The sequence below is a fragment of the Nitratidesulfovibrio sp. HK-II genome, assembly GCF_003402415.2.
In the GTDB taxonomy this organism is placed as follows: Bacteria; Desulfobacterota; Desulfovibrionia; order Desulfovibrionales; family Desulfovibrionaceae; genus Cupidesulfovibrio.
Genome location: NZ_AP036014.1, coordinates 942,070 through 999,740 on the forward strand (window position 1 = coordinate 942,070; position 57,671 = coordinate 999,740).

Annotated in this window: 43 protein-coding genes (2 of these 43 only partly in view); 26 read left to right on the forward strand and 17 right to left on the reverse strand. The window is 68.6% G+C overall.

Annotated elements, in window-relative coordinates:
- The 6 genes from RVX_RS03830 to RVX_RS03855 all read left to right on the forward strand — a co-directional run.
- Positions 1 to 2,868: the 3' portion of an insulinase family protein gene (locus RVX_RS03830; RefSeq protein WP_116304800.1), read on the forward strand. The gene continues 39 nt to the left of window position 1, outside the view; only the last 2,868 of its 2,907 coding nucleotides appear in the window; its start codon lies beyond the left edge, outside the window; the stop codon is at positions 2,866 to 2,868.
- A gap of 225 nt (positions 2,869 to 3,093) precedes the next feature.
- On the forward strand, positions 3,094 to 3,552 hold the full coding sequence (locus RVX_RS03835; protein WP_116304801.1) for a Fur family transcriptional regulator: 459 nt from the start codon (positions 3,094 to 3,096) through the stop codon (positions 3,550 to 3,552).
- A 323-nt stretch (positions 3,553 to 3,875) separates the two neighbouring features.
- Entirely contained in the window at positions 3,876 to 5,615 is a 1,740-nt protein-coding gene (locus RVX_RS03840) for a YeiH family protein (protein ID WP_116304802.1), read from the forward strand.
- A gap of 59 nt (positions 5,616 to 5,674) precedes the next feature.
- Positions 5,675 to 6,013: a hypothetical protein gene (locus RVX_RS03845; RefSeq protein WP_116304803.1), complete on the forward strand. Its 339-nt coding sequence runs from the start codon at positions 5,675 to 5,677 to the stop codon at positions 6,011 to 6,013.
- 193 nt (positions 6,014 to 6,206) lie between these two features.
- Positions 6,207 to 8,894 carry a c-type heme family protein gene (locus RVX_RS03850; RefSeq protein ID WP_116304804.1) on the forward strand — a complete coding sequence of 896 codons (2,688 nt, stop codon included), beginning with the start codon at positions 6,207 to 6,209 and terminating at the stop codon, positions 8,892 to 8,894.
- Positions 8,894 to 10,441: a sigma-54-dependent transcriptional regulator gene (locus RVX_RS03855; RefSeq protein WP_116304805.1), complete on the forward strand. Its 1,548-nt coding sequence runs from the start codon at positions 8,894 to 8,896 to the stop codon at positions 10,439 to 10,441. The genes RVX_RS03850 and RVX_RS03855 overlap by 1 nt, the downstream gene beginning before the upstream one ends.
- 387 nt (positions 10,442 to 10,828) lie before the next feature.
- Here RVX_RS03855 and RVX_RS03860 read toward each other — a convergent pair whose 3' ends face one another.
- The gene (locus RVX_RS03860) at positions 10,829 to 11,731 is read right to left on the reverse strand and encodes a DMT family transporter (protein WP_116304806.1); all 903 of its coding nucleotides are present in this window, start codon (positions 11,729 to 11,731) and stop codon (positions 10,829 to 10,831) included.
- A gap of 471 nt (positions 11,732 to 12,202) precedes the next feature.
- Between RVX_RS03860 and glp the strand changes: the two genes are divergently transcribed.
- The 5 genes from glp (at position 12,203) to RVX_RS03885 (ending at position 21,931) form a co-directional block, all read left to right on the forward strand.
- Entirely contained in the window at positions 12,203 to 13,480 is a 1,278-nt protein-coding gene (gene glp / locus RVX_RS03865) for a gephyrin-like molybdotransferase Glp (protein WP_116306314.1), read from the forward strand.
- Positions 13,481 to 13,582: 102 nt separating this feature from the next.
- Entirely contained in the window at positions 13,583 to 14,437 is an 855-nt protein-coding gene (locus RVX_RS03870) for a TIGR00282 family metallophosphoesterase (RefSeq protein WP_116304807.1), read from the forward strand.
- Between the two features lie 129 nt (positions 14,438 to 14,566).
- Positions 14,567 to 15,766, forward strand: coding sequence for a tyrosine--tRNA ligase (tyrS, locus tag RVX_RS03875; RefSeq protein WP_116306316.1), 1,200 nt, complete (start codon positions 14,567 to 14,569; stop codon positions 15,764 to 15,766).
- 194 nt (positions 15,767 to 15,960) lie between these two features.
- Positions 15,961 to 17,448 (forward strand): calcium-binding protein, encoded by a 1,488-nt coding sequence (locus RVX_RS03880; protein ID WP_116304808.1) that lies wholly within the window; start codon positions 15,961 to 15,963, stop codon positions 17,446 to 17,448.
- A gap of 244 nt (positions 17,449 to 17,692) precedes the next feature.
- Entirely contained in the window at positions 17,693 to 21,931 is a 4,239-nt protein-coding gene (locus RVX_RS03885; protein WP_230404353.1) for a DUF748 domain-containing protein, read from the forward strand.
- 310 nt (positions 21,932 to 22,241) lie between these two features.
- Here the strand turns inward: RVX_RS03885 and dnaB are convergent, their stop codons facing one another.
- The 5 genes from dnaB to alr all read right to left on the reverse strand — a co-directional run bounded on the left by dnaB (position 22,242) and on the right by alr (position 26,106).
- Positions 22,242 to 23,726 carry a replicative DNA helicase gene (dnaB, locus tag RVX_RS03890; RefSeq protein ID WP_085929134.1) on the reverse strand — a complete coding sequence of 495 codons (1,485 nt, stop codon included), beginning with the start codon at positions 23,724 to 23,726 and terminating at the stop codon, positions 22,242 to 22,244.
- Positions 23,677 to 24,180: a 50S ribosomal protein L9 gene (gene rplI, locus RVX_RS03895; RefSeq protein WP_007523775.1), complete on the reverse strand. Its 504-nt coding sequence runs from the start codon at positions 24,178 to 24,180 to the stop codon at positions 23,677 to 23,679. The genes dnaB and rplI overlap by 50 nt, the downstream gene beginning before the upstream one ends.
- A gap of 9 nt (positions 24,181 to 24,189) precedes the next feature.
- The gene (gene rpsR, locus RVX_RS03900; RefSeq protein ID WP_007523772.1) at positions 24,190 to 24,453 is read right to left on the reverse strand and encodes a 30S ribosomal protein S18; all 264 of its coding nucleotides are present in this window, start codon (positions 24,451 to 24,453) and stop codon (positions 24,190 to 24,192) included.
- Position 24,454: 1 nt separating this feature from the next.
- Positions 24,455 to 24,760 (reverse strand): 30S ribosomal protein S6, encoded by a 306-nt coding sequence (gene rpsF, locus RVX_RS03905; protein ID WP_007523769.1) that lies wholly within the window; start codon positions 24,758 to 24,760, stop codon positions 24,455 to 24,457.
- Between the two features lie 227 nt (positions 24,761 to 24,987).
- Entirely contained in the window at positions 24,988 to 26,106 is a 1,119-nt protein-coding gene (alr, locus tag RVX_RS03910; RefSeq protein WP_116304809.1) for an alanine racemase, read from the reverse strand.
- Positions 26,107 to 26,438: 332 nt separating this feature from the next.
- Here alr and RVX_RS03915 point away from each other — a divergent pair, with 332 nt between their 5' ends.
- Positions 26,439 to 28,781 (forward strand): LPS-assembly protein LptD, encoded by a 2,343-nt coding sequence (locus RVX_RS03915; RefSeq protein ID WP_116304810.1) that lies wholly within the window; start codon positions 26,439 to 26,441, stop codon positions 28,779 to 28,781.
- A gap of 215 nt (positions 28,782 to 28,996) precedes the next feature.
- On the opposite strand, the gene queF is transcribed toward RVX_RS03915, so the two are convergent.
- Complete coding sequence (gene queF, locus RVX_RS03920) at positions 28,997 to 29,524, reverse strand: preQ(1) synthase (RefSeq protein ID WP_116304811.1); 528 nt, start codon at positions 29,522 to 29,524, stop codon at positions 28,997 to 28,999.
- A 192-nt stretch (positions 29,525 to 29,716) separates the two neighbouring features.
- Here queF and RVX_RS03925 point away from each other — a divergent pair, with 192 nt between their 5' ends.
- The 12 genes from RVX_RS03925 (at position 29,717) to yjgA (ending at position 42,445) form a co-directional block, all read left to right on the forward strand.
- Positions 29,717 to 32,773 carry an NAD-glutamate dehydrogenase domain-containing protein gene (locus tag RVX_RS03925; protein ID WP_116304812.1) on the forward strand — a complete coding sequence of 1,019 codons (3,057 nt, stop codon included), beginning with the start codon at positions 29,717 to 29,719 and terminating at the stop codon, positions 32,771 to 32,773.
- Positions 32,774 to 32,945: 172 nt separating this feature from the next.
- A complete protein-coding gene (locus RVX_RS03930; RefSeq protein WP_172596513.1) occupies positions 32,946 to 33,134 on the forward strand; it encodes a hypothetical protein in 189 nt (62 codons plus the stop codon).
- Positions 33,135 to 33,293: 159 nt separating this feature from the next.
- Positions 33,294 to 34,112: a transporter substrate-binding domain-containing protein gene (locus tag RVX_RS03935; RefSeq protein ID WP_116306322.1), complete on the forward strand. Its 819-nt coding sequence runs from the start codon at positions 33,294 to 33,296 to the stop codon at positions 34,110 to 34,112.
- A gap of 232 nt (positions 34,113 to 34,344) precedes the next feature.
- Positions 34,345 to 35,358: an amino acid ABC transporter permease gene (locus tag RVX_RS03940; protein WP_116304813.1), complete on the forward strand. Its 1,014-nt coding sequence runs from the start codon at positions 34,345 to 34,347 to the stop codon at positions 35,356 to 35,358.
- Complete coding sequence (locus tag RVX_RS03945) at positions 35,355 to 36,086, forward strand: amino acid ABC transporter ATP-binding protein (protein ID WP_007523750.1); 732 nt, start codon at positions 35,355 to 35,357, stop codon at positions 36,084 to 36,086. Before RVX_RS03940 ends, RVX_RS03945 begins: the two co-directional genes overlap by 4 nt.
- 400 nt (positions 36,087 to 36,486) lie before the next feature.
- A complete protein-coding gene (locus RVX_RS03950) occupies positions 36,487 to 37,230 on the forward strand; it encodes a LysE family translocator (RefSeq protein WP_116304814.1) in 744 nt (247 codons plus the stop codon).
- 108 nt (positions 37,231 to 37,338) lie between these two features.
- Positions 37,339 to 37,788, forward strand: coding sequence for a hypothetical protein (locus RVX_RS03955; RefSeq protein ID WP_116304815.1), 450 nt, complete (start codon positions 37,339 to 37,341; stop codon positions 37,786 to 37,788).
- An 84-nt stretch (positions 37,789 to 37,872) separates the two neighbouring features.
- Positions 37,873 to 38,688, forward strand: coding sequence for a MogA/MoaB family molybdenum cofactor biosynthesis protein (locus RVX_RS03960; RefSeq protein ID WP_116304816.1), 816 nt, complete (start codon positions 37,873 to 37,875; stop codon positions 38,686 to 38,688).
- Between the two features lie 324 nt (positions 38,689 to 39,012).
- Positions 39,013 to 40,302, forward strand: coding sequence for an HD domain-containing phosphohydrolase (locus RVX_RS03965; RefSeq protein ID WP_116304817.1), 1,290 nt, complete (start codon positions 39,013 to 39,015; stop codon positions 40,300 to 40,302).
- A gap of 38 nt (positions 40,303 to 40,340) precedes the next feature.
- A complete protein-coding gene (locus tag RVX_RS03970; protein WP_116304818.1) occupies positions 40,341 to 41,201 on the forward strand; it encodes a UbiA-like polyprenyltransferase in 861 nt (286 codons plus the stop codon).
- Between the two features lie 62 nt (positions 41,202 to 41,263).
- On the forward strand, positions 41,264 to 41,731 hold the full coding sequence (locus RVX_RS03975; protein ID WP_116304819.1) for a hypothetical protein: 468 nt from the start codon (positions 41,264 to 41,266) through the stop codon (positions 41,729 to 41,731).
- Between the two features lie 174 nt (positions 41,732 to 41,905).
- Positions 41,906 to 42,445: a ribosome biogenesis factor YjgA gene (gene yjgA, locus RVX_RS03980; protein WP_116304820.1), complete on the forward strand. Its 540-nt coding sequence runs from the start codon at positions 41,906 to 41,908 to the stop codon at positions 42,443 to 42,445.
- Positions 42,446 to 42,579: 134 nt separating this feature from the next.
- On the opposite strand, the gene RVX_RS03985 is transcribed toward yjgA, so the two are convergent.
- The 6 genes from RVX_RS03985 to RVX_RS04010 form a co-directional block, all read right to left on the reverse strand.
- Positions 42,580 to 43,983 (reverse strand): response regulator, encoded by a 1,404-nt coding sequence (locus tag RVX_RS03985; RefSeq protein WP_116304821.1) that lies wholly within the window; start codon positions 43,981 to 43,983, stop codon positions 42,580 to 42,582.
- Between the two features lie 204 nt (positions 43,984 to 44,187).
- Positions 44,188 to 44,751 carry a hypothetical protein gene (locus tag RVX_RS03990; protein WP_116304822.1) on the reverse strand — a complete coding sequence of 188 codons (564 nt, stop codon included), beginning with the start codon at positions 44,749 to 44,751 and terminating at the stop codon, positions 44,188 to 44,190.
- Positions 44,752 to 45,009: 258 nt separating this feature from the next.
- Entirely contained in the window at positions 45,010 to 45,669 is a 660-nt protein-coding gene (locus RVX_RS03995) for a histidinol phosphate phosphatase domain-containing protein (protein WP_116304823.1), read from the reverse strand.
- A 391-nt stretch (positions 45,670 to 46,060) separates the two neighbouring features.
- Positions 46,061 to 46,756 (reverse strand): bifunctional nuclease family protein, encoded by a 696-nt coding sequence (locus tag RVX_RS04000; RefSeq protein WP_116304824.1) that lies wholly within the window; start codon positions 46,754 to 46,756, stop codon positions 46,061 to 46,063.
- 182 nt (positions 46,757 to 46,938) lie between these two features.
- Positions 46,939 to 48,375 (reverse strand): tRNA (N6-isopentenyl adenosine(37)-C2)-methylthiotransferase MiaB, encoded by a 1,437-nt coding sequence (gene miaB / locus RVX_RS04005; RefSeq protein ID WP_116304825.1) that lies wholly within the window; start codon positions 48,373 to 48,375, stop codon positions 46,939 to 46,941.
- 75 nt (positions 48,376 to 48,450) lie between these two features.
- Positions 48,451 to 48,729 (reverse strand): hypothetical protein, encoded by a 279-nt coding sequence (locus RVX_RS04010; RefSeq protein WP_116304826.1) that lies wholly within the window; start codon positions 48,727 to 48,729, stop codon positions 48,451 to 48,453.
- A gap of 350 nt (positions 48,730 to 49,079) precedes the next feature.
- On the opposite strand from RVX_RS04010, the gene RVX_RS04015 reads away from it, so the two are divergent.
- Positions 49,080 to 49,289 (forward strand): heavy-metal-associated domain-containing protein, encoded by a 210-nt coding sequence (locus tag RVX_RS04015; RefSeq protein ID WP_116304827.1) that lies wholly within the window; start codon positions 49,080 to 49,082, stop codon positions 49,287 to 49,289.
- Between the two features lie 193 nt (positions 49,290 to 49,482).
- Here RVX_RS04015 and RVX_RS04020 read toward each other — a convergent pair whose 3' ends face one another.
- The 4 genes from RVX_RS04020 to RVX_RS04035 all read right to left on the reverse strand — a co-directional run bounded on the left by RVX_RS04020 (position 49,483) and on the right by RVX_RS04035 (position 56,460).
- Positions 49,483 to 50,490: a GNAT family N-acetyltransferase gene (locus tag RVX_RS04020; RefSeq protein ID WP_116304828.1), complete on the reverse strand. Its 1,008-nt coding sequence runs from the start codon at positions 50,488 to 50,490 to the stop codon at positions 49,483 to 49,485.
- A 278-nt stretch (positions 50,491 to 50,768) separates the two neighbouring features.
- Positions 50,769 to 51,617 (reverse strand): AmmeMemoRadiSam system protein B, encoded by an 849-nt coding sequence (gene amrB, locus RVX_RS04025; protein WP_116304829.1) that lies wholly within the window; start codon positions 51,615 to 51,617, stop codon positions 50,769 to 50,771.
- 204 nt (positions 51,618 to 51,821) lie between these two features.
- Entirely contained in the window at positions 51,822 to 55,220 is a 3,399-nt protein-coding gene (locus RVX_RS04030) for a tetratricopeptide repeat protein (protein WP_116304830.1), read from the reverse strand.
- A 190-nt stretch (positions 55,221 to 55,410) separates the two neighbouring features.
- Positions 55,411 to 56,460 carry a sigma-54 interaction domain-containing protein gene (locus RVX_RS04035; RefSeq protein ID WP_116304831.1) on the reverse strand — a complete coding sequence of 350 codons (1,050 nt, stop codon included), beginning with the start codon at positions 56,458 to 56,460 and terminating at the stop codon, positions 55,411 to 55,413.
- A gap of 562 nt (positions 56,461 to 57,022) precedes the next feature.
- Between RVX_RS04035 and RVX_RS04040 the strand changes: the two genes are divergently transcribed.
- Positions 57,023 to 57,671, forward strand: partial view of an AEC family transporter gene (locus RVX_RS04040; RefSeq protein ID WP_116304832.1) — the 5' portion only. It continues 374 nt past the right edge of the window; only the first 649 of its 1,023 coding nucleotides appear in the window; it begins with the start codon at positions 57,023 to 57,025; the stop codon falls past the right edge of the window.

Consider the following 57,671-nt stretch of genomic DNA (forward strand, 5'->3'; position numbering starts at 1 on the left):
GTCCATGAACTGAACAGCCGCATCCGCCTGTGGCGCCATGGGGCCACCGGCGCGCAACTGCTTTCCTGCTGCAACGCCGACGAGAACAAGGTCTTCGGCGTAACCTTCCGCACGCCGCCCGCCGATTCCACCGGGGTGGCGCACATCCTTGAACATTCGGTGCTCTGCGGGTCCGAGAAGTACCCGGTCAAGGAACCCTTCGTGGAACTGCTGAAGGGCTCGCTGCAAACCTTCCTCAACGCCTTCACCTACCCGGACAAGACCTGCTACCCGGTGGCCTCGGCCAACCTGCAGGACTTCCGCAACCTGGTGGACGTGTACCTGGATGCGGTGTTCTTTCCGCGCATTACTGAGGAAATCTTCCGGCAGGAGGGCTGGCACATCGAGGCCGAGGCGCCGGAAGGCCCGTTCGCCTACAAGGGCGTGGTCTACAACGAGATGAAGGGCGTGTATTCCTCTCCGGAATCCATCCTGTCCGAGCAGTCGCAGCAATCGCTGTTCCCCGACACCACCTACGGGCTCGATTCCGGCGGCAACCCGGAACGCATCCCCGATCTGACCTACGAGCAGTTCGCCGATTTCCACGCCACCTACTACCACCCCAGCAACGCCCGTTTCTTCTTCTGGGGCGACGACCCGGAAGAGGACCGGCTGGCCTGCCTGGCCGCCGTGCTGGCCCGCTTTGCGCGCATCGAGGTGGATTCCGCCGTGCCGCTGCAACCCCGCTCCAACACGCCGCGCATGCTCGAAACGCCGTTCGCGGCGTCGGAAGGCGACGACCGGGGCATGGTGACCATGAACTGGCTGCTGTGTGAAACCGCCGACGTGGAGCGCAACTTCGCCTTCGAGATGCTGGAGCACATCCTGCTGGGCCTGCCCGGCTCGCCCCTGCGGCGCGCGCTGATCGAATCGGGCCTGGGCGAGGACGTGGCCGGGGTGGGCCTGGAAAGCGACCTGCGCCAGATGTACTTTTCCGTGGGGTTGCGGGGCATCGATCCCAGAACCGCGTCCGACGTGGAAATGCTGATCATGGAGACCCTGGCCGACCTGGCCGAGGATGGTCTGCCCGCCGACGCCGTGGAAGCCGCCGTGAACAGCGTGGAATTCGCCCTGCGCGAGAATAATTCCGGCCGCTACCCGGTGGGGCTTTCGGTGATGGTGCGCAGCCTGACCACCTGGCTGTACGACGGCGACCCGCTGGCCCTGCTGGAATGGGAAGCCCCGCTGGCCGCCATCAAGGCGCGCGTCGCCTCGGGCGAACGCTACTTTGAAGGGCTGATTCGCGAATGGCTGCTGGACAACCAGCACGTGGCCACGGTGCTGCTGACGCCGGACCGCAAGCTGGCCGAACGCCGCGAGGCCGCCGAGGCGGCTCGGCTGGAGGAATACCGCCAGAGCCTGCGCCAGTGCGAGCGCGTGGCCCTGGTGGAGGAAACCCGCGCCCTGCGCAGCCTGCAAGAGGCCCCGGACAGCCTGGAGGCCCTGGCCACCATCCCCGGCCTGCAGCTGGAAGACCTGCCCCGGGAAAACCGCCCCATCCCCGACGAAGACAGGCAGGCGGGCGCGGTGCCGGTGTTGTTCCACGACCTGGACACCTCGGGCATCGCCTACACCGAGACCACCTTCGACCTGTCCGCCGTGCCCGCGCGCCTGGTCCCCCTCGTCCCGCTGTTCGGGCGCGCCCTGTTCGAGATGGGCACCACCAGGCGCGACTTCGTGGACCTTGGCATGCGCATCGCCCGCAAGACCGGCGGCATGGATGCAGACACCCTGTTCGCCACCACCCTGGGCGCGCGCCAGCCCCTGGCGCGGCTGGTGGTGCACGGCAAGGCAACCTACGACAACGTGCCCGCGCTGTACGACATCCTTTCCGAAGTGCTGCTGGAGGCGAAGTTCGACGACCGCGAACGCTTCCAACGCATGGTGCTGGAGGAAAAGGCCCGCCAGGAGCACGTGCTGGCGCCTTCCGGCCACGGCATCGTCATGGCCCGGCTGCGCGCGGGCTACACCGAGGCGGGCTGGCTGGACGAGGCCACGTCCGGCGTGTCGTACCTGACCTTCCTGCGCACCCTGGCCGACCGCATGGAACAGGACTGGGACGGCGTGCTGGCCGACCTGGATGCGCTGCGCGGGCTGGTCCTGCGCCGCTCCAACTGCCTGATGAACGTCACTGCCGACGAAGAGGGCGGGCGCATCGTGGCCGCTCCGGCCGCCGCCCTGGCCGGGGCGCTGCCCGACGCGGCGGCGGAATCGGCCACCGCGCAGTGGCGCTACGGCGAGGCCCCGGCCGCCGCCGAGGCGCTGGTCATGCCCGCGCAGGTCAACTACGTGGGCAAGGCGGCCGACCTGTATGCCCTGGGCTACGCCTACCACGGCTCGGCCAACGTGGTGTTCAAGCACCTGCGCATGGCCTTCCTGTGGGACCGCGTGCGCGTGCAGGGCGGGGCCTACGGCGCGTTCTGCGCCTTCGACCGGGCCAGCGGGGTGCTGGCGCAGGTTTCGTACCGCGACCCCAACGTGGCCGCCACGCTGGACGTGTACGACGCCACGGCCGACTACCTGCGCCGCGTGTCGCTTTCGTCCACGGAACTGGCCAACGCCATCGTGGGGGCCATCGGCGACGTGGACCGGCACATGCTGCCCGACGCCAAGGGGTCGGCCGCGCTGTTCCGCCGCCTGTCGGGCGATTCCGACGCGGCGCGCCAGCAGATGCGCGACGAAATCCTGTCCACCACCAACGACCACTTCCGCGCCCTGGCCGACGTCATGGCCGAGGCGGCCCGCACGGGCCGGGTGGCGGTGTTGGGCGGCGGCGCGCTGGAGCGCGTGGCGGGTGAGCGGGGCTGGCGCGTGGAGCGGGTGCTGTAAGGCCTGACGTGTCGTTTCGCCCGTTGGGTCCGGCCCGAAAGGCGCGAAGCGTGCCCGTCGGGCGGACCTGAAACCCTGCGGACATCGGACGAGAATCCTGCGTTAGGGGGGGCTTTGGCCAGGCTGTTCCAGTTCCTGTTGTTCGTACCATTGCACGCCCCTGTTGCGCTGGCCGGGCACACGGTATAGGACAGCCAGACCACGCCCCACATCGCGAGGAGACCCATGAAGCAAGCCATAGACGTGTTTCACGAGTACATCGCCCGCAACGGCCTGAAGGTCACGCCGCAGCGCATGCTCATCGTAGAGGTGTTCATGAGCGCTGGCGGCCACCTGACCACCGAGGAACTGTATGAACGGGTGAAGGCCACGGATCCTTCCGTGGGGCAGGCCACGGTGTACCGTACCATGAAGCTGCTGTGCGATTCCGGCCTGGCCAAGGAAGTGCACTTCGGCGATGGCGTGGCCCGCTACGAGCAGAAGTACGGCAGCAAGCACCACGACCATCTCATCTGCGAAGCCTGCGGTGAGAACATCGAGGTGCTGGACGACGAGATAGAGCGGCTTCAGGAAGACCTGGCCCGTCGCCACGGCTACGTGCTGACCTCGCACCGCATGTACCTGTTCGGGGTGTGCGGCAAGTGCCGCAGCGACGGCAAGCGCCGCACAGAGCGCGAGGATTGAGCACCCGGCCGCCAGGCGTCGGCCCTTTCGCACATTCTCCGGCCACTGGCCGGTGAGCACGGCAACGCATCGTCACCATCAACGGGCCGCCCTTCGGGGCGGCCCGTTCGCGTTGCATACCCGGGGAGGCAGCAAGTGGTGAAAAGAAAAGTTTGCACTGAAAACTGTTGTTTTCAGCTTCATGATGGCTGTCTCCGTGCAAAGCGCTGAAATAAAAGGATCAGGTTGTCATTGCAAGGTCTGGCACGCCTCTTGATTAGCGGAGGGGCACGCCGTCCGCACTGCCGACGGGGGCGGCAAACCGCAAGGAGGAGCACCTTAACATGGCAACCAACGACAGCAACGTCGTCGTCGACCACGGGCACTCGCGCCTGTCCGACCTGTGGACCAAGGAAGACTACTGGGCCATCTGGCTCGGCTTCGTCATCATCATCGCGGGCATCTGCATCTACCTGCTGAATCCCCCGGCGGAATACGGCGAAAAGATCGCCAAGGCCAACGCCGTCATGGCCGCCGAGGCGCAGCGCGCCCCGTTCAAGACCCTGGCCTACTACAAGGCCCAGGACGACAAGGCCAAGGTCAAGGCCATGGACAGCCCCACGGGCAAGGCCATTTCCGCCTTCCTGAAGACTCCGGGCGGCTGGACCGACAACCCCCTTGATTCCTTCTACGTGAGCAAGTCCGCCGCGGACGCCAAGGCCGCCGCCAATGCCGAGAAGGCCGTGGAAGCCAAGACCAAGGCCGATGCCGCCCTGGCCGCCGCCGTGGCCGCCGAAACGGCCGCCGCAGACGCCGCCTTCGCCGATGCCAGCCTGAACGACGGGGCCAAGGCCAAGATCGCCGAATGGCGCGCCGCTGCCGCCAAGGCCAAGTCGGCCGCCGACAAGGCCAAGTCCAAGCCCATGAACCTGCTGACCAGCCTGCCGCTGCTCATGGTGGGCATGGGCCTGTTCTTCGCCATCGGCATGAAGTTCATGGGCAAGTCGGTGCCCGGCTTCCTGACGGGCTTCATCGCCGTGTTCGCGGTGGCGTGCCTGGCCACCATGATGGGCCATCAGTCCACCATGAAGTACTGGGGCATCGGCACCGAGGCCTGGGCCATCATCATCGGCATGCTCATCGCCAACACCGTGGGCACGCCCAAGTGGATCAAGCCGGCCCTGGAAGTGGAATACTTCATCAAGACCGGCCTCGTGCTGCTGGGCGCCGAGGTGCTGTTCGACAAGATCATCGCCATCGGCATTCCCGGCATCTTCGTGGCCTGGGTGGTCACCCCCATCGTGCTCATCTGCACCTTCATCTTCGGCCAGCGCATCCTGAAGATGGAATCCAAGACCCTGAACGTGGTCATCTCGGCCGACATGTCGGTGTGCGGCACCTCTGCCGCCATCGCCACCGCCGCTGCGTGCCGGGCCAAGAAAGAGGAGCTGACCCTCTCCATCGGCCTGTCGCTGGTGTTCACCGCCATCATGATGATCGCCATGCCCGCCTTCATCAAGGCCGTGGACATGCCCCAGATTCTCGGCGGCGCCTGGATGGGCGGCACCATCGACGCCACCGGCGCGGTGGCCGCTGCCGGTGCGTTCCTGGGTGAAAAGGCCCTGTACGTGGCCGCCACCATCAAGATGATCCAGAACGTGCTGATCGGCGTCACCGCCTTCGGCGTGGCCGTGTACTGGTGCACCCGCGTGGAATGCCGCGAAGGGCATTCGGTGGGCGTGGGCGAGATCTGGCACCGCTTCCCCAAGTTCGTGCTGGGCTTCCTGGCCGCGTCCATCGTCTTCTCGCTGATCAGCGGCAACCTTGGCCCGGACATGGGCAAGGCCCTGCTTGACCAGGGCGTGCTGAAGGGCCTTACCGCCTCGGCGCGCGGCTGGTTCTTCTGCCTTGCCTTCACCGCCATCGGTCTGGCCACCAACTTCCGCGAACTGGCCCACTACTTCAAGGGCGGCAAGCCGCTCATCCTGTACGTGTGCGGCCAGAGCTTCAACCTGGTGCTCACCCTGGCCATGGCCTACGTCATGTTCTATATCGTGTTCCCCGAGATAACCGCAAAGATCTAGGGGACATACGGGAGCCCGCCTCATTCCGCGGGGGCGGGCTCCCCCTTCCGGGAGTTTTCATGCGACACACGTTGCGTCATACCTTCATCGGGCGGCTTGCCGCCCTTGGCGTTTCCGTGGCGGTGCTGTGGGCGCTGTTCTTCGTTGCGGGGCCGCGCGTCGTGGCGCACCTGCCCGCGCTGCAACACTACGGGGCGGTGCAGGACATCTACGGCATCCGCAGCGGCCAGCTGTACTACACCGACGTGGAGATGTCGCAGCAGGCGGAGATCAATTCCCGCTCCACCTGGCGGTTCACACCGACGGGTCCTGCGAAGGGCGGGGATCCTGCCGCCGCCGGGCCGGGCGTGGCCCCGATGGCCGCCGGTCCCGCCGCCGCAGCTGCCGTGGCCCGTTGATGGCCGGGTGCGGAGCGCATTCGCGTGCTCCGCTCCGGGGCACAGGCTGTCCCGCGTGACCGTGGTGACCGGCGTGTCCCGCGTGACCCGCGTGCCCGGTTCGGGGTTCCTTGACGGGGACCATTGCGGCGACTAGGCTGCCTTCATCCCATCTTTCAACGAGGCGGCCGGAGTCTTCGGCCGTTCCCCGCGCATGTACATTCCAAAACCGCACACCCTGCAACACAAGTTCCTTGCCGGTCTGGCCGTGGCGGTCATCGGCCTGGGCGGGCTGTTCGCCACGGTGCTGTACATGCACCTGCGCACGGTGCTGGAAGAGGAGGTGCATGCCAAGGCCCGGCTGGTGTTCTCGCAGATAGACGCCATCCAGGGCTTCGTGCGCGAGGCCTTGCGCCCGCGCATGCTGCAAACCCACCCCGGCGAATTCATCATCGAGGCCATGTCCTCGTCGTACATCTCGCGCCAGGTCATGGACCGCATGGACAGCGACGGCGCGGGCCACATCTACCGCCGCGTGGCCATGGGCGCGCGCAATCCGGACTTCGAGGCCACCACCCACGAGCGGGGGCTGATCAGCCATTTCCGCCTGCACCCGGAACAGTCGCTGTGGACCGGCTACGACACGGTGAACGGCCAGCAGTACTACGTCATAGCCCGGCCGGTGGCCTTTTCAGAACAGTGCATGACCTGCCACGGCGATCCCGCTGACGCTCCCCCGCAACTGGTGGAGATGTACGGGAACAGGGGGTTTGGCCAGGAACTGGATGCCGTGGTCGGCCTGGACTACGTGGGGGTGCCCGTTTCCGACGCGGTGTCGCACCTGCGCCAGTCCATCTCCACCTATTTCGCCTTTCTCATCGTGTGCGCGCTGATCTTTTTTTCTTCCGCCAACGTGGTGTTCCGCGTGCTGGTGGTGCGCAACCTGCGCCGCCTGACCGGGGTGTTCCGCCGCACCCTCGGGGACGGGGCCGATGGCGCGGACGGAGGCGATGGGCCAGATGGAGAGGGCGGGGGCGACAGACCCGCGGCCCTCATTGCGCGGCTGGAGCAAGGCGACGAGATCGAGGAACTGGTGGACGGCATCGAGCAGGTGGCCCACCACCTGGCCGACGCTCGTGCCCGCCTGCAAAGCTACGCCGACAACCTGCGCCAGATGGTGGACGAGCGCACCGCCGAGCTTTCGCGCGAGGCAGGCGAGCGCCGCGCCGACGTGGACCTGTTCGTGAAGCTGTTCGAGGACATGCGCGGCCTGCGCACCCGCGACAAGCTGTGGCGCTACGCCCTGCCGCAGATCGCCCGGCGCTTCGGCGCGCGGCGCATCGCCTACGTGTGCACCTTTGCCTCGCACAACTTCTACGCCTGGCCGGAGCGCGACCGGCGGCCCGACCTGCCCGAGCCCCTGGCCGACGTGCTGACCGGCGGGTGCGCCCTGCTGCGCGGGGCCTGCGTCTTCGTTCCGGTGGAAGCGCAGGCGGGCGCGGCGGAAGGGCTGCTGTGCCTGGAATGGGACGACGCCGACGACGCGGCGCGCCAGAACCTGGACGTGCTGGCCGCGCTGGGGCGGCAGCTTGGCACCGTGGCCGAAAACCTGTCGGCCCTGGACCGGTTGGTGCGCCACATGGACGTGCTGCAATCGGTGTTCGAGGGCATTCGCGATCCGCTGGCGCTGGTGGATGGCTCTGGTTCGGTGATCATCGCCAACGAGGGTGCGCGGCGTTTGTCGCTGGAACTTTCCGGCGGCTCCGCGCCCTCCGGCGATCTGCTGGCCGCGCTGCGCGGCGGTGATGGCGGTGGGCCTGACGGCAATCCCGGCGGCGCTGGTTCCATGGGCGCTTACCCGGTCGGCGGCGAGGTTCGGGCCGTGGCGGGCACGGGGCGCACGGGGGCGGGCATGCCCGGCCCGGCAGTGGGCGCGGAATCGCGCGAGGTGGTGCTGCCCGGCGGGCGTTCGTTCATGGTCAACCTGTACCCGCTGGCGCGGGGAGAGGACGAGCCGGGCCGCGCTGCGGTCTACGTGCGCGAAACCACCCTGGAAAAGCGCATGTTCGCGCAGGTCAGCCAAAGCGAGAAAATGGTCACCGTGGGCAAGCTGGCCGCCGGTCTCGCCCACGAGATCAACAACCCCCTGGGGGTCATCCTGTGCTACGCCGAACTGTTGCGCCGCAACACCGGCGATGCCCAGCAGCAGGCGGACCTGGACGTGATATTGCGGCACACCCGGCAGGCCCAGCGCGTGCTGCGCGACCTGCTGAACTTCGCCCGGCCCAAGGCCGCCGGGAGCGCCCCCGCGGACATCGCCCGGGTGGCCCGGTCGGTGGCGGAGGTCTTCGGGGTGCAGGCCGCCAAGAAATTCGCCACGGTCACTGCGGAAACGGAGCCGGACCTGCCCCCGGTGACGGCGGGTGAACAGGCGTTGGAACAGATTTTCAGCAACCTCGTGCTCAACGCGCTGGACGCGTTGCCCGCATCGGGCGAAGGCAGGGTGCGCATCCGCGTGCGCCGGGGCGAAAACCCCGGCGAGGTGGTGGCCACCGTGGCCGATTCCGGTAGCGGAGTGCCCGACCACCTGCGCAAGGATGTGTTCGACCCCTTCTTCACCACCAAGGAGATGGGCACCGGCCTTGGCCTTGCCGTGGTCTACGGCCTGGTGGTGGATGCGGGCGGCAGCGTGACGGCGGGCGACAGCGCCGAGCTTGGCGGGGCGGAATTCACGGTGCGCCTGCCGGTGGTGGGGGCTGCCTGTCCCACCCCGCCCGCCGGGCCCGTGCCGCTGGCCCCGCCGTTCGGTCCGCAGGCGTCGGACAATGCCCGGACCGCTTCGGCGCCGGGTTCGCGGACGGGGACCCGAACCGGCACGGACACAGCACCACGGGAGGAATGATGCCCCACAGACAGCACGTGCTCATTGTTGACGACGAACAGGATTTCGCACGGGGGCTTTCGCGCCTGGCCGCGGAACTGTTTCCCGACGTGCTGGTGGCGCAGGCGTTTTCCGGGGCGGAAGCCCTTGAATACCTGCGCGCGCAGCGGGTGGACGTGCTGATCACCGATCTGCGCATGCCCGGCATGACCGGCCTGCAACTGGTGCCCCAGGCGCTGGAACTGGACGCGGACCTGAGCGTGGTGGTGCTGACGGCGCACGGGTCCATCGAATCCGCGGTGGAGGCACTGCGCGCCGGAGCCTACGATTTCATGTCCAAGCCGGTGGAGCCGGACCAGTTGGCCCGCGTGCTGGGCAAGGGGCTGGAGCGCAGCCGTTTGCTGGCGGAAAACCGCCGCCTGCGCGATGTGGTTTCGCTGGGGGCCGCCTGCGACGACCTGGTGGGCCAGGGGCAGGCCATGCAGGCCCTGCGCCGGACCATCGCCACCGTGGCCCAGTCGGACTATACCGTGCTGGTGCGCGGCGAATCGGGCACCGGCAAGGAGATGGTGGCGCGCACCATCCACCGGCAAAGCCCGCGCTCCGCCATGCCGTTTCTGGCCGTGAACTGCCCGGCCATTCCGGAGCACCTGCTGGAAAGCGAACTGTTCGGCCACGTGCGCGGCGCATTCACCGGGGCGGAGCGTGACCGCAAGGGGCTGTTCGCCATGGCCGACGGCGGCACCGTGCACCTGGACGAAATCGGCGACATTTCGCAACCCATCCAGACAAAGCTGCTGCGTTTCCTGCAAGAGGGCGAAATCCGCCCCGTGGGTTCCGGCCGCACGGAAAACGTGGACGTGCGGGTGGTGGCCTCCACCAACCAGGACCTGGAGGCGCGCATGGCCTCGCGCGAATTCCGCGAGGACCTGTTCTACCGGCTCAACGTGGTCACCATCCGGGTGCCCCCCCTGCGCGAACGGGTGGAGGACATCCCCCTGCTGGTGGTCACCTTCCTGCGCAATGCCTGCGACGAACTGGGCCTGCCGCAGAAGACCGTGGCGCCGGAAGTGCTCGACCACCTGGCCGGGCGCGACTGGCCGGGCAACGTGCGCGAGTTGCAGAACGTGGTGCGCAGGCTGACCCTGTTCAGTGGTGGTGAGGTCCTGGGCATGGATACGGTGCGCCACGTGGCGGCTGGCGGGCATGGCCGCACGGGCGACTGGCTGCGGACCCGCCAGGCGGATGCGGGGGGGCGCGAGGGCACCGCCGTCGGCAACGCGCCGGGGATGGGGCAGACCGGGGGGGCGGCCCCGTCCAGAGATGCGGACCGGGCGGGCGCGGGCGGAACGTCTGGCGCAAGCGTGCCGGTCGGCAACACCGTGGTGCCGTACAAGGCGGCCAAGGCCCGCGTCACCGACCAGTTCACCCAAGGCTACCTGCGCGACCTGCTGGCCCAGACCGGGGGCAACGTGTCCGAGGCGGCCCGGTTGTCGGGTCTGTCGCGGGTGGCCATCCAGAAGATGGTGGCGCGGTTGGGGATGGATGTGGGCGAGTTCCGGGGGTAGGGCTGTGTCTGAATTGTCTTTTCGCCCGTTGGCTGACCGACCCGAAGGGCGCGGAGCGTGCCCGTTAGGCGAGCTTGCGAGCCTTGCCCCAGCCGTAGGCGAGTCTGCGAGCCGTACGGATGGGGACAGCAGCGATACGGGCATCGTGCACAACGCGGTCAAACTTCGCCTGCCATAGCTCTGCTGTCCTCATCCGTAAGGCTCGCAAGCTCACCAAACAGCTAAGGCTCGGTCGAATACGATAAGAGCGCGCTTTGCGGTCGCTATCCGTAAGACTCGCGCTACGCGCTCGCCTAACGGCTACCGCACTCCCTCATGGCAGGCTCGTTTTCCTTGCCAACGAACGAAAATCCTCATTCAGAAACAGCCATTGGCGGGGCGTGAACCTCACTCCCGCGTGGCCACCAGAATGCCGCCAAGGATCAGCGCGCCGCTCACGAAGTGGGCGGGCGTCACCGGTTCGCCCAGCAGCACCAGCGCCTCCAGCCCGCTGAACGCGGGCAGCGAATAATAGATCAGCGCCGAACGGCTGGGGCCAATGGCCGCGATGGCCAGGTTCCAGCAGCGGTAGGCGACGAGCGACGCCCCCAGGCCGATGTACACAACCCCGATCACGGCCTGGGGGGTGAACACGGGCACCGCCCCGGTGGAAAGCTCCCACGCCAGCATGGGCACGATGCACAGCAGCCCCGGAATGAAGGTGGCCATGAGAAACGTGGTCTGCCCCACGCCCGCCGGGCGCTTGCGCACCAGCACCGAATACCCCGCGAACAGCATGGAGGCGGCCACCATCCACAGGTCGCCGCTGGTGAAGGTGAGCGTGGCCAGCCGGGCCAGGTCGCCCCGCGTCACCAGCACCACGATGCCGCAAACCGCCGTGGCCAGCCCGGCCAGGCGGCGGGCGGTCACGGCCTCGCCCAGGAACAGCCGCGAGAACAGGATGATGAAGATGGGCGATGAGGTGGCGATGAGCGCCATGTTCAGCGCGGCGGTGGTGCGTCCGGCCACGTAGATGAACGTGTTGAACACCGAGACGCCCACGAAGCCGGTGACCACGAAGTAGGGCAGATGGGCGCGCACGGCGGGCCATTCGCGCCGCAGCGGACCGATGCCGAAGGGCAGCAGCGCGCAGGTGGCCACCAGCCACCGGGCGAACGAGACGGATACCGGCGGCATGCTGTCGGCCAGCGCGCGCGCCACGATGAAGTTGCCGGACCAGATGACGGTGGCCGCCAGCGCCAGCAGGACGCCGCGCGTGGCACCGCCCCCGGTGCAGGGGGATGCGTGCATGAGTGTGTGCTCCGGAAATGGGGAGCATCCTGCCTACGCCGGGGGCGTGGGGGTGTCAAGCGCGCGCGGGCTGAAGGCTGGTTGACCGGCGGCGAACAGATTGCGGACTGGCGGCGTGGGGCGCAGCACTTGAGGCGGCAGCGTCTCCGCACGGATTCTTAACGCAGCGCGCCCCCGTCGGCGGGAACGACGGGGGCGCAGGCGGGAGGGATGCGTTGCGTCTTGGGAAGCACACCGCGCGAGGCGGTGTTACGATTTGATAAATCGTATACGGCATGTGTATCCTTTCATGAAAAACGTGTCAATGGTCCGGGCCACATTCTTGGGCTGGCTGGTTCCCTTGCCCGCAGCGACCGGGAGGGGTAGGAGAAGTGTTCGCGCCGGGCTTGCGCCACCGCAGGGGGCGGTGCGGCCATGCGGCTCACTCCGCGCGCTGCCTCGCGCGTGACAGGAAAAGGAACACCCGTGACCATGACCGGATTTTTCAACGTCCTTTCGGTGGAGGCGTTCACCGAACTGTTGCGCGCCTTCCCTCCGCTGGGGCCGGAAACCGTGGACCTGCACCGTGCCGACGGCCGGGTGCTGGCCGCGGACGTCATCGCCCCCGAAGACCTGCCCCTTACCGACCGCGCGGGCATGGACGGCTACGCCGTGCGCGCCGCCGACCTGTTCGGGGCCACGGAAACCAACCCCGCCTACCTCGAGTGCGACGGCCGTGTGGACATCGAGCACCCGGCCACCTTCGCTGTTGCGCCTGGCCGCTGCGCCGCCATCGTCACCGGCGGGGTCATGCCCGAAGGGACGGACGCGGTGATCATGGTGGAACACACCCAGGACCTGGGTGCCGGCACCATCGAGATGCGCCGCGCCGTGGCCCCTGGCGAGAACGTGATGCTGCGCGGCGAAGACGCGGTGGCGGGCACACCCGCGCTCGCGGCTGGGGCACGTCTGCGCCCGCAGGAAGTGGGCATGCTGGCCGCCGTGGGCGCCACGGAGGTGCGCGTGCACCGTGCGCCGCGCGTGGTGGTCATCTCCACCGGCGACGAACTGGTGGCCCCGCAGGTCACGCCCCGGCCCGGCCAGGTGCGCGACGTGAACAGCCACACCCTGGCCGCGCTGGTGCGCCGGGCCGGATGCGAGGCGCGCTGCCTGGGCATCGTGCCCGACCATCTGGACGCGCTGGAGGCGGCCCTGCGCGAGGCGCTGTGGGGAAATGGGGGGGGCGACGTGGTGCTGTTGTCCGGCGGCAGTTCCGTGGGCGTGCGCGACCTGACCGTGGCCGCCCTGTCGCGCATCGAAGGTGCGGAACTGCTGGCCCACGGGGTTGCCATCAGCCCCGGCAAACCGACCATCCTTGCCCGTGTGCGGGAGGATGGCGGCTGCCGCGCGGTGTGGGGCCTGCCGGGGCAGGTAACCTCGGCCCAGGTGGTCATGTTCGTGCTGGGAATGCCCTTTCTGCGGCATCTTTCCGGCCGGGCGGACGCCTTCGACCGTTCGCTGTGGCCCGCGCGCCGGGTGCGCCTGGCGCGCAACGTGGCTTCGCGGCAGGGGCGCGAGGACTGGGTGCGGGTGCGCATCGAGCCTGCCGACCGCACTGGGCCGGGGGACGGGGGGCCGCCGCTGGCCGTGCCGCTGCTGGGCAAGTCGGGCCTGCTGCGCACCCTTACCGGGGCGGACGCGGTGGTGCGCATACCCGCGCGGGCCGAGGGGCTTGTCGCGGGCAGCGAACACGACGCCTATCTCATCTGATCCAACGCGGCCTTTTCGTTTCCGGCGGCGTCAGGGGCGCATCCTTGCCGGAAACGAAAATTTCCGCGTTGGCGGCTACACCTTGATACGGAACACCGAACCATGCGCATTCTCTTTTTCGGCGACATCGTGGGCAAGCCGGGCAGGCAGGCCCTGAAGGAACTGCTGCCCGCCCTGCGGCGCGAGCACGCGCCCGACGTGGTCATCGCCAATGGCGAAAACGCCTCGGGCGGCATCGGCCTGACGGCCGAGACCCTGCGCGAGCTTTTGGGCATGGGCATCGACGTCCTGACCACCGGCAACCACGTCTGGAAGCACCGCGACCTGTACGGCCCGCTGGACAAGGAGCCGCGCCTGCTGCGCCCCGCCAACTACCCGGCGGGCGCGCCGGGGCGCGGCCTTGGCGTGTACGACCTGCCGGGCGGCCATCGCCTTGCCGTGCTGAACCTGTGCGGCACCACCTACATGGACCCGCTGGACTGCCCCTTCCGCACGGCGGAAGCCCTGCTGGCGCAACTGGAGGCGGAAGAGGGGCAGCCCGTCGTCCGTCTGGTGGATTTCCACGCCGAGGCCACCAGCGAAAAGAAGGCGTTGGGATGGTTTCTGGATGGCCGGGTCAGTGCGGTCATCGGCACGCACACCCATGTGCAGACCGCCGACGCCATGCTGCTGCCCGGCGGCACCGCCTATCTCACCGACGCGGGCATGTGCGGGGTGGAGGCCTCGGTGCTGGGCATGGACCACAAGGTCATCGTGGACCGCTTTCTGACCAAGCTGCCGCAGCGCTTTCGCCCGGCCACGGGGCGCGGTTCGCTGAACGGGGTGCTGCTGGACGTGGAAGATGCCACCGGCAAGGCGCGCTCCATCCGCGCGCTGCGCGTGGCCTGCCCGGCGGCGGAACAGCCCGGCGCGGAGGGCGGGGAGCCCGCCGGGGCGGGCCAGACCCTGCCCGACTGAACCCGTGGCCGCCGTGGTGGCACGGCGCGGGACCCGCGCTGCCCATGCGGGCTGGCGGCCCCAATCGGGTTGACACCACCCGCCATCTCTGGAAGACCGTCCCGATACCATGCAGAGGGGTTGCAGACCATGATCGACATCGACACCCAGTTGGAACGCATCAAGCGCGGCATGGCCGAGCTCATCGACGAGGCCGAACTGCGCAAGAAGATCGCGCGCGGCGCGCCGCTGCGCGTCAAGGCGGGCTTCGACCCCACCGCGCCGGACCTGCACCTGGGCCACACGGTGCTCATCCACAAGCTGCGCCATTTTCAGGAGCTGGGCCACACCGTCATCTTCCTGATCGGTGACTTCACGGGCCAGATCGGCGACCCTTCGGGCCGTTCGGACACCCGCCCGCCGCTGACGCCGGAACAGATCATGGAAAATGCCGAGACCTACAAGAAGCAGGTCTTCAAGATCCTGGACCCGGAAAAGACCGAAATCGATTTCAACTCGCGCTGGATGAACGCCTTCTCCGCCGCCGACTTCGTGCGCCTTACCTCGCGCTACACCGTGGCCCGCATGCTGGAGCGCGACGACTTCGAAAAGCGCTACCGCGAGGGGCGGCCCATCGCCATCCACGAGTTCCTGTACCCGCTGGTGCAGGGGTACGATTCCGTGGCCCTGCGCGCCGACGTGGAACTGGGCGGCACCGACCAGAAGTTCAACCTGCTCATGGGCCGCACGCTCCAGTCGCAGTACGGGCAGGAGCCGCAGTGCATCCTTACCGTGCCCATCCTGGAAGGGCTGGACGGCGTGAAGAAGATGTCGAAATCCCTCGGCAACTACGTGGGCATCGACGAGCCGCCGTCCGACATGTTCGGCAAGATCATGTCCGTGTCCGACGAGCTCATGTGGCGCTACTACGAGCTGATCTCCGCCCGTTCGCTGGAAGACATCGCGGACATGAAGCGCCGCGTGCAGGCCGGTGAGGCACACCCCAAGGCGGTGAAGGAAGACCTGGCCTTCGAGATCACCGCCCGCTACCACGGCGAGGACAAGGCCGCCGAAGCCCGCCAGGGCTTCAACGCCGTGTTCGCTGGCGGCGGCGTGCCCGACGACGCCCCCGAACACAGCTGCGCCCAGGGCGAGGACAGCACCCCGCCGGTGTTCCTGGAAGCGGCGGGCCTGGTCAAGTCGCGCGGCGAGGCCAAGCGGCTGATCAAGGAAGGCGCGCTGTCCGTGGACGGCGTGCGCTGCGACGACGCCATGGCCCCGCTGGCCCCCGGCAGCTATGTGGTCAAGCTGGGCAAGAAGCGCTTTTTGCGCCTGACCGTGACGGGGTAGTATCCGGATTCCGGTCTCCGGCGCTTTTGCGGTCACGCCGCAACGCAACTCATTTGCAGATATTCCCATGCCCTCTTCACGCCGCTCCGGTTCGCCGGGGCGGCGTTTTTCTGTTTGCCGCCACATCCGGTGTAAAGATGCGTAAAGGCGTGCCGATATGTCTTTGTGACGGCAACCAGTCACGGGGGAACGCCATGATCCTTTCCCCCATCTCCGGCTACCTGCTGCGCGAATCGCGGGAACGACAGCAGGAGGCCCGCCGCGCCCGGTACGGCACCGGGCCGGTAAGCCTGCGCGGCAGCCTGACCGACGCCTACGACACCATTTCCACCCGCACGCCCGACGTGGTGTTCGAGTTTGGCAACGTCTCGAAAGCGTCCGAAGAACAGCAAGTGCACTACAACCGCATCATGGCCCGCAGTGCGGTGGGCCTGAACGCCAGGAGTGTCGACGGGCTGGACGTGCGGATGTTGGCCCCCTACGAGCAGGACAAGGACGGCAACAGCAGCAAGGAGTGGCGCGTGGTGGTCAGCAAGGGAGGCACCGAAGTGGCGCGCGGCGAGATCACCGCCGATACCCGGGTGGTGCGGAACCCCGACGGCAGCGTGACGCTGGAGGAGGCCACCGATGGTGTCACCTTCGAGGGCACGGCGGACAACGACATATTGATCCGGATAAGCGACCGGCAGGTGAACGCCGGGGCCGGGAACGACATGGTCATTTCGCTGGGCGGCAGCGGCGGAGTGGATGGCGGCGACGGCAACGACAGCATCCTGGGGTCCGTGCGCGGCAACGCCGCGTCTGGTGAGGGCGGCATGGCGCTGCTTTCCGGCGGGGTTGGCGACGACCGGATCAATCTGGACAACAGCATGCACGTGCTGCTGGATGGTGGCGATGGCGATGATACGCTGGATGGCACCATGGCCCATGTCATCGTCAGGGGGGGGCTTGGTGACGACAGGCTGAGGGGCGAGATGCATTTTGCGGACATTGACGCGGGCGACGGCAACGACAGTTTCAAGATGGACCTTGTCGCCCTTTCCCTGGTCAAGGCGGGTCTGGGCGACGATGCGGTCAAGGGCGATTTCCGGCGATCCATCATCAATGGCGGACTGGGGGACGATACTTTCGACGGACGGTTCCGGGCTTCCAACCTGTTCGGCGAGGAAGGCCGCGACACATTTGCCGGGCTGTACGAGCGGGGCACTGCCGATGGCGGGCAGGACGGAGACACCTTTGCCGTCAACGCGGCGCACACCACCGAATTTACGGGGGGCGCGGGCGACGACGTCATGCGGGCCACTACCTCGTTTTTCGCCACCTACGACGGCGGCGAGGGCGACGACGTGCTGGAACTGGGCCGCAAACGCCACGTCAGCAAGGGGGGAGACCTTGGGCCCGGAGGGCTTTCCCCCACGGCATGGAAGGTGGACGGCCTGCCGGGTGCCTACTACGCCGAAGGCGATCTGGTTCAGAACGTGGTGCGCGGCGGCGACGGCGATGACAACCTGAACGTGTATGGCGCGCCGGGAGACCGGTCTGGCCTGGACGAACCCGCCCGCGTCAGCGGGGGCAAGGGCCGCGACGTGGTGGCCATCTACGGGGCCATGCAGCGTTCCGGGCTGTTGTATGGCGAAGAAGAGGACGGCGAGATACCCGTGCTGCTCCTGCCCTACGTGTAGGGTCGCAAGAAACCGGAATTCACGCCCCCTGCGGGCGGACCGTGCGGCGCTGCCGGGACGTGTGCCCGGCAGTTTTTTTGTGTCCGGCGTCGAGCGCGTGCGGCCGCCCGCGTGGCAGTTGCATCGTCAGACAACCGCTGCGCGAGGTAGGGTTGCCCCGCGTTGTGGCGCACCCCCCTTCTCATGGGGGCGCAAGTACTCTATGGTGTTGGCAGAATCATCAATCCCTGGGCACGGAGCGCATATGGACACGAAGCCGGGAAAGAGTGCGTCGGGGTGGTCGCCTGCCGCCATTGCATCGCGCGGCAAGGGGTGGTGGGCCTTGCGGCGGGTGCGCCGCTGGACCTACAGCATCGTGGGCATCGTCGCCGCATGGGGCGTGCTGGCCGGATTGGCCATGCCGCCGCTCATGCGCGGCGTGCTGGAAGACCAGTTGTCCGACAAGCTGCGGGTGCGCTGCACCGTGGAGAGGGTGCGCTTCAACCCGTATTCGTGGGCGCTGTCCATCCAGGGCGTGCGCGTGCCCAACCCCACCGGCGACGGCGACCTGCTGACCTTCGACGCGCTGGAATTTTCGCCCGGCCTTTCCGCCGCGCTGCGCCTTGCCCCGGTGCTGGCCTACGTGCGGCTGGTAAACCCGGTGGTGTACGTGGCCCACTTTGGCGACGGGCGGTACTCCTTCTCGGAATTCATCCCGCCAGACGGAGAGGGCGAGGACGGGAAGAAGGACCGCGCGGACGACGCGAAGAAGCCGCTGTTCCCCTTCGCGGCCAGCGACTTCGAGGTGGTCAACGGCACGGTGATCTTTCACGACGCGCCGCTCAAGACCATCCACACCATCACCGAGTTGCAGTTCGTGGTGCCGTTCACCTCCACCATGGAGCGCGACCGTGAGCGCGCCATCACCCCCAGCCTGAACGCCACGGTGGACGGCAGGGCGCTGACGGTGCAGGGGCGGCTGTTGCCCTTTGCCGAGCACCTGCGCACCGAGTTCGACGTGGCCACCGACGAGGTGGACCTGACCCAGTACCGCGAATACCTGGCCGCGTTTACGCCGTTGCGCCTGGAATCGGGGCGGCTGGGCGTGAACCTGAAGCTGGTGGTGGAGCAGCCCGCCGCGCACGACGTGGAATTCGGGCTGGCGGGCTCCGTGACCCTGCACGACCTGCGCGTTAACGCGCCCGACGGCAAGGACGCCGTGCTGGGGCTGACCTCGGGCATGGTGGAGGTGGAGGAATTCTCGCTGCTGGACCGGCATGTGGACGTGCGCCGGGTGGACCTGGACGGCCTGTTGGCCCGGGCCGGACGCCTGGCCGACGGCAGCATCGACTGGCTGGGCTTCGTGGCTCCGGCGGGCGCGAAGAAGCAGGCCGAAGTGAAGCCGGGCGGCCAGTCCCCCACCCTGGCGGGAACCGCGACAGCGGGTGGGGCTGCGGCCAACGCCACCGCCGGCGCGCCGGGTGGTTCCGCTGGCGGTGCGGCGTCCGTGGGCACGGCAGCCCCGGCCGTCTCCGCGCCGCCCGCCGCTGCCCAGGCCAAGTCCGAGCCGCCCTTCGTGGTCAACGTGCGCACCCTGGACATGCGCAATGCCACGGTGGTCTGGAAGGACGCCTCGGTGCCCGGCGGCGCGCAGGTGCGGCTGAACGATCTTGCCGTCACCCTTACGGATTTCGCCACGCCCGGCGGCAAGGCCGCGCCCAGGGGCGGTGGGGCGTTCACCGCCTCGCTGCGCATGGACGACGGGACCGGCAAGGCGGGCGCGCTGGGAAAGTCCGGTGAGGCCCCGAAGAACGGCGCGGGCACCCTGAAGGCCGAGGGCACGCTGACCCTGCAACCGCTGGGCGTGGCCCTGCGGTTGGACGCGCGCGACCTGCCGCTGGTGCCGGTGCGCGGGTACGTTGCCCAGGCGGTGCCCGCCCTGTCGCTGGATGCCGGGGCGGCGGGCGCGCAGGGCGAGATGGAACTTTCGCCGGCCACGCCGGATGCGCCCGGATTCGTGCTGCGCAAGGGCGCGGCGCAGGTGTCGGGGTTGTCTCTATCGCTGGCCGGGCAGAAGCAGCCCTCGGTGGGCCTGGGCAGGCTGGAGGTGGCCGAAACGTCCGTGGACCTTGCGGCACGCACCGTGGCCGTGGGGCCGGTGATGCTGACGAAGCCCGATGTCCGGGTGGTGCGCGGCAAGGACGGCGCCATCGACCTCGCCGCGCTGGCGGGGGGACCGGCAACGGCGCAGCCTGCCAAGGCAGAGGCGGCCGGTCGCGACATGGGGCGGCAGCGCCCGGCGGCGCGCGGGGCCTCGCGTGCCGCCCCGCAGAAAGCCGCCGCCACGCCGGAAGCGCCGGAGTGGAAGTTCTCCGTGGCCTCGCTGCGCATGGACGAGGGCCGGGTGACCTTCGAGGACCGGCAGCCCAAGGATGCGAGCGTCCTCACCCTGGAGGGAATGCGCCTGGTCACCGGGCCGCTGTCGCCGCAGCGCGGCGCGTCGCTGGACGTGGATTTTTCCGCCCGCTGGCAGAAGCAGGGAACCATCGGCGTGAAGGCCAAGGGCACGGCACAACCGCTGCACATGACCGTGGACTCCAAGCTGGCCAAGGTGGACCTGCGCCCGCTGGACCCGTACCTGGGCGAGGTGACCGATCTGCTGTTCGGCGGCGGCGAGGTTTCGTCGGAACTCAAGGTGGCCCTGCGCGAGCAGGCCGAACCGGCGGACAAGGCAAACAGGGCGGGCAGGGCGCGCGCCGCGAGCGCATCCGCCGGACAGGCGGCGGAACCGGCGCTGGAGGTGAACGTGGAGGGCGCGGCCCGGCTGGACAACCTGTCGCTGAAGCTGGCCGGGGGCAAGCAGGAACTGGCCTCGCTGCGGCGGTTTTCGGTGCGCGGGTTGCGCTTCGGCCAGCAGCCGTCGGGCGACCTTTCCCTGCGCGTGCAGGAGGTGGGGCTGGAGAAGCCGAAACTGTCGGTGATGGTGTTCAAGGATGGTTCCACCAGCATCAGCCGGGCTTTGGGGGCGAAGCCCCCGGCGGCAGAGGGAAAAGACGGCAAGCCCCCGGCGGCAGCGGAGAAGGACGCCAAGGCCCCGGCGGCGACGAAGGATGCCGAGGCTCTGGCGGACGCCCCCACGCAACCTGCCAACAAGGCCGCGTCCGGCCCGGCGACGGATTCGGCATCGTCGCCCGCAACGTCTACCCCGTCCGCATCCTCCGGCCCCTCTGGTGCATCCGCCCAGAGCGACGGAGCGGGGGCTGCGGCCCGGCCCAACGCCGGCCCGTTCACCACGCTGGAGGTGGGCAGCCTGTCCATTTCCGGCGGGTCGCTGCGCTTTCGCGACGAGCGCATGTCCCCGGCCTTCGCCTCTGAAATGTCCGACATCGAGGGGCGCATTTCCGGCGTCTCGCTGGACCCGGCCTCGCGTGCCGAAGTGCAGTTGCGCGCGGGCATCGAAGGCGTGCCGGTGCTGGTGGGGGGCACGGTGAATCCGCTCATTCATCCCGTGTTCGCGGACATGCGCTTCACCATGTCCGGGCTCGATCTGGTGCCCCTGTCGCCCTATGCAGTGCAGTACATCGCCTACCCCGTGGAGCACGGGCGCTTTTCCGCCGACGTGGCCGTGAAGGCGGAAAACTGGGTGCTGGACGCGGACAATCATTTCACCCTCAGCCAGATAGAGCTGGGCAGCAAGGACAACCGGCCCGACGCGCCGAGCTACCCGGTGAAGCTGGGCCTGGCCCTGTTGCAGGACATGAGCGGCAACGTGGACCTGCGCCTGCCCGTGAAGGGGCGGCTGGACGATCCGGAATTCCGCCTCGGCGGGGTGATCATGCAGGCCGTGCTGAACCTGATGGTCAAGGTGGTCACCTCGCCCTTCGCCCTGGTGGGCAGCGTGCTCAGCCTTGGCAGTGGCGGCAAGGACATGCGCTACGTGGAGTTTCCGCCCGGCGTGGCAACGCTGAACGAGGCGGCGGAAAAGGACCTGCGCGCCGTTGTCGAGGTGCTGCGCCAGCGCCCGCGCCTGAAGCTGGAGGTGCAGGGCGCGGCCGAGCCGGTCGGCGACACGCGTGGCCTGAAGGAACAGGCCCTGCTGCGGGCGCTGCGCGAAGCCAAGCACGCCTCGCTGTCGCGTGCCGAGCGGGCGCGGGTGAACGCGGATGACGTGGCCATCGACAAGGACGAATATGAGGATCTGCTGGAAGAGGTGTACAGGGACGCACCCTTCGAGAAGCCGCGCAACGTGGTGGGCTTTACGAAATCACAGCCTGCCGACGTGATGGAGGCCGCGCTGAAGGAACACTACGAGGTGACGCCCGAAGCGCTGAAGGAGCTGGCCACCGCGCGGGCCAAGGCCGTGCGCGACAAGCTGCTGGAGATTGACCCGGCCTTGGGCGAGCGGGTGTTTCTGGCTGGGGCCAAGGTTGCGCCTGCCGCCGGTGCGGAGGGTGGAGATGGCGCCAAGGGCGGGGGGAGCAGGGTTAATTTGGGGTTGCAGTAGCAAGGGGGGGATGACGCGGAGCGTGGTGAAGTGTCGTGCCCTGTTGGATGCGGCTTCTACGAATACACGGGAGTGTTTTCGTCCACGCTCGATTTCGTTATGCCTCCGGCGGGCAAGGGGCCATGAAACGATGGCCCCTTGCCCGCCGGAGGCATAACGAAATCGAGGGTGCTCAACAGGGCACACCTGCCTTCGTAGAAGCCGGGTGTAACCGCGCACTCCCCCTTCCCATCCCCTGGTCGACCAGCACCCTATCCCACGCCTCGGCACCACCAAACAAAAGGGGCCACCTTGCGGCAGCCCCGATGACTCAATCCCCATACCCCTCGGAGGGCGGCGGCGGGACGAACGTCAAATCCTCGAACGCGGTGTACGAGGGCAGGTAGGCCAGTTCGGCCACGCCCACGGGGCCGTTGCGCTGCTTGCCGATGATGATTTCCGCGATGCCCTTGCGCGGGTTGTCGTCGCGCTTGTTGTAGGCGTCGTCGCGGTAGATGAACATGATCACGTCGGCGTCCTGCTCGATGGCGCCCGATTCGCGAAGGTCCGAAAGCATGGGGCGCTTGTTGGTGCGCTCTTCCACCTTGCGGTTCAGCTGCGACAGGGCGATGACCGGGATGTTCAGTTCCTTGGCCAGGGCTTTCAGCGAGCGCGAGATTTCCGAAATTTCCAGTTCGCGCGAATCCACCCGGCGGGCGGAGCGCATCAACTGCAGGTAGTCCACCATGACCAGGCCCACGCCCTTTTCGGCGCGCAGGCGGCGGGTGCGGGCGCGCAGTTCCAGGGTGGTGATGGCGGGGGTGTCGTCGATGTAGATGGGGGCCTGCGAAAGCACGTCGGCGGCGTGGTACAGGCGCTGCCAGTCCTCGTCGTCCAGGAAGCCCTTGCGCACCTTGGACAGGTCCACCTTGCCCAGCGAGCAGAGCATGCGCATGACCAGCTGCTCCATGGACATTTCCAGGGAGTACACGGCCACGGGGGTGTTCTGGTTCACGGCGGCGCGCAGGCACATGTTCAGCGCGAAGGCGGTCTTGCCCATGGAGGGGCGCGCGGCCACGATGATCAGGTCCGACGGTTGCAGGCCCGAGGTCATCTGGTCCAGCTGCACGAAGCCGGTGGTGACGCCGGTGACCACTTCCTTGCGGTCGCAGCGCTTCACCAGGTCTTCGAAGACCTTGTGCACCAGTTCCTTGGCCCCGCGGAACATCTTGCCGCTGACGCGCTCGGAAATGGCGAACACCGCCTGCTCCGACTCGTCCAGCAGCTTCTGCACCTCGCGCGAGGCGTCGTAGCAGTTGCTGATGATCTCCGACCCCGCGCCGATCAGCGAACGCAACAGGGCCTTGTCGCGCACGATGGTGGCGTAGTGCTCGGCGTTGGCGGCGCTGATGGTGGACTGGGCAAGCTCGGCCAGGTACACGGCCCCGCCAACCCCTTCCAGGCGGCTCTGCGATTGCAGGTATTCCGCCATGGTCACGAGGTCGATGGGGGCGTTGCGACGGTACAGTTCCAGGCAGGCGTCGTAGATCTGCTGGTGGGCGGGCAGGTAGAAGTCTTCCGGCCGCAGCGTGTCCACCACGGAATGCAGCACGGCGTTGCGAAGCAGAATCCCCCCGAGCACGGCCTGTTCGGCTTCGGTGCTGTGCGGGGGGACTCGGCGCAACAGATCGGCGGAAGCGCGTTCCGTCGGATCGGGAGCGCCGCCCCCGCCATGGTAGGCGGAGGCGGCGTCGGAATCGGTGTGGCTATTCGGCCGGGGTTTCCGGCTCGGCGTCCACGACGGGTTCTGCGGCATCGCTCACCTTGTCTTCGGCAACAACCTTGACGTTCAGGGTGGCCACCACGTCGGCGTGCAGGCGGACGCGCACTTCGTGCGTGCCCAGGGTGCGGATGGCGGCGTCGAGCAGAATGCGGCGACGGTCGATATCCACGCCCTTTTCGGCCAGCGCGTCGCCGATGATGGCGGTGGTGACGGAACCGTAGAGCTTGTCGTTTTCACCCACGCGAACCGGGATGACCAGTTCGGTGGCGGCGATCTTGGCGGACAGGTCGGAGGCCGCGGTGCGCAGGGCGTCCATCTTGGCCTGAAGCTTCTTGCGCTCCAGTTCAAACGCCTTCAGGTTGGCATCGGAGGCCAGCATGGCAAGGCCCTGCGGCAGCAGGAAGTTGCGGCCGAAACCGGGCTTCACCACCACGACGTCGCCGAGGCGGCCCAGATTTTCAACGTCAGCACGAAGGATCAGCTTCATCCCATCCTCCTAGATCTGGCTCTTTTTCTTGACGTCGCTGGAATGACCCGCGGTGTAGAACAAGAGGGCCATCTGACGGGCGCGCTTGATTTCACGGGTGAGCAGACGCTGGTGATGGGCGCAGGTGCCGGTGATGCGGCGCGCGATGATCTTGCCGCGCTCGGTGATGAAGTCGCGCAGGATGTCGGCGCGCTTGTAATCGAGGGGCAGGTCCTTGTCGGCGCAGAAGCGGCAGAACTTGCGACGCGGGGTGAACTTCTTCTTGAAGGCCATGTTATGCAACCTCCTCGACCGCGTCGGCCAGCTTGACGGTAACGAACTTGAAGATGCCGTCGGAGATGCGGATGTTGCGTTCCACTTCGGCCACGACTTCGCCGGGGGCGAGGTATTCGAGGCGCACGTAGTAGCCGCGCATGTGCTTCTGGACGGGGTAGGCGAGGTCGCGCATGCCCCAGTGGTCGGCGGCGACCATCTTGCCCTGTTCACGCTCTACGACGCCGGTGAGGGTGCCGAGCAGCGCCTCGCGGGCATCCGCGGCCAGCTCCGGGGAAAGGAGCAGCAGCGTTTCAAACTTCCTCATGGGATTCCTCCTTGTGGGCTTTGGCCCGCCCTCACGCGGGGCGAGCAAGGCAGAAACAGGGTCTATAGTCGCAGGGGGCGCGGGTGTCAACAGGCGTGTTGGCGGCGCGGCGCAAGGCCGGGCAGGGACGGTGCGCGTCCGGCCTGTTGCACGCAGGCGCGTGCCCGCGCGGCTGCGTGGCTGGCCAGCCGTGATGGCGCGGCGGTTGGGGGCATCCGGCCGCGCGGCTATGCCTCGTGCGTGCGTGGGTTCATGCCCAGCAGGCAGAGCACTTCATACGATATGGTGCCCCACAGGTCGGCCAGATCGTCGGGCGTCAGCGCCTCGCCGGGGCCGCCCATCAGGTACGCCGCATCTCCTGCGGCCACGCCGGGAATGTGCGACACGTCCACGGCGGTCATCTGCATGCACACCCGGCCCAGGATGGGCGCGCGGCGGCCGTGCACGGTCATGGCCCCCTTGCCGGAAAGCCCCCGGCTGTAGGCGTCGGCATAGCCAGCGGCCACGATGGCCACGGCCATGTCGCGCGGGGCGGTGAAGGTGCGCCCGTAGCTGATGGAACGCCCGGTGGGCAGGGGGTGCACCTGAAGAATGGGGGTGGCCACATCCATGGCCGGTTCCAGTCCGTCGCCCAGGTGCGCCAAGGCGGTTCCGCGCAGCGGGTTCGACCCGTACAGGGCGATGCCGGGGCGCTGCACGTCGAAGTGCAGTTCCGGGTGGGCCAGCAGCCCCGCCGAGTTGGCCAGCGAACCCTGCACGGCGGGCCAGACCCCGCGCACGCCGGACAGGATGCGCGAGAAGATTTCGCCCTGCTCACGGGTGAAGTCGGACCGCGCCGGGTCGTCGGACACGGCCAGGTGCGACATGGCCAGCACCGGGCGCAGCATGGGCCGGGCGTGCAGCCTGTCGAGCAGGGCGGGCAGGTCGGCCTCGGTGAAGCCCAGGCGGGCCATGCCGGTGTCGAACTTGAGGGCGATGTCCACCTGCTGTCCAGGCGCGGCGCGGGACGCCAGCATTTCCAGCTGATCGGCGGAGTACACGGCGGGCACGATGGACCGGGCGATGCAGCATTCGGCGTCGGTGGCGTCCGTGGCCCCCAGCAGGGCAACGATGCGGCCGGGAATGCCGCCGTCGCGCAGCAGGGCGCATTCGCCCACGGTGCCCGCGGCGAAGGAGTCGGCACCAACGGCCTCCAGCGTGCGGGCCACGGGCAGCAGGCCGTGGCCGTAGGCGTCGGACTTGATCACCGCCATGGGGGCAGGGGCCAAGCGGCGCAGCAGTTCGAAGTTGCGGCGCAGCGCGCCAAGGCGCACGCGGACGGATATCTTGTTGTAGTCGATGGTCATGCGAGGCTCCGTGGTCGGCTCCGGCGAAGGAATTCGGGGGCGATCTTCTGCGGGAGAAGGGCAGGGGGCGGGACGGGGGCCGTCCGGCGGCTTTTCCTGTCGGGAAAGTTGTGGTAAACGACTGCGGTCCCGGTATTGTGCAGGGAGCGGTTGTACTCCCTCGCGCCGCGACATTCAACATCTTCGACGCCCGCGCCGCGCGCCGATGCGCGCCTGTGCGTTCAGGCGTGCCCGGCGTGCCCGGTGCGCACAGATGCATCGGATGCGCCGGGGCATCAGAAAACCACGTGACTCCATAAACCGGGCTCATGCCCGGATGATCCGGACCGCGCATGACAGACGGTAGATTCCGCCCGCTCGCCGGGTTTGCGGCGTATGTGTTCCTGCTGCTTTCCGGCATCCTGTTCGCGGGCGGGGCGCACGCCCAGCAGCCGCAGCCCAACGTGCTGCAAATGCGCACCGAGGACGACCGCGAGGTGACCTGGAACCTCACGGCCGATTCCGTCACCACGCAGAACGACAGCAAGATCATCGAGGCCGAGGGCCGCGTGGCCCTGCGCCGCGGCAGCGACTACCTGAAGGCCGACTACATCCGCTACTATTCCGCCACCAACTGGGTATACCTGAAGGGCAACGTAGAGGTGCACCTGGGCAAGGACGACATTTCCGCCGAAGAGGGGGAATTCGACCTGCGCAGCCGCACCGGCTGGCTGAAGAAGGGCCGCATCTTCATGGGCGAGCCGCACGCCTACTTCGCGGGCGAACGCATCGACAAGAACTGGGGCGACATTTACACCTTCACCGATGCCAAGATCACCGTCTGTGACGGTGACACCCCGGCCTGGTCGCTGACCGCCGAGGAGGCCGTGGTCGAACTTGACGGCTACGCCCGGCTGTGGCGCTCGAACTTTCAGGTGAAGGACAACGACGTCGCCTATTCCCCCTATTTCGTCATGCCCGCCAAACGCACCCGCCAGTCGGGCTTTCTCATGCCGCAGTATGGCATCAGCTCGCGCGATGGTTTTTACTACAACCAGCCGTACTACTGGGTGGTCAACGAAACCAGCGACGTGACGCTCAACGAGTATTTCATGGCCGAGCGCGGCTTCATGCACGGCGTGGAATACCGGGCCCGGCCCACCTCGGACCAGACCACCTGGCTGCGGTTCGACTGGATGAACGACAGCAAGACCGTTGGCAGCGATGACGACGACCCCATCGACAGCAACGACAATCTGGTCCGCACCAACAACGAGCGGTTCTGGCTGCGCGGCATGTTCGAGACGCGCCTGGGCGACCCGCGCTGGCGGCTCAAGGGCGATCTGGACTATGTCTCCGACCAGAACTACCTGCGGGAATTCAAGTACGGCCTTGGCGGCTTCGAGAATTCGCGCACCAACATGTTCGAACTGTTCGGGCGCGACATCAACGAACGCGACCGCTACCGCACCAGCCAGATCATGCTGACCCGCGACTGGGACCGTGTTTCCGTGGCCTTGAGCGGCCGGTATGATCAGAATCCCGAACTGGGCAACGGCAACCGGAGTTATTCCTCCGACTCGCTGCCCCAGCGTCTGCCCGAGGCCGACGTGTACCTGCACCGGGGCGCACTGTTCGAGGGGCTGCCGCTGGAAGTGCAGGCTTCCGCCCAGTCGGTGTACTTCCATCGCCGCAACGGCACCCAGGGCGCGCGCCACGACGTGCATCCGCAGGTGGTGCTGCCGGTGAACGGCAAGTATGGTTCGGTTATCTCGTCGGTGGGGCTGCGCCAGACCGTGTACGACACCGAGCGCCGCGAAAGCCTGCCCGGCGACGGGGGGGATTCCTCCGGCGAAGCCCGCACCCTGCCCGATTACAACGTGGCGGCCATGACCGAATTCGCCCGCGTCTATCATCTGGAAAGCGCACCGCTCACCCTGTCGGCCGAGCAGGCGGGACAAAGCCGCTGGACCGGCATCCGCCATGCGGTGCAGCCCCGCGTGGAATACCGTAATCTGCCGCTGGTGGACCAGGACGACAACCCTAGCTACGACGACGATGATCGCATTGGGGCGCGCAACGATCTGGTGTATTCCATTACCAATATCCTCACGCGCAAGCGCGAGGTGGTGCAGATGCAGACCAACGCCGAGGGCGAGGCCGAACCGGCGGTGAAAACAGATTATCTCGATTTTCTGCGGGTGAAGTTGGCGCACGGCTACGACATCCGGGAGGCGAACCGCGACGACGAGCTTTCGCAATACGAGCGGCGGCCCATGGAGGACATGAACGGCGAGGTGGAGTACTTCCCCGTGGCCTGGCTGTCGTGGCGCAGCCGTTCCGCGTGGTCGTCGTACACGGGCGACGTGACCCAGCACGACCACAGCGTCGGGGTGGAGGATGCCGACAAGGGCAGCCTGCGCATGGGCTACAACTGGCGCGCCAAACTCGACGAATACACCCGCCAGCGCGATGAGGACATCAATTCGCTCTATCTGCGCGGCATGGTTGACGTGTGGGGTCCGTGGAGCGTCGCCGGGTACTACAGCGTCGACATCGCCGACGGCCGCGACCTGGAGCGGATTTTCGACATCATCTACAACCATCAGTGCTTCAAGGTCATCGGTCGGACCACCTTCGACCGTGACGAAGAGCGCTACGAGGTGCTGGTGGTGTTGCCGGGCCTCAGCGAGTAGCGCCTGCAGCCACGCTTGCCGGGGCAAGCAGCCTTGCCCGGCCAGCCTGACCTGTCCGGCCCGACGGCTTGCCCGGCAGGCATATCCCCCTGCCAAACGCAGTCGGCTGGCAGGTCAGTCGTGCCGCGCCTTGTCGTATCAATCCATCATCACACGCAAAAGCGCCGCCAGGGGCAACCCCGGCGGCGCTTTTCTTGTCTCGTTCCGGCGCGGCGCTAGGCCGTGTGCCGTCCGCTTTCGCGTTTCCATTCCGAAACCATGTCGCGCACCATGGCCGCGCGCTCGGCGTCCACCTGCTTGAAGCGCTCGGCGAACACATGCAGATGGGTGCCGCCGCGCGGGGTGAACAGCCCCTTAACCCGGCACCACAGCGGGTCCAGCGCCTCTGTCATGTGGTCGAGCACGGTGTTGGTGATGGTTTCCATGAACGACTGGTGGTTGCGGTAGGCGAACATGTACAGCTTGAAGCTTTTCGATTCCACGCATAGCCGGTCGGGGATGTATTCCGTGACGATGGTGGCGAAGTCGGGCTGGCCGGTCACCGGGCACAGCGAGGTGAACTCCGGAAAGGCGATGCTCACGATGTACGGCCGGTCCGGAAAATTGTTGGGGAAGGCTTCCATGATGTGCGCGCCGGGTCCGGCGTGCGGGTATTCGGACTTGACGCCCAGCGCGCGCAGGTGGCCGGTCTGGTCCTGGCTGCGGGTATAGGCGGCGTCGGTCGTGTCTTTTTTCTTGGTCATGCGATGCTCTCCGATGGGAATATGATGCCGCATTGTGGCCGCTTGGGCCGGGCTTGGCAAGCGGTGCGGCGGCACGGGCGGGCAAGGGTGTGGTGGTACCGAAGGCGACTACGCACGGCGTCAGAAAACGGTTGCCACGGCGGGCCATTGCGCTATCCTGAAGGGCAAACCGCCCGTGACGGAGGATGTCCCATGGCCGAACCCCGCGCCAAAGGAGTGGAAGAAGCGCTCTCGCTCGTCAAGGGCGGGCTTGGCGGCATCGCCGATCAGGTGGTGCCGTGGTTTTTTGCCAACATGCCGGACTATTACCTGCGCACCCATTCGGTGACCGAGCAGGTGCACCACCTGCAGGCAATCATCTCCGGCCGCGTGGTCACGGACAACCACGCGGTGCGCCTGGCCAGCCCGGACGGCCGCAAGATCACCTACATCTCGCCCTCGGCCGGGGGTGACCTGCGGGGCGACCTGCAAACCATCCTGGCCGGGCTGCTGGGCGAGCACATCGAGACCGCCCGCATCTACACCACGGCCGATGGGCAACTGGGCCTGCACGAATTTCTGCTGGCCCCGCAGCCCCGCGCGGGCAGCCTGCGCACGGCCGACGCATCTGCCGCCTCCCATCCCGCCGGAATCGACCAGTGCTCCGCCGCGCTGGAAGCCATGCGCGCCAGCGGCGAGTTGCCGGAACAGGACATGGACTCCTTCGCGGCGTTTCTGGCCAGCGCCAACGTGGAATACGTGGAAAAGTTCGATCCGGTCCGGGCGGCCCGCCATTTCCGGCTGCTGCGCGAGATAGGCGGCGGCGACGACACCGGCCTGCTCATTGAGCAGTGCGCCGTGCCCGGCGCGCCCGCGACGTCCGAAGGGGCGAACCTTTCCGCGGAGCCGTGCGACGTGCGGCGCGAGACGCGCATCGTGGTGGCCATGCGCCATCCCCCGGCCACGGGCCTGCTGCTGCAGATCGCCAGGATCATGCGGCGGCTGGATATCGTCGTGCACCGCGCCTACGCGGACACCTTCGCCGACGCATCCGGCGAGACAGCCGTCATGAGCTTCTACGTCTCGCACAAGGGTGACCTGATCCTGGACGATTCCGCCCTGTGGCAGAACCTGCGCAAGAAGCTGCGCCTGGTGAAGTGGTTCGCCCCGCATGAACTGGAAATCCTGGCCGACGAGGAATCCTGGCCCATCAAGCGCATCATGCTGCTGCAGGCCGCCTGCGGGTTTGCCCACGTGTTTCTGGCCAAGGACAACCAGTGGGCCTACAGCACCCAGAACGTGGTGCGCATAGTGCTGTCCCGCCGGGCCGAGACGGCCGCGCTGGTGGACTGGTTCGAGGCCCGGTTCGACCCCACCCTGGGCGAGCGCGAGGCAGCCGCGCGCCGCCTGGAGGCCGACGCCGCCGACGCCGTGAACGCGGTGGCCGACGAGCGCGAGCGCGCCGTGCTGCTGATGATCCAGCGTTTCTTTCGCCACGTGCTGCGCACCAACTACTTTCTCGAAACCATCTACGGACTGTCCTTCCGGCTGGACCCGGAATTCCTGCCGCCCGCCTACCGCCCCGAGGGCGAGGAACTGCCCTTCGGCATCTTCTTCTTCCACGCGCCGGGGGGGCTGGGCTTTCACATCCGCTACCGCGACATGGCGCGCGGCGGCGTGCGCGTGGTGCCCACCCGCACCCAGGAGCAGTTCGAGCTGGAATCGAACCGCCTGTACGACGAGGTGAAGGGCCTGGCCTACGCGCAGCAGGTCAAGAACAAGGACATCCCCGAGGGCGGGGCCAAGGCGGTCATCCTGCTGGGGCCGCTGGGCGACGTGGGGCTGGCCGTGGCCTCGGTCATCAATTCGCTGCTGGACGTGGTGCTGCCGGGGCAGGACACCCCGGCCCTGCCCGGCGTGGTGGACTACCTGGGCCGCGAGGAAATCATCTACTGCGGCCCGGACGAGAACATCCAGCCCGCGCACATCGCCTGGATGGTGGAACGCGCCCGCCAGCGCGGCTACCGCTGGCCCTCGGCGTTCATGAGCTCCAAGGCCGGGGCGGGCATCAACCACAAGGAATACGGCGTCACCAGCATCGGGGTGATGGTCTTTGCCGAGGAAATGCTGCGCCACCTGGGCATCGACCCGTTCACCCAGCCGTTCACGGTGAAGATCACCGGCGGTCCCAAGGGCGACGTGGCGGGCAACCTGATGCGCCTGATGTTCGAGACCTACGGGGCCAACGCGCGCGTCGTGGCCGTCAGCGACGGGCACGGGGCGGCATGGGACCCGTCCGGGCTGGACCCGGCGGAACTGCTGCGTCTCATCGACGTGCAGCGCAGCATCAGCGCCTTCGACCCGGCGCGCCTGCGCGGCGAGGGGGCCTGGGTGGCCACGGCCGACACCCCGGAAGGGGTGCGCCGCCGCAACACCCTGCACAATACCGCCCACGCGGACATCTTCATCCCCTCCGGGGGGCGGCCGGACACCATCAACACCCGCAACTGGCACGACTTCTTCGACCGGGGCGGGGTGCCCACCGCGCGGGCCATCATCGAGGGGGCCAACCTGTTCGTGGCCCCGGAGGCGCGCAAGCGCCTGGCAGAACGCGGGGTGCTGGTGGTGCACGGTTCGTCGGCCAACAAGACCGGGGTCATCTGCTCCTCGTACGAGGTGCTGGGCGGCCTGGTGATGACCGACGAGGAATTCATCGCCCACAAGGACCGCTTCGTGGCCGAGGTGCAGGACATCCTGCGGGTGCGCGCCCGCGACGAGGCGCGCCTGCTGCTGGCCGAGATACGCCGTTGCGACGGGTGCAGGGCCCTGCACGAGATTTCCGTGGAGGTGTCGCTGGAGATGAACGCCGTGGCCGACGCGCTGTACGACGCGCTGGTGGCGCGCGGCGAACCGGTGGAGGCCGATCCGGCCCTGCGCCAGGTGCTGCTGGGCTACCTGCCCCCGGTGCTGGTGGAGACGTTCCCCGAGCGCATCTTCGAGCGCATTCCGCTGCGCCATCAGTACGCGCTGGTGGCCGCGCACACGGCCTCGCGCATCGTCTACGCGGAAGGCGCGGGCTGGCTGGCCCCGCTGGCGCGCCAGCGCGACGCCGAAAGCGTGGCCCGGGCCTGGCTGCGCGAGGATACCCGCGTCCGCGACCTGGTCGCGGCGGTGTCGCGCAGCGGCCTGCCCGAGGCGGCGGCGGTGGTGCATCTCTTGGAGCGCGGCGCGCGCAAGCGGGCCACGGAAGAGGCGCTGGGGCTGGAATAGCCGCTTCCGTCCGCGCCTTCCCGCTTTCGGTGTGATGGTTCGATTCGGCCACGGGGCGGACGAAGCCCCCTCATGGACTTGATTTTTCGCGGGTGCTCGCCCAATATGCCGGTCCGTTTCCGGTGGCGCGGGCAGGCGTGCACCGTCCGGAGGCGGGAAGGAGGTTGCTGCCGTGAACAAGGAAGGACAACACAAGGACGGTCCGTTGAAGGACCGGTACAGGCGCGGTTTCGTCGAGGTCATGTGCCCCAAGTGCCGCACCACGCGCATCATCGTGGTGCCGGAAGAGCCCATGCCGCGTTGCGAGAGCTGCCGCGTCGAGATGATTGTCAAGGAAGTGCTTACCGAGGGTAAATACTAGTCCGCCGCCCAGGCGGACCGGAAATTTCAAAGCGGGCTCCCGTGGGGTCCGCGCCGCGCCCCGCGCGTTTTCGGGCGGATTGCCGACGCCCGCCGTGCGTCGGGGCGCGGCATCGCGTTGCCGGTTGTGGTTTTTCAACGATATCCGATGGAGGAACGCATGAAACTGTTCAAGCTGCTGGCCGCCATGCTGCTGGCCGTGCTCGTCGCCGCGCCCGCCATGGCCGCCGACATCGAGCTGGCCAAGAAGTCCACCCTCAACGAAATCGTGGCGCGCGGCGAACTGCGCGTGGGCTTCGATGCGGGCTACATGCCCTTTGAAATGACCGACAAGAACGGCAACTACGTGGGCTTCGACATCGATCTGGCCAAGGAACTGGCCAAGGCCATGGGCGTGAAGTTCGTGCCCGTGAACACCGACTTCGACGGCATGATCCCGGCCCTGCTCAGCGACAAGTTCGACATCATCATCAGCGGCATGACCGTGACCCAGGAACGCAACCTGCGCATCAACTTCGCCACCCCGTACATCGTGGTCGGCCAGTCGGTGATCGTGAGCAAGAAGCTGGAAGGCAAGGTCAAGAGCTGGGAAGACCTGAACAAGCCGGAATACACCGTGGTTTCGCGCCTCGGCACCACCGGCGAGGAAGCCGCCAAGCGCATGCTGCCCAAGGCCAAGTACAAGTCCTTCGAAAAGGAAGCCGACGGCGCGCTGGAAGTCATCAACGGCAAGGCCGACGCCTGGGTGTACGACATGCCCTTCAACGTGGTGTTCATGGCCGAACAGGGCAAGGGCAAGGCCGTCCACCTGGACAAGCCCTTCACCTACGAGCCGCTGGGCTTCGGCATCAAGAAGGGTGACCCCGACTTCCTGAACTTCCTCGACAACTTCATGAGCCAGATCCGCAACGACGGCCGCTACGACCGCATCTACAACAAGTGGATGAAGTCGACCGAGTGGCGCGCCCAGGTGCAATAGCCTGAGGTTTTCGGCAGGGGCGGGCAACCCGCCCGCCCCGCCTTGCCCCCGGCCCACACGGTTTCGCGCGGGCGCGGTTCCTCTCCTGCCCATGGGAGACGCCGAACCGCCCCCGCGCGAAGCCATGCGGCTTCCGCCGCGCCACGCGCGGCCATCTCCCCGGCGCATTCCGCCGCCCGCGGGGTTTCGCACCCCTGCAGGCCGCGCGGCTGGCGTCGCCAAAGGAATCACGATGACGCAGTACAGAGGGCTCGACAAGCCCAAGGGCAGGGGCTTCTTCCTGTTCTGGAAGTCCATGTTCGTGGCGGCCATGCTGGCGCTGGTGGCGTTCTTCTGGGTCGCCTCCTCGTCGGTGGAATACATCTGGCGCTGGAACCGCGTGCCCCAGTATTTCTGGGTGAACGAGGCGGCAGACGTGCGCTCCGAGGCCGAAGGCGACGTCACCATCATCGACCGTCAGGGCAACGAGCAACGCATCGTGGTGCGCGACGCCTCGGGCGAGGAACACCCCCACATGCTGCCCGGCGAGGGCAAGGTGCTCGTCTCGCAGGGTGACTTCGCCTACCGGGGCGACACGCTGGGCCGCTACGAACTGAACAGGCCCGGCATCCTGCTGGAAGGGCTGTGGATCACCCTTGAGGTCAGCGTGCTGGCCATCATCGGCGGCATCGTCATCGGGGTGGTCACCGGGTTGTGCCGCATCTCCATCAACCCCATGCTGCGCTGGGGCGCCATCACCTACATCGAGATCATTCGCGGCTCGCCGCTCTTGGTGCAGATATTCCTGTGGTATTTCGTGGTGGGCACGCTCATCAACGCCCTGCTGGAACATGTGGGCTTTGGCGGCATATCCCCCCTGTGGTACGGCGTCATGGCGCTGGCCCTGTTCACCGGGGCCTACGTGGCCGAAATCGTGCGCGCGGGCATCCAGTCGGTGCACCGGGGGCAGATGGAGGCCGCGCGCTCGCTGGGCATGAGCTACGCCCAGGCCATGCGCAAGGTCATCCTGCCCCAGGCCTTCCGGCGCATCATGCCGCCGCTGGCCGGGCAGTTCATCAGCCTGATCAAGGACTCGTCCCTTCTCGGGGTCATCGCCATCCGCGAACTGACCAAGGCCACGCGCGAGGTGGTCACCACGTCGCTCCAGCCGTTCGAGCTGTGGATCGTCTGCGCGGTGCTGTACCTCGTGCTTACCTTCACCCTTTCGCTGTTCGTGCAGTACCTTGAACGCAGGGCCATCCGATGATCAACGCCACCAACGTCCACAAGTTTTTCTACACCCCCGACAAGCTGCACGCCCTGCGCGGCGTCTCGCTGTCCGTGGCCCCCGCCGAGGTGGTGGTCATCATCGGGCCTTCGGGCTCGGGCAAGAGCACCTTTTTGCGCTGTCTGAACCGGTTGGAATACGCCGACGAAGGCTCCATCCTCATCGAAGGGCGCGACATCCTGGACCCCGACTGCGAGATCAACGAGGTGCGGGCCGAGGTCGGCATGGTGTTCCAGTCGTTCAACCTGTTTCCGCACCTGACCGTGCTGGAAAACCTGACCCTGGCCCAGACCACCGTGCGCAAGCGCGGCAAGGCCGAGGCCGAAAAGAAGGGCATGGAACTCTTGCGCAAGGTGGGCATTGCAGAGAAGCACAACGTCTACCCGGACCAGCTGTCGGGCGGGCAGCAGCAGCGCGTGGCCATTGCCAGGGCGCTGGCCATGGACCCCAAGGCCATGCTGTTCGACGAACCCACCAGCGCCCTGGACCCCGAGATGGTGGGCGAGGTGCTGGACGTCATGAAGAACCTTGCCCGCGAAGGCATGACCATGGTGGTGGTGACCCACGAGATGGGCTTTGCCCGCGAAGTGGCGGACCGCGTGGTGTTCATGGATCAGGGCAGCATTCTGGAAGTGGCGTCGCCGGACAGGTTCTTCACCGCGCCGGAGCATGAGCGGACGAAGCTGTTCCTGAGCCAGATATTGTAGGCCGAGTCAGGCCGCGTCCTTTCGCCCTCCGGCGTCGTCAGATTTCGCCTTTTGCTCCGGTCACGTACGAGAAGAGCGCGCTGCGGTCCTCATCCGTAACTCTCGCGCGGAGCGCTCGCGTAACGGCTGCGGCACGCTCCCTGCGCAAAAGGCTCATCTTCCTCGCCGGAGAACGAAAATCCTGCGGCCTGGCACAGCCTGAAGCGACCCGGCCTAGCCTCTGAAAGGCATGTGCCGCGCTTCTCGCAGGCAATTTCCGGGGCATTCCATGTAATGGATGCCCCTATTGTCTCCCCCCCTTGGGAGTGGGCAGTGCCCCCTGTTGCCCCCATCAGGCGTAACGGGTAGAGTCGCGCCCATCCGCGGATGCGCGTGGCGTGCGCGGTGCGAGGACCCCGTCATGCATCATGAATTTCTGGCCTTCATGGGCCTGGCCGCGCTGCTGGTGGTAACCCCCGGCCCGGACACCATGCTGGTGGTGCGCAATGCGCTGCGCGTGGGCGCGCGGGGCGGCGTGGCCACCACGTTCGGCTGCGTGTCGGGCCTGCTGGTGCATGTGCTGTGTTCCGGCCTTGGCGTGTCCGCCGTGCTGGTGCATTCCGCCGCCGCGTTCGACGTGGTGCGTTTCGTGGGTGCTGCCTATCTGGTATGGTTGGGCGTGCGCGCCCTGCACGGGGCATGGACGGGTGGTGGGCATGCGGTGCCCGACCTGCCTGCCGGGGCCGCAGTGTACGGCCCGGCGGATGCCGGAACTTCCGCCCCGGCCCATTGGCGCGACTATCGCACCATGTCGCGCGGCATGGTGCGCCGGGCATGGGTGGAAGGTTTTTTGAGCAACGTGCTGAACCCCAAGGTGGCCGTGTTCTACCTGGCGGTGCTGCCCAGCGTGGTGGCCGCCGGTGGCGTGGCGCCCGGCGATGTCGTCTCCGGCGCGGGAGTGCTGGGCGGGGCTTTCGTCCGGGCCTGCCTGTTCGGCGGCATGCAGGCCGTGGTGGCCGTGCTGTGGTTTTCGTTCCTGTCCGTTTCCGTGCACCGGGCGCGCGCCACGTTGCTGCGCCCCGGCGTGCAGCGGGCGCTGGAAGGCGGCGTGGGCGGCCTGATGGTGGGCTTTGGCCTGCGCCTTGCCCTTGACCGGGCAGTCTGAAGGCCGCGTCGCGCAGGGCAGGCGGCGCGCGCAACGAGCGTTTTCATCCGAGCATCCAGAACCCTCGCGCGGCCGTGTCCGTGCGGCGTTTCGTCACCGGAGGTTTCCATGCAGCGTTTCCTCTCCGCGTCCGCTGGCAGCGCGCTGGCGCGCGCGGCCATGCCGGTCCTGCTTTCGGCGGTATTGTTGTCTGCCCTGTTGCTGGCCGGGTGTGCCGGGCGCGGGGGGCTGTCGCACGTGGCCACGGACCCGTTGCTGGAGCAGTGCCAGAAGCGTTGCCAGCAGGACGACGAGTACGGCGTGCTCACCCGCAACGGCTGCATGCGCGGTTGCGAGGCGGCCAAGGTGCGCTTTCCGCTGCGCGGCAGCCACTACATGTCCGAGGAATCCTGCCGCGAAGCCGTGAACGGGCTGGACGTGGAGGCGCAGTTGCGTCTCATGGACACGTACTGCGAAGACACCTGGGTGACCATTCACCGCCGCAAGGGCTGCAAGGATGCCGCCAGGGCCTTCTATGGCGCGGTGGGCGAGCAGTTGTGCCGCCCCGACTACCGCTAGCGGCGTTCGCATCCGGTCCCGTCCGCACCTCCGGGGGAAATCCGAATCATGTCCATGCCGCACGACGCATGCAGGGAGGCCGCCATGGGCGACGACCGCGTGATGCTTGACGTTGCAACCATGCCCGTGCCCAAGGGGGGCATCATCGCATTGGCTGCGGGGCCGGTGGGACTGCCGGGGGCGCTGTCGGCGCTCTCCGCCGTGCAGGCGGACGCCGTGCTGGGGCTGGCCGTTGGCGCCACCCTGCATGACGCGCTGCTGGACCCCATGGGGGATGCGCTGTTCCGGGTGGTGGGCCGTACCCTGCTGCCCCGTTCCGGTTCGGCGCATGCCGGGGTCTGCGTGTTCGTGGAGGCCCTGCGCGACGAGCCGGGGGGGCGGGTGCTGCACTTGCTGGCCCGCCGCCAGGGGCGCGCCCTGGCCTGGGTGACGCTTTCGGACAAGGGCGCAGCCGGGCTGCGCCAGGACGCCAGCGGCCCCACCATTGCCGAGATGGTGCGCGGGGCCATGCCGCTGTGCATCGAGCGCGGCTACCTGCTGCCCGACGACGGGCAACGGTTGCGCGCCCTGCTGGTGGATCTGGCCCTGACCCAGGGCTATGACCTCATCCTGACCACCGGGGGCACCGGCATCGGCCCGCGCGACGTGACGCCCGAAGCCACCCTGGCGGTCATCGAACGCCGCCTGCCCGGCTTCGAACAGGCCATGATGGCCGCAAGCCTGGCCAAGACGCCCAACGCGGTCATCTCGCGCGCCGTGGCGGGCACCCTGGGCGGGGCGGTCATCGTCAACCTGCCGGGCAGCCGCAAGGCCGTGGCCGAGAATCTCGCCGCCGTGCTGCCCGCCCTGGGCCACGCGCTGGACAAGTTGCAGGGCGATCCCGCCGAGTGCGGGGGCTAGGCGCGGTTTCCGCATCGCTTTTTCCGCTCTTGTGGTGGCGGCCGCGTACCCCAAGGGCGTGAAGCGCACCGGCAAGGCGGGCAAGCAGCCCGGCAGGGTGCGTAGAGACCCGCAAGATCGTGAATTTTTCTTGCCAGTGACGGGTACTTCCCGATGCGGCGGGCCAGCCTGCTGGCCGAGTCCCGACACCGCATGCCCGTGGGCATGCACCACAAGACCAAACCACAACAAGCAACCGGCGCGCAGCGCCGGGACGAAAGGGAGCGGCGCGGCGCATTTCGGGGGAAAGCGCGGCGCGCCTGCCGTCCGGCCAGAGACACACTCATGCAGCAGCCTTTGGAAGTCAGGCTCATCGACCTGACCGTGGCCTTTTCGCGCGCGCTCGACCTGGTAAGCCCGGCCGTGGCCGCGCACCACGTGCATGTGGGGTTCATCGCCTCGCGCCTGGCCGAGCGGCTTGGCCTGCCGGACAGGGACAGGTGCGAACTGCTGCTGGCCTCGCTGATGCACGACGTGGGCGCGGTGCCGCTGAAGGCGGCGCTGGAAGGGCTGGTGTTCGAGCAGGACATGGATTCCCATTCCCGCGCCGGGGCCGTGATGCTGCGCACCTGCCCGCGCCTGGCCCAGGCCGCGCGCCTGGTGCGCCACCATCACGCTCCGTGGTGCCATGGCAGGGGGGAGGACGGCGTTTCCGCCACCGCCCATGTCATCCACCTGGCCGACAGGATGGACGTGCAACTCCGGCGCGGCGAAGACCCGGCCCGGCAGTTTCCCCGCGCCATGGAGCGGCTGGAGCGGGGGCGCTCCATCCTGTTCCGGCCCGACGCGCTGGACGCCCTGTATGACCTGACGGCCGACCCGGACTTTGCGGCAGGGCTGCGCGCGCCGGAATGCCACCTGCACACCGGCGCGGGCGCGCGGCTGGAAGAAGAAACACTGGACGCCGACGGTGTGATCTCGTTTTCCGCGCTGTTCTCGCTGGTCGTCGACTCGCGCAGCCCGTTCACCGCCACCCACTCCAGCGGCGTGGCGGAAACCGCCCGCCTGCTGGCCCGCTGGGCCGGGTTCGACGGGCCACAGGCCAAGTCGCTGTACGTGGCCGGGCTGCTGCACGACATCGGCAAGCTGGGCGTGCCGCTGGACATTCTGGAAAAGCCGGGGCGGCTGGATGCCGCGGAGATGGCGCTCATGCGCCGTCACGCGGAGCACAGCATGGACATCCTGGCCTCGGTGCCGGGGTTCGCACAGGTGGCCAACTGGGGCGCGCTGCACCACGAGCGCATGGACGGCAGCGGCTATCCCTACGGGCTCACGGCTACGGACCTGCCCTTGCCCGCGCGCATCGTGGCCGTGGCCGACGTGTTCACCGCCATCGCCGAGGACAGGCCCTACCGCCACGGCATGCCGCCCGACGCGGCCCGCGCCGTGCTGCGCGACCAGGCCCGCGACGGCAAGCTGGACGGCGAACTTGTGGACCTGCTGCTCTCGCGCTACGAAGATATGGACGCCGCGCGCCGTCAGGCGCAGGATCGGGCGCGCCACGAATTCGACCTCGTGCGCGCCGCCCTGGAACACGAATCGAACCCCGCAACCTGCCACGAATCGGCCGCATAGCCGCCCCTCGGCCCATAACGCACCGGACGGACGCCCACATGAATCCCTTTTCGCGTATCGCGGCCATCTGCCGCATGATCAAGATCGAACACTCGGTGTTCGCGCTGCCCTTTGCCTATGCCGGGGCCTTTCTGGCCGCCGGGGGCTGGCCGGGCCTCGTGCCGCTGCTGCTGCTCACCGTGGCCATGGTGGCCGTGCGCTCGTTCGCCATGGCCTTCAACCGTCTGGTGGACCTGAAGTACGACCGCCTGAACCCGCGCACCGCGGGGCGCCCGCTGGTCACCGGCGAGATTTCCGTGGCCTGGACCTGGGCGTTCACCGTATTCATGGCCGTGCTGTTCGTGGCGGCCTGCGCCGGGCTGAACCGGCTGTGCCTGTACCTTGCCCCCGTGGCGTTGCTGGTGGCCGCCTCGTACAGCCTGCTGAAGCGCTTCACCTGGCTGTGCCATTTCTTTCTGGGCGGGGTGCTGGGCCTTGCCCCGGTGGCCGGGTGGATTTCCGTGGACCCGCAGTTTACCGTGCCCGCCGTGCTGCTGTTCTGGGGCGTGCTGTTCTGGGTGGCCGGGTTCGACATCCTGTATTCGTGCCAGGACATTGAGTTCGACCGGTCCATGGGCCTGCACGCCGTGCCCGCCCACTTCGGCCTGCCCGCCGCGCTGGTGCTGTCCGGCTTCTGCCACGCCAACGCGGCCATCTTCCTGCTGCTGGCGGGCTGGTCCGCTTCGCTGGGCTGGCCGTGGTACGCGGTGTGGGCGGTCATCGCCGGGGTGCTGACGTGGGAACACCGCATCATCAGCCCCGATGATCTGTCGCGGGTGAACATGGCCTTCTTCACCCTGAACGGCGTCATCGCCTTCATGGTGCTGGGGGGGGCGTTGTTGGGCCTGTATTTCGGGTAGTCCGGACGCCACGGAGCCCTTTGGCCCCGATTGTCTTCGGCTTTCACCGTCGGGAGGTCCCCATGCGACTGACCATGGCGCAGGAATACACCCGCCGCAGGGTGCAGGCCATGTATGGCTGGCAGGTGGCGGTTCCCGTGCCTTATGACGGCATCGGCATGGACGGAGACGCGGCGCGCCAGTTGCGCGGGGCCGCCGAACGGGTGGCCGCCGAGGCGGACGTGCCCGTGGCCCTGGTGGCCCGTCGTCTGTTCGACTACGCCTACCGGCTGGAACCCACGGGCACGCTGGTGCTGGTTGTGGGCGTGCCGGAACGGGGCGTGGAACTGTTCGTGGAGATGGGGCCCCAGCACTGGCGGCCCGTGCAGCCCGGCGAGTCCGGCCCGAGGGCGGGCGACGCGGATGACGCGGGCGACGGGGAGGGTGCCGCGTCCGATGCCCCCGCCACGGTGGTCCGCGATGGGGCCAACGGCCTGCGGGTCATGAACCTGGCCGACCTGCTGGGCGGCCACGGCGGGCCAAGGTCGTAGCGTACCGGCCAGCCCACGGCAGTCCGGTCCAGTCCAGGTCAGTCCGGTCCCGTTCGGCCCGGCTCTTGTCTGGGCCGACCAGATCCGCACCCGCGCGTCCCCGGCGGTTTCGCCGTGGGCCTCGCGCCCGGCGGGGCCGGTGTCATTCACATATCGCAAGCAAGGAGAACGCGCATGGCGCGACGCAGGATACCCGATGCCCTTCCCCCGTCCGGGGTGGCGGCCGATAACGACATACGCGACGTCAGCCGGTCGCAGAAGAAGCGCGAGAGCAACGCCATGCAGGCGCTGGGCGAGGCGCTGGTCCGCCTGCCCGCCTCGAAGGTGCGGTCCATGAACCTGCCCGAGGACCTCGAACGGGCGGTGCTGGAATGGCACGCCATGTCCACGCACGAGGCCCGGCGGCGGCAGTTGCAGTACATCGGCCGGGTTGTCCGCGAGGGCGACTGGGAGGCCGTGGCCGCGCAGGTGAGCGAGGTGCGCGCCGTCAAGCAGACCGAGGACGACGAGTTCCACCGCATCGAGGAACTGCGCGAGGAACTGCTTGCCGCAGGACCGGACCGGTTGCAGGCCTACCTTGAACAGTGGCCCGACGTGGACCCGCGCCACCTGCGCCTGCTGGTGCGCGACGCGCTGGCCGAACGCGCGGCGGGCAAGCCGCCCCGCGCCGGGCGCGCCCTGTTCCGGCTGCTGCGCGACGTGGCCGAGGAATAGGCCGGGTCCCTTCCGCCGTTTTCGCAATGAAAAACGCGCCGGGTGCATGTGCATCCGGCGCGTTCGTCGTCATGGCGTTTGGGGATGGGTAACGCGCGGCGGGATGGCGCACGCGCCGTCACGGTGACTGCCCGCTAGATGCCCGCCTGTCGCCACACCTTCAGCGTGTGCCGGGCCACGGTGAGCACGTCGTGCAGCACCGTGCCGCCCAGCAGCCGGTCCAGCAGCCCGGCGGGTTCGCCGTGGCTGTCCACGTCGTACGACGGCGCGCCGAAGCGGCCCAGCATGCGGTGGTGCAGTTGGGTGCCGAATTCCGGGTCCGTGTCGGACAGGGCGCGGCACATGGCGGCTGCGGTGCGCTCCGGCGCGTCGGTGAACTGGCAGGCGCGGGCCACGTGCTCGTGCAGGGGCGCGCCGGGGGTCAGTTCGCGCCCGGCCAGCAGCGCGGCGGCGGCGTCGTCGATGCGGCCTTCGCGCAGCAGGCGCGCTGCTTCGGCCAACAGGGGGTTGGGCGTGCCCGCCGGGGCCTCGGCCAGCAGATCGGCGAACACCTGCTGGGCCCGCCGCCACTGCCGGGCCCGGGCGTAGATTTCGCCCGCGCGGCGGCGGAATGCCTGGCTTTTGTCCAGGTCTCCCTTGCCCCGCCAGGCGTCGGCCAGCCCCAGGCAGGCGTCGGCGTGCAGGGCGTTGCAGCGCAGCGTGTGGTTGAACGCGGTGATGGCCGCGTCCCACTGCTCGCGCAGCAGGTGGGCGGTGCCTTCAAGAAAATGGATCTCGGCCTCGTTGTCGGCATCGGCGGCGGCGCTGGAAAAGCGTTCCAGGGCAAGGTCGAATTCCTCGTCCGAGAGCAGGCGCGCGCCCTCTGCCACGGCAAGGGCCACGCCGGTGGCCAGCGCGCGGCGGGCGCGGCGCAGTTGCCCGTCCAGTGCGGCCACGGTGTACGGTCTGCCCAGAAAGCCGCTGCACCCCGCGCCGATGGCCGCCAGCACGGCTTCGCGCGTGGCCGCGCTGGACACCACCAGCACCGGCAGGTCCAGCAGGCGCGGGTGCGAGCGTACCAGGCGCAGAAAATCCAGGGCGGTCATGTCCGCGAGGTGCTCGTGGCAGATCACCACGTCCACGGCGGGGCGCGACGGGTCGTCCTGCGGGGATGCGGGCGAGAACGGGCGGCGCATTCGGGCCAGCCGACGTGCGGCGGCCACGCCCGAGGTCATGACCGTGACGCTGCGGGTTCCGGCCAGGCGCAGCGCCGTGCGGTCCACGGTGGCCAATTCCTCGCGCGGGGCAAGGATGAGCGCCGCCGAGAACCCGTGGCCGTGCGCAAGCGCGTCCGTCCATGCGTCTTCGGCCCGGGCCACGGCAGCCAGCCGGGCAAGGCTGTCCGCGCCGCGTCCATGCCGCCGGTGCGGAGGGGAATCGGCGGGCTGGCCATGCACAGGGGCTTGCGTGCGCGCCGCAGCGGCTGCCGCCTCGCCGAGGCGGGCCAGCGAAGCCGACGGCGCGGAGCGCCCGGTATGGTGCTGGGGTGCGGAATGCATGCCGAACCTTCCTTCCGGGGCGTCGCCCCGTGTACCGGATTCATCGGCGCTACGGCGGGAAACTTTAGCGTGGGCGGGCTTGTGTCGTTGCTGCATGCCCGCTGCGGGTTGCCGTATCCGCAGGAGGCGTGCGCGGCGTCGCGCAATGACGAAGGCCCGCGTGCGCGGGCCTTCGGATGCGTCGTGCAGGCGCGTGGCGCCGCGCTATTTGACGAAGGGCAGCAGCTTGCCGGTGCGGGCCGTGCGTACGGCCTGCGCGCCGGGCAGGGCCTGCGCCTCGGCAGCCATGTCTTCGCCCGCGCCAAGGCTGGCGGCGCGACCTTCTCCAATGGCGCTCCCGGCCATTCCGGCGCGCCCGGCCCCATGGGCCGTGGCCAGCGCCGCACCGAAGGCATGCCCGAAGCCGGGGGCCGGCACGCCGTAGCGCGGTTCGCGCTCGTATGTGGCGCCGCAGGTGGCGCACTGCCATTTGCCGTCATGGGCTGCGGCAAGGCGGACAAGCACGCCGTCACGGTTGTAGCAACTCTGGCAGAACGGCCCCTGCTTGATGTTGCCGGTGATGAGCCAATAGCAGAACCCGTCGAAGACAAGATTGCGCGACAGGTAGAGGATGTCCTCGAATTCCTGCACCTGCATTTTCAGCATGGTGTTTTCATCGCACAGGGACACGTAGCGCGACTGCATTTCCATCAGCACGTGCCGCGCTTCCTCGGTCTTGCCTTTCATGAACAGGTCGTGGATTTCCTTGAATCTGTAATAGTCGAGCATGGCCGCACCTCTGCGGAATGAGGAACCTGCGGCCGGTCAGCCGCGGTACATGTCTCCCATCGGCAGTTCCGGGCGGAACTTTAGGTGCGGGGGATGCGGAGGCGATGCGGTGCGCACTGGCGGCGTGACGCCGCCAGTCGCGAAGTGGAGAATGGATGCGGGGTGAGGCCGTGCGGGTGGGGTGCGGCAAGAGGAACCCGCCGGACATGTTCCGGCGGATAGCCCGTGGTGGCTGCGCCCGGCCGGGGAAAGCCGCCCCTAGCGGGCGGCGCGCACGAGCCGCTCCACCAGTTCGCGCTGGGTCTGCTCCGCCGCCTCGATCTCGGCCGGGGAAAGGCCCGCGCCAAGGGCCACGGCACGGCGTTTTTCGGCGGGCACGAAGTCTTCCTTGCGGTGGGCGTCGTTGTTGATGACAAGCCGCGCCCCGGCGGCGCGCGCGGCGATGGCCACGTGGCCGTTGGACAGCGCGTGGGCGGGGCGGGTGGTGATTTCCAGCAGCACGCCGCGCTCGGCGGCGTAGGCGGCGTCTTCGGCCGTGATCAGGCCGGGGTGGGCCAGAATGTCAGCGCCGCCTTCCACGGCGGCGAGGTTGGTGCCGGTTTCCACCACGTCGGCCAGCGACTGGCCGTGCACCACCACCAGTTGCGCGCCAAGGGCGCGCGCCTCGCGGATGGCGTCGGGGATGAGGGCGGGGGGCACGTGCGTCAGCTCCACCCCGGCGAAGACCTCTATGCCCGCGTACAGCCCGTACTGGCGGGCCATGGGCAGCACCTGGCGCAGGATGAGGTCCATGTTCGAGGCGTCGGCATGGTCGGTGAGGGCCATGGCGCGGTATCCGGCAAGCCGGGCGAAGCGCACCGCGGTGGCGGGCGTCATGGTGGAATCGCTGAAGCAGGTGTGCACGTGCAGATCGATCATGCGGTGGCTCCGGGGCGTGTCGTTGGGGCGCGCGTAAATGGAAACGGAAGGCGCAGCCACGGGTACACCACGCGCGGAGCGGGCGCAAGCCAGCGCGCGGTGGCGGGCATGCCTCCGCGTGGGCGGGAAGCGGGCTGTCGGGACGAGGGTTGGCCAAGGCCGGGAAGGACGGGGCGCAGGCCCCTGCCGTGGGGGCACTGATGCGGCGGACGCGAAATGTCCCTGTGATCGGGGGTTGCGCCCGATCCCGCGCGTGGCATGCACGACATGCACACGACATGCACACGACAGGGGCGCGCTCCAGGCGCGCGGTAGTGGCGGCGGAATGCCTGGCGGTCTGACCGGCGTCCGGCTGGCGGCCCTCCCGGCGGTCCTTTTGGCGGGCCGTGCCCTACATGCGGTATTTGGTTTCCGGGTCCAGCGAGCGCAGCAGTTCGGCCAGCTGTTCTTCCAGGTCGTGCGGTTCGCCCGCGCCGGGCCGGGCGTTGGCGGCGGCCCCGGCATCGGATGCATCGGCGGGGTCGCGGGCATCGCCACGCGCGCGCCCGGCCTGGCCCTGGATTTCGCCATCGGCCCACGGCGGCTGGCCCGCCTTGCGGCGCACCTCGCGCCGGGCCGTTTCCTCGCGGGCCATGGCCGACGCGGCGTCGGTGGGGCGGCGGGCGGCGTTTTCGTCCAGGTTGGGGCGCATGCGGTCTTCGGCGGCGCGGCGCAGCACGTCCTCGCTGACGAAGATGGGCACGTCGGCCCGCAGGGCCAGGGCGATGGCGTCGGAGGGGCGACAGTCCACGCGGTTGCGCGCGCCGCCCAGCAGGATGTCCAGTTCCGCGAAGTAGGTGCCGTCGCGCAGGTCCACCACGTCCACGGCCACCAGTTGCGCCCCCAGCGAACGCAGGGTGTTCAGCAGCAGGTCGTGGGTGAGCGGGCGCGGCACGTCCACGCTGTTGAGGGCGATGGAGATGGCCATGGCTTCCATGGCCCCGATCCAGATGGGCAGCAGTTCCTCCCCGGCCTCGCGGCGCAGGACGAGGATCGGCGCCTTGGTGGCGTCGTCCAGCGACAGCCCCACGACCTTCATCTCTACCATGGGATACCTGCCTGTGCGCCCCGGCGGGCGTCTTCGCATGGCGCGTGATCTTGTGTGCCTTGTCTGACTGGCATGGCTGGCACGATTGGCCCGGTCTGCCCTGTCTGCCATATCTGCCAAGTCTGGCGCTTCCGCGTCCCGTTCTTGCGGGGCGCGGGGTTTGCGGCGGCGTCCGAAGCGGATCATGCGCGCAAGACTCCGCGCAGCGAATGTTTCTTGGCCTCGACGATGGTCACCGGCACGATGCGCCCCAGCCATCCTTCCGGCCCGCCCGCGGGCCCACGTTCAGGCCGGGCGGGCAGCACCACGTTGACGGGCTGGCCGTAGGGGTCGCGTCCCTGCCAGCTTTCGCCGCCGGGAATGCCCGCGCCGTCTTCATGGCCGCCGCCATGCGCCATGTCGGGCTTCTTGCTCATGCCGTCGAGCAGTACCGCTGTATCCGTACCTACCATGTTCCGCAGGCATTGTTCAGTATAATCATTCTGCCATTCCTGCAGCCGGGCTAGGCGGGCGGCCTTTTCGGCGGGCTCCAGCTTGCCGGGCAGCATGGCCGCGCGGGTGCCCGGCCGGTCGGAGTAGCAGAACGAGAAGCTGGCCGCGAATCCCACGGCGCGCATGGCGGCAAGGGTGTCCTCGAAGTCCTGTTCCGTCTCGCCGGGAAAGCCCACGATGATGTCTGTGGACAGCTGGATGTCCGGCCGGGCCGCCTTCAGCCGCTGCACGATGTCCATGTAGCGGGCCATGTCGTACTTGCGGCCCATGGCCTTCAGGATGCGGTCGGAGCCGGACTGCATGGGCAGGTGCAGGCGCGGGCACAGGTTGTCCAGCGTGCCGAAGGCGTCGATGACCTCCGGCGCGATGTCCTTGGGGTGCGGCGTGACGAAGCGCAGCCGGGCCAGGCCGGGCAGGGCGGCCACGCGGTGCAGCAGTTCGGCGAAGGTCACGGCCTTGCCGCCATCTGCCGTCGTCGCGTGCCGGGCGGCTTCCGCGTCTTGCCCGTAGGAATTGACGTTCTGGCCGAGCAGGGTGATTTCGCGCGCCCCGTGTTCCACCAGTTCGGCGCATTCGCGCACCACCGCGTCGGCCGCGCGCGACTTCTGGCGGCCGCGCGTGTAGGGCACGATGCAGTAGGCGCAGAAGTTGTCGCAGCCCTGCATGATGTTCACGAAGGCGGAAGGGGGCACCGGGCCGGATTGCAGCTGCGCGTCGCGCTCTGGGTATTCTTCCGAAAAGTCCAGCAGCGAGACGCGCAGGCCCGGCTCCGCGCACAGCCGTTCGATGGCCTGCGGGGCCATGGCCGAACCGTCGCCGCCGAACACCAGGCGCACCTGGGGAAAGCGGGTGAAGAACCCCGCGCCTATCTGCTGGGCCACGCAGCCGCCCACCACGGCAAAGGCGTCGGGCAGCTTGCGGGTGGCCTGGCGGATGCGCCCGAGCACGCTGTATACCTTCTGCTCCGGCTTATCGCGCACCGAGCAGGTGTTGACGATGTTCACGCGGGCCTTGCCGAGGGGGGCCTGGGTAAAGCCGCGCGCCACGAGGGCCCTGGCCAGCCAGTCGGAATCGTTGACGTTCATCTGGCAGCCAAAGGTCAGGATATGGAAGGTGCGGTCGCTCATGGTCCGGTGGTGTGCTGGTGGAAGGCCGGGATGCGCCCGGCGCGGGTGGATGAAAAGGGTGGCGGCAGCGCCGGGTTATTCGGCGTCCTTGCCGTCGGCGGGTGTCTGGGGCTGTTCGCGCCCAGTCTGCGCGCGCTCTGTCCGCGCGCGCTCTGTTCGCGCACGTGCGTCCTCGCGTCCGCTGTGCTCGCCCGCCAGGTAGAACAGGGCGATGGGCGCGACAAGGCAGATCGCGCACCACAGCAGGGGGTTGCGGCCCTGCCGCCGGGCCAGCACCGCCGCGCCAATGCCCGCGCACGCCCAGATGAGCGCCATGTAGATGTAGCCGGAAGTGGTGAAGTCCAGTTCAAGCATTGGGTGCGGGGGTTGCGGTGCAGGGGATGGCGGAGACCGCCGCCGGTTGCGTTGGCGGGCGCCTCGGCAACTGTCCTGAAGGTCGCGCGACAGGCCGCGCGGGGCGCGTCGGGTCCGGTGCATGCCGTTTGGCCCCGTCGCAAACATCGCCCCAACTCTGGTGGTTCCTTGAGGTAAGGCATTCGCCGGGGGTGCGCAAGGGGTCAAATCCTACTTGCGCAGTAGGATAAAAGCGGTATAGTCTCGGCATTGAAGACGAAGCGTCGTCACGCGCCGGTGGCTGTCCCGGCGTTTCCCTTCACATTGCGCGCCGCGCCTGCGGCATACCGCCCACGCGGGGAGGATTTCCCATGAAGAAGTACAGGGTGAAGGGGCTGCAAAGCCCGGACTGCGCCGCCACCGTGACCACCTCCATCAAGACCCACGCGGGTCTCGAAGAAGTGAACGTGAACCTGGCCACCGGCGAGATCACCTACGGCCCTGCGGTGTGCGTGGATACGCGCATGCTGCGCGAAGCCGTGGAGAACGCCGGGTACAAGCTCGAAGAAGAGGAAGCCTAGCGGGTTTCCCGTTCCGGCATGCGGCATGGGCGCGCCTGTCGCGTTCTGTCGTGCCCTGACGTGCCCTGACGTGTCCTGACGTGTCGGGGCGCGCAGCATGGGCGCCGGAAGCACGCCGCCTGAAAAGGGCGGGGGCATATGCCCCCGCCCTTCGTCGTTCCGGATGCCACGGCGCGCGAGTGGCGCAGTTTGGCTAGGCCTCGGCGCTTGGCGGTTCGGGGCCGTCCTTCACCAACTGGTAGTAGGGCAGGATGTCCGCCCCGAAGCTGAGCTTGAACCAGCCCCGGCGGGGGCTGTTCACCCCTTCCAGGTCCACCTCGGTCATGCCAGCGCGGGCCAGTTCGCCAAAGGCGTCCCACAGCACGGCCGTGCCGCAGGGGGTGTTGCGCAGGTGCGGGTCGCCCGCGCCGAACAGGTAGTAGGCGCGCTTGCTGTCCATGCCGAACAGGGCCATGGCCGCCAGTTCGCCTTCGGGGGTGCGGGTGGCGAACAGACGGCCGAACCCGCCCGCCAGCACGGCGGCGGCCAGGTCGCGCAGCTCGTCCAGCCGTTCGGCTTCCACCGTGATGCCCTGACGGCCCATGGTCAGGGCGTAGAAGGCGGAAAGGTCTTCGGGCGTCGCGTCTTCGGTGGTGCGCACGCCGGTCTTCAGCGCCTTGCGCACTTCCTGGCGGCGCGAATAGGAAATTTCCGGAAACAGGGGCACGTCTTCGGGCGCGGCGGCCTGGGCGAAGCCTTCCAGACTGGCGTAGGCGGTGTAGCGCACCTCGGCCGCGTAGTGGGGGGCATCGTCCCTGCCGTAGTTGTGCCACAGGAAGGGGCGGATGTCGGCGACCTGCGGCGACAGGGCCAGCTCCACCCGCGCGTAGCGGCGCGACAGGGCGGCGGCCACGTCCACGGCGATCTCGAACCGCTCGGACAGCACCGTGGAGCGGTTCTGCTTGTTGGCGGGCGGCGCGAACAGGATGCCGTTGTGGATGACGAAGTCGTGCAGCACGGCGCACGAGCCGTCGGCCGATTCGGTGACGGCCACGGCGGCGCGGCGCTCGTTGCCGTTCAGACACCAGTACAGGCGGCTTGGCTGGCGCACGGCGGCCAGGTAGGCGGACAGCGAGAAGATGGTGCCGTTGGGGGAAGCCTCGACAAAGGCGTCCCACTGGGGGCCGGGGGTGGTCTCTTCAAGACGGTATCGCGTGGTCACGGGGGCTCCGTTGGATGGCGCGGGAAGGCTGCCGGGCCGCGCGCAGCGCGCGGCGCACCGGTGGGCGCGGGAGCGTCGCCCGCCGCCGCGCGAAAAATGACACCGCTGCCGTTCGCCGTCAATATGCGGGCCGCTCGTGCCGCAAGGTACAAGGTGGGGGCGGGCGCTGTAGGCCGGTCTGGAGTGGCCTCCGGCACCTGGTGAACGCCGGTGGCCTGCGCCGGGGCGACTGGCGCAAGAGGGATTTTTGTCTTCTGCTAGGGCCAGAGCAGCAAGCCCTACGCCACAAGCACCCCGGCATACCCCACCACCCGTTCCATATCCCCGCTGACTTCGCCCGAGGTGGCGTAGGCCACCACCCGCGCGGTCTGCGCGCCCAGGGCCAGGGCGGCGAACAGCCCCAGGGTGGCGGGCAGCACCCCGCACATGGAAATGCCCCGGTCGCGCACCGTGGCGTACAGGCCCATGGGGTCCAGCGCCTCGATGCGGGCCAGCGCCAGCCGGTCGCGCCGGGCGGCCTCCGCATGGGTGACGTAATGGCTCATGTCCGACGAGACCACCATGGCCACGCGCCGTCCGGCATCGGTGACGCGGCGCAGCACGTCGGCAAGGGTTTGTGCCGCCTCGCGCAGGGCCTGGGGGTGCGGCTCGGCCACGGCCACGGGCACGATGGACAGGTCGGGCGTGTATTCCTGCAGGAAGGGCAGGATGACCTCTATGGAGTGCTCGCGCACGTGGGCGGCGGTGTCGCGGGTGAAGCCCGCGTCCGATTCGGTCAGGGCGTCTGCCAGTTCCTCGTCCACGGGCACCGGGCCGAGGGGGGTGTGCCAGTGGCCGCCCGGCCAGACGGACAGCGGCGCGCCAAGCCCGGTGTGGTTGGGGCCCAGCAGCACGATGGTGTCGGGCAGGTTGGCCGCGCCCAGGGTCTGCCCGGCCACTTCTCCGGAATAGACGTAGCCCGCGTGGGGCACCATGGCCAGCAGGGTGGGGGCGGCGTCGCGCGCGGCGGCGGCAAGGTGCTGGCGCACCTCGTGGCGCAGCAGGTCCGGGTCGTCGGGGTAGAACATGCCCGCCACCACGGGGTTGCGGTCGATGGCGTGCCCGGTGTCCAGATGCCTGTCGTGCATGGCGGCCTCCTGTGGGGGGGGACGGCCCGGAGCGGTTGCCCCGGCGGGCCGTGCGGAAACGGCGAAGGGCGGGATGCCCGCCGTGGTTCCCTGACCGGGTTATGCCAGATGCGCGGGAAAACGGAAACAGCGGCGCGGGGCATTCGCGCGGTGGACCCGCGCGGGCGTAAGGACGTGCGGTGGCGGGGACGGGGTGCTTCCCGCCTAGGGGGCCGCGCCCGGCGTGAAGCCGGAAAGACCCTTGGTCACGTCGGTGGTGCGCAATTCCGATGCGGCCATGCGCCCGTACAGCGACTGCGGGTCGCGCCGGGCCAGGTCTTCCAGTGTGGACTTCCAGGCGTCCATGTTGCCCATCTTGCGTTGCAGCCGCGCGGTGCGAAAGCGCATGGCCGGGTAGCCGGGGTCGGAATCGGGCACGTACTTGGCGTACTGCTCGGCCCAGTCCAGCGATTCGCGCAGGCGGCCCGCCGCCTCGGTGATGTCCATGAGCGAGATCAGGCAGTCCTTGATGCGCGCCGCGTCGGCCTTGTCCGGGTTGGCCTGGGCCACGGCCAGGAAGTCGGTGAGCGATTCGCGCGTCAGCAGGTAGGCGTTTTGCAGTTCGCGCTTGCGCTCGGCGTCGCGCGACAGAAAGAAGTTGACGTAGGCGCGCTGCTCCGGGGGCACGTCCTTCTGCTCGCGCAGCTTCTGCCACAGGGGCACGGCCAGGTCGGGATGCTCCTGGTTCTCGTGGGCCAGGGCCAGCGCATAGTCGGTCTGGCGCTGCACCTGCGGCGACAGGGTCCACCCGGCCACGCTCTGGGTCAGGTCCACGATGTGCTGCCAGCTCTGGTTTTCCAGGTACACCGAAAGGGCCAGCGACAGGGCGGTTTCACCGTGGCGCGCGTCCTTGGGGCCCTTCAGGAAGCCGTCCAGGATATCCAGCGCGCGCTGGGGCTGTCCCTCGCGCGAGTAGCTGAGGCCAAGGGCCACGCGGGTGTCGGCGGACAGGGCCTTTTCGTTCTCCTGCAACAGCGGATACTGCTCCCACATCTGCAGGATGCGCCCGTAGTTGCCGTCGCCAACGGATTCGGCGGCCGTCTGGGTGAAGCTTTGCAGGGCCACGTCGCGCACCTTGGGCAGCAGTTCGTGGCCGGGGTGGGCCTGCACGAATTCCGCGGAGGTGGCCATGGCCTCGGGGAACTGGCGGTTCCACAGATACCACATGGCCAGCTTCAGCCGCGCCAGCGGCACCAGCGCGCTCTGCGGGTGCCCGGCGATGATGGTGGTGTAGGCCTGCACCGGGCGCGTGTTGTCCGGCCGCTGGAACACCGAGACCATCTCGGCGATGTTCGGGGCGTCGTGGATGCCTTCCTCGGCCAGGCGCATCAGCGAGATGAGGCCGCCGTCCCTGTCCGGGAAGCGGCGCACCGCTTCCTCGTAAATTTCGCGGGCGGCTTCGGTCTGCTTCTGCTTGGCCAGCACGTCGCCGATGCGGGCGAGGGCGGTGTCGGTCTCCTCGCCGTCGGGAATGAGGTTGTAGTACAGCCAGTAGTTGGCGCGGGCATCGTCCAGCTTGCCCACCTGGTAGGCCACGTCGCCGGCGATGGTCAGCAGCTGCGGATATTCCAGGTAGAAGCGCCCCCAACGCTTGTCCACGAAGTCGAGGATCGATTCCGCCTGCGGGTAGTAGCCCATCTTGTGCAGGGTGCGGGCCAGGCTGACCGAGCCTTCGCGCACGTACTTGCTTTCCGGAAATTCCTGCACGATGGACTGGAACTTGTCGGCCGCGCGCTGGTAGTTGCCGCGTTTGTAGGCTTCTTCACCGGCGTAGTAGAGTGCCAGCGGCACGTTTTCATCGTGCGGATACTGGCGGCGCAGCAGGTTGAAGTAGCCTTCCGCCTCTTGCGAATTGCCGATGCGCATGTTCACGAGGCCAAGGCGCAGCAGGGCCTGCGGCACCCGGTGCGACTTCAGGTTGTAGTTCATGGCCTCGCTGGTGACGGCCACGACCTTGTCGTAGACGGACAGGGGGTTGTCCTTGCCCTGCGCGTAGAGCACGTCGCCGATGAGGTACAGCACCTCCTCGCGCATGTCCCTGGGCGTGTCGTGCAGGCCCTTCAGGGTTTCCAGCAGTTCCAGCGCCTTGGGGTATTCGCCGTTGACCATGGCGGTCTTGGCCTGTTCCAGCAGTTCGGCCGGAACCGGCGGCGGGGGCACCGGGTTGCCTTTCTCGTCCACGTACACCACCTGCGTGGCGTTGGTTGCATTGGTGGCGTTGGCGGAGTGGCCGCCGTTCTTGCCCATGTCTTCCGCCTGCTTGGCCTGCGGCGATGTGGCGTCCCCGGTGGGGGGCTTGGCGGGCTGGCCGTCCGGCTGGGCGGGCGGCGTGGGGCCTTCGGGGCGCGGGGCGGCGGACTTGCGCGCCTCGCCCTGGTCGCTGCCCTGCGGCGGCTGACCGGTTTGCGCGGGGGCTGGCTGCGCCGGAGCCTGGGCCACTGCCTGGGGCGCGGCCGGTTGCGCCGGTTGTGCCGGTTGGGCCGGGGGCTGGGCGGGTTGCGTGGTGGCGGCGGGTCCGGCTTCACCGCGCGAGGGCACGGGAGCGGGGGGCGTGGTGGTGGCCGAGGCCGCGGCCTCTTCGGGCCAGTCGCCCGGGCCGCCAGCGTTGATGCGCGCTCGCACGGCATAGGGCACGGCAAAGAAGCTGCGCTGCTGCTCGGGCTGCTGCGCGGCCGCCTGGGGCGCGACTTGCCCCGGCGCTTGCGTGGCCGCTGCCGGGGGCTGGGCCGGTGCTGACGCGCCGGTCTGGCCGCCGTTCTGGCCACCGATCTGGCCGGTCACCTGCGCGGGGGGCGCGGTGGCCGGTCCGGAAGAAAGCTTGCCGGTGACGCTGCCCGATGGCGCGTCCTGAGCCGGGGTCTGGACTGGGGGCTGCCCGGCTGCCTGGGGCGCGGCCGTGGCCTGCTGGGGGGCCGGGACGTCCGGCACGGCGGGCAGCGGCGCGTCGGCCTGGGGGCCGGTGGCGTCGGTGAGAGCGCGCTCGAGAACGCGCGGCGGCCGGGCTCCGTTCTTCGCCGGAGTGCTGGCGGGTCCGGGCTGCTGTACGGCAGGGGGCGTCGCGGCGGCCTGCTGCGGGGTTGGTTGGGCGCTGGCCGGGGGAGTTTCGGGCCGTTGCGCATCGGTCTGCTGAGGCGCGGGCTGCGCGCCGGGCTGCGCGGCATCGGCGGGGGCCCAGCGCTCGCCCATGGGGTCGCGGAAGATGTCCACCACCACCCGATCAGGCGCGGGCCGGGTGACCACGTAGCCGAAGCCGGGCGTGCGGGTGTCGATGCGCAGGCCGCCGGGCTGCGGGGCGATTTCGCCCACCAGCGCGGCACGGGCCGGGTCCGCGCCGCCCATGCGGGCCGGGGCCGCGCCCACGGCGCGCGAGGTCAGCGACAGGGACTGCCGCCCGGTGCGGGCCACGTCCACATCGCCGGGCCGGTCCAGGGTGATGGTTATCCGCTCGCGGTCGGGCAGGCCGCTCCACTGCCACGAGGCCGCGTGCGCGGCCGTGGCGGGCGGCCCGGCAAGGGCCGCGATGAGGAGCAGCCGGGCAAGACCGGCGGCGGAAGGTCGTTTCACGCGGAAATCCTGTGCATGTGCGCGTACATGGGCATGCAGCGGGGCTGGCATGCCGCCCGGCGCTCCGGCGGGAAAAAACCGACGCGGGCAACCTGCCATAGCAAAAATCGTGCAGCGGCGGATACCTGCGCGCATCCCGTCCTGCCCCGCCGGGCATGCGCCGAGGGCTGTCCGGCATAGCGCGCCGCGATCACGAATCCGCCCGCTTCTTCTTCAGCTTCTCGATGAGCGTGGTGCGCTTGATGCCCAGGATTTCCGCGGCCTGGTTCTTCACGCCCTCGGCCATGGAAAGCGCCTCGTCCAGCAGGCGTTCCTCCACGGTGTCCAGGAAATCCTTGAGGTTCATGCCCTTGTCGCGCAGGTCGGAGATGGTGGGCCAGTTGAACCCGGCAAGCGCCCCCATTGCCGCCCCGACGGCGGAGGGCAGCGGGTCGGGCGGGCTCGGCTCCGGCAGCGAGACGATGTCGCCCACTTCGTCCAGTATCTTGCGGGGCAGGTCGGCGGGGGGCACCACGTCGTCGTCGGCGAGGATGCTGAGCCGCTCCATGAAGTTTTCCAGTTCGCGCACGTTGCCCGGCCACGAGTAGGCGGCCAGCACCTTGCGGGTGTCCGGGGCAAGGGTGAGGCAGCGGCGGCCCTTGCGGTCGCAGAAGCGGCGCATGAAATGTTCGGCCAGCACCAGGATGTCGCCGCCGCGTTCGCGCAGGGCGGGCAGGTGCAGGGGAATGACGTTGAGGCGGTAGTACAGGTCTTCGCGGAAGCGCCCGGCGGCCACCTCTCGCTCCAGGTCGCGGTTGGTGGCGGCCACGATGCGCACGTCCACCTTCTTCACCCCCGCGCCGCCCACGCGTTCGATTTCCTTTTCCTGCAGCACGCGCAGTATCTTGACCTGCAACGTCAGGTCCATCTCGCCGATTTCGTCGAGGAAGATGGTGCCGCCGTCGGCCAGCTCGAATCGGCCGGGCCGCGAACGGATGGCATGGGTGAAGGCGCCCTTCTCGTGGCCGAAGAGCTCCGATTCCAGCAGTTCCTTGGGGATGGCCCCGCAGTTGATGGGCACGAAGGGCATGGCCCGGCGCTGGCTGTTGGAATGCAGCGCGCGCACCAAAAGCTCCTTGCCGGTGCCCGATTCGCCCGTGACCAGCACGGTGCTGTCGGTGGGGGCCACCTTGGCGAGAATGCGAAAGACGTCCCTGAGCGATGTGCTTTGGCCGATGATGCCGCTGGTGTCGAGATCCATTCCCTCTCCCGGAAGGCTCGCTGAATGTGTCCCGCTCCCCCCGCGCCACCCCGATGCGCCCCAGGCCCGCACGGTCCCGCTCCACCCGTGTGGCCGCGCGACCCGATGGGGCTGGCGGTTCTGGCGTGCGCGCCCCGATGCGCGGGCGGCATGGCGCGTCTGGCTTCATCAGTGTCAATTCGCTGACGCGAAGTCAAGTATAGGTGCGAAAAAAGCGGATTCCGCCAGCAGGGGGAGGCGAATGCCGCCCCGTAGCCACCCCGTAGCCGCCATGGTGACGCAGGTCGGCGTGGACCCGTGCGGCCGCGCACGGGTCTGACCATTGGGTGGCGGCGTGGCGGGAGCAAGGGGGAGACGCCCGCGCTGACGTCAGCCACGGTGCATGGGCGCGCGAAAGTATCCGGCAGGTGCGTACCTTGCCCGCGCCGCCGTGCGGTCGTATGTTCCCGTTTTGCCGTCGACAACTGCATCCGTACCGCCAACGTCCATATCGCCAACGTCCATATCGCCAACGTCCGTAGCCGACGTTCGGGGGCCGCCGCGCCCCGTCGGGGAGCTTTCCGTGCTCGACATCCTTTCCGCCCTTGTTCCCGTGTTCGGCATCATCGTGCTGGGCATGTGCGTGGAACGGCTGGGCAGTCTGCCCAAGGGCACCCCAGCCGCCCTGAACCAATTCGTGTTCCGGGTGTCGCTGCCCGCGCTGCTGTTTTACGCCGTGGCCCGCAAGACCCCGGGGGAACTGGCCCACGGGGGCTTTGCCGCAGGCACCGTGGCGGGCATGCTGCTGGCCTTTGCCCTGGGCTACCTGCTGTGCTCGCGCGGGGGCAGGCGCAACGGGCCGGACATCGCCGTGCTGGCCCAGGCGGCCAGTTTTCCCAACAGCGCCTTCCTGGGGTTGCCCATCGTGGCGGCCCTGCTGCCCGGCAACGACGACGCGGTGCTGGCCGGGGGCATTGTTTCCGTGCTGTGCCTTGCCGTGTTGCTGGTGACCATGGCCCGGCTGGAGGCCATCCGCAGCGGCGGGGAGCTGTCGTGGCTGGTGCTGCGCCAGGTGTCCTCGGCTCTCGGGCGCAACCCCATCCTGCTGGCCACGCTGGCGGGCGTGGCGGTGAGCCTTTCCGGCCTGGGGCTGGCCCGGCCCGTGGCCGCCATGGCCTCCATGCTGGGGGCCACGGCCTCGCCGTGCGCGCTGTTCGGCATCGGCATGGTGC

Coding starts and splice junctions, on each gene's coding strand:
- RVX_RS03835 (WP_116304801.1), top strand. CDS start 3,094: ATGAAGCAAGCCATAGACGTGTTTCACGAGTACATCGCCCGCAACGGC.
- RVX_RS03870 (WP_116304807.1), top strand. CDS start 13,583: ATGCGCATTCTCTTTTTCGGCGACATCGTGGGCAAGCCGGGCAGGCAG.
- RVX_RS03965 (WP_116304817.1), top strand. CDS start 39,013: ATGCAGCAGCCTTTGGAAGTCAGGCTCATCGACCTGACCGTGGCCTTT.
- RVX_RS03975 (WP_116304819.1), top strand. CDS start 41,264: ATGCGACTGACCATGGCGCAGGAATACACCCGCCGCAGGGTGCAGGCC.
- RVX_RS03840 (WP_116304802.1), top strand. CDS start 3,876: ATGGCAACCAACGACAGCAACGTCGTCGTCGACCACGGGCACTCGCGC.
- rplI (WP_007523775.1), bottom strand. CDS start 24,180: ATGAAGCTGATCCTTCGTGCTGACGTTGAAAATCTGGGCCGCCTCGGC.
- RVX_RS03940 (WP_116304813.1), top strand. CDS start 34,345: ATGACGCAGTACAGAGGGCTCGACAAGCCCAAGGGCAGGGGCTTCTTC.
- miaB (WP_116304825.1), bottom strand. CDS start 48,375: ATGAGCGACCGCACCTTCCATATCCTGACCTTTGGCTGCCAGATGAAC.
- RVX_RS04035 (WP_116304831.1), bottom strand. CDS start 56,460: ATGGATCTCGACACCAGCGGCATCATCGGCCAAAGCACATCGCTCAGG.
- glp (WP_116306314.1), top strand. CDS start 12,203: ATGACCGGATTTTTCAACGTCCTTTCGGTGGAGGCGTTCACCGAACTG.
- RVX_RS03850 (WP_116304804.1), top strand. CDS start 6,207: ATGTACATTCCAAAACCGCACACCCTGCAACACAAGTTCCTTGCCGGT.
- rpsR (WP_007523772.1), bottom strand. CDS start 24,453: ATGGCCTTCAAGAAGAAGTTCACCCCGCGTCGCAAGTTCTGCCGCTTC.
- RVX_RS03950 (WP_116304814.1), top strand. CDS start 36,487: ATGCATCATGAATTTCTGGCCTTCATGGGCCTGGCCGCGCTGCTGGTG.
- RVX_RS03860 (WP_116304806.1), bottom strand. CDS start 11,731: ATGCACGCATCCCCCTGCACCGGGGGCGGTGCCACGCGCGGCGTCCTG.
- RVX_RS03855 (WP_116304805.1), top strand. CDS start 8,894: ATGCCCCACAGACAGCACGTGCTCATTGTTGACGACGAACAGGATTTC.
- RVX_RS04010 (WP_116304826.1), bottom strand. CDS start 48,729: ATGCTTGAACTGGACTTCACCACTTCCGGCTACATCTACATGGCGCTC.
- RVX_RS03970 (WP_116304818.1), top strand. CDS start 40,341: ATGAATCCCTTTTCGCGTATCGCGGCCATCTGCCGCATGATCAAGATC.
- RVX_RS03885 (WP_230404353.1), top strand. CDS start 17,693: ATGGACACGAAGCCGGGAAAGAGTGCGTCGGGGTGGTCGCCTGCCGCC.
- RVX_RS03935 (WP_116306322.1), top strand. CDS start 33,294: ATGAAACTGTTCAAGCTGCTGGCCGCCATGCTGCTGGCCGTGCTCGTC.
- amrB (WP_116304829.1), bottom strand. CDS start 51,617: ATGCACGACAGGCATCTGGACACCGGGCACGCCATCGACCGCAACCCC.
- RVX_RS03990 (WP_116304822.1), bottom strand. CDS start 44,751: ATGCTCGACTATTACAGATTCAAGGAAATCCACGACCTGTTCATGAAA.
- RVX_RS03960 (WP_116304816.1), top strand. CDS start 37,873: ATGGGCGACGACCGCGTGATGCTTGACGTTGCAACCATGCCCGTGCCC.
- RVX_RS03995 (WP_116304823.1), bottom strand. CDS start 45,669: ATGATCGATCTGCACGTGCACACCTGCTTCAGCGATTCCACCATGACG.
- tyrS (WP_116306316.1), top strand. CDS start 14,567: ATGATCGACATCGACACCCAGTTGGAACGCATCAAGCGCGGCATGGCC.
- RVX_RS03955 (WP_116304815.1), top strand. CDS start 37,339: ATGCAGCGTTTCCTCTCCGCGTCCGCTGGCAGCGCGCTGGCGCGCGCG.
- rpsF (WP_007523769.1), bottom strand. CDS start 24,760: ATGAGGAAGTTTGAAACGCTGCTGCTCCTTTCCCCGGAGCTGGCCGCG.
- RVX_RS04000 (WP_116304824.1), bottom strand. CDS start 46,756: ATGGTAGAGATGAAGGTCGTGGGGCTGTCGCTGGACGACGCCACCAAG.
- RVX_RS03845 (WP_116304803.1), top strand. CDS start 5,675: ATGCGACACACGTTGCGTCATACCTTCATCGGGCGGCTTGCCGCCCTT.
- RVX_RS03880 (WP_116304808.1), top strand. CDS start 15,961: ATGATCCTTTCCCCCATCTCCGGCTACCTGCTGCGCGAATCGCGGGAA.
- queF (WP_116304811.1), bottom strand. CDS start 29,524: ATGACCAAGAAAAAAGACACGACCGACGCCGCCTATACCCGCAGCCAG.
- dnaB (WP_085929134.1), bottom strand. CDS start 23,726: ATGCCGCAGAACCCGTCGTGGACGCCGAGCCGGAAACCCCGGCCGAAT.
- RVX_RS04015 (WP_116304827.1), top strand. CDS start 49,080: ATGAAGAAGTACAGGGTGAAGGGGCTGCAAAGCCCGGACTGCGCCGCC.
- yjgA (WP_116304820.1), top strand. CDS start 41,906: ATGGCGCGACGCAGGATACCCGATGCCCTTCCCCCGTCCGGGGTGGCG.
- RVX_RS03945 (WP_007523750.1), top strand. CDS start 35,355: ATGATCAACGCCACCAACGTCCACAAGTTTTTCTACACCCCCGACAAG.
- alr (WP_116304809.1), bottom strand. CDS start 26,106: ATGACCATCGACTACAACAAGATATCCGTCCGCGTGCGCCTTGGCGCG.
- RVX_RS03915 (WP_116304810.1), top strand. CDS start 26,439: ATGACAGACGGTAGATTCCGCCCGCTCGCCGGGTTTGCGGCGTATGTG.
- RVX_RS03925 (WP_116304812.1), top strand. CDS start 29,717: ATGGCCGAACCCCGCGCCAAAGGAGTGGAAGAAGCGCTCTCGCTCGTC.
- RVX_RS03985 (WP_116304821.1), bottom strand. CDS start 43,983: ATGCATTCCGCACCCCAGCACCATACCGGGCGCTCCGCGCCGTCGGCT.